The following is a 57671-nucleotide window of genomic DNA, read 5'->3' as shown; positions in this document are numbered from 1 at the left end:
TTCAGCTTAATGCCTTCTTTCACCGGCAAACATCAAAAAAGAGGCTTTTTTTATTTCTTGTTAGCCCTTTTAACACTCTGGTTAGAGATTGATTTTCTTTGCACGGTTAGTATCGGAACTAGTCAATAAAAGTGCAATGTATTCCTGATGGTTCAGGAAAGTTCCATTTCCTGGTATTTACTTCAAACCCGAGCATCGCGTTATAACCACGATATTTTATTATGAATGAAATCAAACCACTAATAAAAACTGACTGCAAGTTCGACCTTTCAGATACTAAGACAACAACCGAAAGATTTCCTGAAGGGGCATTCTGTAGCCAACAAGTGCGTACTGAAAAAGGGGTGCTTAATAAACTGAGCCAACCATCAAATCAAGAGTGCAAATCGCAGATTCCTGCACGGCCTCTTATTACTTATGGCAGTATCAAGAAAGCTGATCAAAAGCTTGTAAATAGTCAGGCAGAAAAGCAAGCCAAAGACGATATCCGGCACTCATATGAATTCAGCGTCAATGGTGACAAGCTTTCCAGTGAATCCGTAAAAATAGGGGAGTATTTTGCATCCGGATGTTCAGGAGCCGTTAGTACCGGGCAGCTCCTGACGCCTGAGAAAATTCTTGATGTCGCTATTAAAAAACGTAGTATTTACATCCCTGCACTGGAAAAAATGGCTGAGAAAGAACTTGGAATTCTAGAAGTATTGAAAAACAAAGAGCATCCCAATATTGTCAAATATTATGGCGCTTTCAAAGAAAAGAATGAACTCAATATGGTCTTTGAACTTGGAAAAGGCACATTAGAATCTTACATTAAGGAATCTCCTGAAAAAATTACACCGGAGTTGATTTTGGATCTTGCATTCCAGTTTTTGGAAGCAGCAGACTTTCTAGTGGCGAACAAAGTTATTTATTATGATTTCAAGCCAGCAAATATTTTGTTTGATGACGATTCTCAAACAGCCAAGCTTATCGATTTTGATAAGTGTGAGTTGGCTGATAGTGCAGAGGATAAAAGACTATATTCCGTGCTTACTTCTATGGGGCTTGAGCTGGCAAAGCTACAGTTGAGAATGGATTATAAGGAGGAAAGCAATGAGTACAAAGAGATAGCATCCAAATTTGATTTTATCTCTATATTCTCCCCCCCTTCGGCTGATGGAATTGGAGAGTTCAATTCAAAAAAGGAACTATGGTCAAAGAATTTACCTTTGCCTGTCAGAGAATTAATATTCAGTTTCCTTGTTGCGGACACTTCTTTCTCTAAAAAATTAATTGAAGGCAGATCAGCCATCAAAGATACTCGGGTTTCTGAGTCGAGTGGCACCTGAGAGTACCCTTGTTCCCGGGGTGCTCATAGTCCTTCTCTCTTACTACCATGAGTATTGGAATATTACCATTAGGTACTATGCGCAATGTTTGGCGCGAAACGAAAATGCCCTGTGATATGCATTAATCGTCAATTTGGCGGAGGGACAGGGATTCGAACCCTGGGAAGGCTATTAACCTTCGCTGGTTTTCAAGACCAGTGCTTTCAACCGCTCAGCCATCCCTCCAAGGATGATTTTTCTGTCACGAAGTATGAAGAAAAGAGTGCTGATATGGCGGAGGGACAGGGATTCGAACCCTGGGAGGGCTATTAACCCTCGCCGGTTTTCAAGACCGGTGCTTTCAACCGCTCAGCCATCCCTCCGCGACGAGGCAAATACTACCTGAAATCAGAATTCTGTCAACGCCTTGATAAACGGTAATCTTTTTCTATGCTCCCAGCTCAGGAAATGTGAAAAATAGTAGATAGCATTCAGATAGGCAAAATGTCAGAAATTGTTAAAACTATAGCCCCAGTAAATTGGTCTGATATAATGACTGGTATTACATCTATATAGAGGAATGACAAAGATGGATCGCAAACCCGTAATGACCGCTGCTTCTACCAGCCTGGGTGCAGGCGTTGAAATCAATAAGGTTCTGCGCAATACCTATATGCTGCTGGGTATGACTCTGTTATTCAGTGCTGTCACTGCCGGCGTTGCCATGGCTCTGCAGATCAGCCAGATGACGGCGCTGGTTCTCTCTCTGGTCGGTTTTGGCCTGCTGTTCGTGGTTAACAAGACCGCTGATTCTGCCAAGGGTATTGTCGCTGTTTTTGCCTTTACCGGTGTGCTGGGTGCCGCCCTGGGGCCAATGCTTAACCATTACCTGGGTATGGCCAATGGTCCATCCCTGATCATGCAGGCCTTGGGTGGAACTGCCGTGGTGTTCTTTGCGCTCTCTGGCTATGTCCTGACCACTCGCAAAGATTTTTCCTTTATGGGTGGTTTCCTGATGGTTGGCCTGATTGTCGCTGTGGTCGCCAGTATTGCCCTGATCTTCTTTAATATCCCTGCTGCCAGCATGGCACTGTCTGCCCTGATTGTGCTGCTGATGTCCGGTTTTATTCTGTTTGACACCAGCCGTATTATCCACGGTGGTGAGACTAACTATATCCGTGCCACTGTTTCCCTTTACCTGGATATTTATAACCTGTTCACTGCGCTGCTCCACCTGCTGGGTGCCAGTAGTGACGACTGATGTGTGATTTTGCTTTTAACGGGCCCCGCCATTTGGTGGGGCTTTTTTTGTTTGGCTTGGCTATTTTTTTCTGTTAACGCAAGGTTATTGTTATGAAGTTTGCACTGGCCGTGTATGGTGCTCCGGCCAACAGTCAGGCACCACAAAGTGCCTTGCACTTTGCCCGGGCTGTGGTGGACCAGGGGCACGAGATTGTCCGGTTGTTTTTTTATCAGGATGGGGTGAACACGGCGACCGCCATTGCCCAGCCACCTCAGGATGAGTCCAACCTCCCTGAAGAGTGGCAGCAGTTTGTCCAGGCGCATAATCTGGATGCTGTGGTTTGTATTGCTGCGGCATTAAGGCGGGGTATTGTGGATCAGGCAGAATCTGACCGTTATGAACTGCCGGGTCATAATCTCCGCAAGGGCTATGAGCTTTCCGGCCTGGGGCAGTTGCTTGATGGCGCACTGATGGCCGATCGCTTGATCACTTTTGGAGCCTGAGATGAGTCATTCTGTGTGTGTTATTTCCAGCCGGGCTCCTTACAGTGGGCAGTCGGCCCGTGAGGCACTTGATACGGCACTGGTATCCGCTTCTTATGATATTGAGACCAGTCTTTTACTGATGGGCGATGGGGTCTATCAGTTATTGAAAGGGCAGGAGGCCGGTGACATTCCCCGTAAGAATCTTGCCGCCATGCTTCAGGTACTGCCGCTATATGGCATAGAGACCATTTATGTGGATCAGCTGTCACTGGAGGAACGGGGTATCCGTTCTGATGTGCTTCAGGAAGGGGTGACAGTGCTTGCCGAGGGTGAGCTGCCTCTGTTTATCCAACAGCATTCCAGGGTGTTTAATTTCTGATGAGTACGCTGCATACCGTTAATAAGCCGGGTCAGGCAATGGCACTCTGTGTTCGTGCTGTTGTCAGCGGCGATTCTGTGTTGTTGATTGAAGACGCTGTTTATGAACTGCTGTCACCGGCAAGCCGGTTGAATGCTCTGCCGGATGGCTGCTCTGTTTATGTGATGGATATTGATGCAAAGGCTCGCGGGGTGGCGGTGTCTGCGCCGTTTGAAGTCATCAACTATGATCGCTTTGTTTCATTATGTGTTGATCATGAGAAAGTGCTGTCATGGTTTTGAATGATATTATCCAATCATATTTTATTATGTTTACTGACTGAGGAAATCCCTTTGAAAGCTCCGGTCGCTCAAAAAATTCCACACTCCATTATTCAGCACAACCAGACCCGTATCGATGAATACCATTGGTTGCGGGATGAGCACTGGCAGAAGATTGTGGCAGGCGATCTGGATTTTAAAAACCCGGAGGTGCTGGCCTATCTTAACGCTGAAAGTGATTATAAAGATACCCAAATGAAAGACAGCAAGGTCGTTCAGGAGCAGCTTTATCAGGAAATTCTGTCCCGGATAAAAGAAGACTATCAGTCCTGGCCCGTTAAAAAGGGCGATTTTCTCTATTATTACCGGGAAGAGAAGGGGAAGAACTATCCTATTCTCTGTCGACGTCATGGCTCGATGGATCTGCCTGAAGTGGTTTATATGGACGTTAACAAAGAGGCGGATGGCAAGGACCTCTACATGTTTGGCCCGTCCATCACCAACCGGGCAAATACCTTTCTTGCTTATGGTTATAATCTGACCGGCTCCATGGAGCGAAGCATTCGGGTTCGGAATCTGGTGACCGGGCAGGACAGTGACTGGACCTTCCATAACAGTACCGGCTCCATACTCTGGATAGATGATGAGCACCTTCTGGTGGTTGAGCGTGATGAGCAGGCACGTGGTAAGCATGTCTATAAAATCAATATCCATCAGGGACCGGAAAAGAAAGCGCTGGTGTTCTCCAAACCTGATGAGTTCGACGGGATGTTTCTTTCGCTGGCGGAAACCACAGATCGTGAATACGTTATGGTGTATCTCAACAGCGGCTCCAGTCAGGTGGTTTATGTTTCTTCCCGCGCCGCGATAGATTTCCGTCTGTTTGCCCATGGCACTGATGATGTGGTGTTTAGCCTCGATCACTATAAAGATGACTTCTATATTCTCACCAATCTTAATGGTGCCAATAACTTCCAGCTGTATAAGACATCGGTAAACCAGTGGGAGCAGGAGCATTGGCATCTGATTCAGGCGGAAAGCAACACGCTCAGCCTCACCGATATTCATTTCTACAATCACTACCTGATTATTGAGCAGAAAAACAACGACAAAGCGCTGGATGAGCTGGTGGTGCAGGATATGGTGTCCGGTAACCGGCAGAGGGTATCCATGCCTGACGAAGCCTATGAACTGGATTTTTCCGGTGACTGGGATCATAACGCCACAACCGTTCGGCTGGATTACTCCTCACCGGTTATGCCCAGTACCGTTCTTGAGCTGGATCTGAAGACGGTTCAAACCACAGCGGTCTATACCCGTGAGACGCCCAACTTTGACCCGGAAAAATATGAGGTCAGGCGGGAGTACGCCATTGCCCGGGACGGTGAGCGTATTCCGGTCACCATTATTCATAACAAAGGTCTGGTAAAGGATGGCTCCCATCGTGCCCTGGTTTACGGTTATGGTTCCTATGGTTATGGCATGACCGCTGGTTTTTCATCAAAGCTCTTCAGCCTGGTGGATCGTGGTTTCGTTTATGCAACGGCTCATATTCGTGGCGGTGATGAAAAGGGCTATCAGTGGTATCTCAATGGCAAAATGCGTCATAAGATGAATACCTTCAATGACTTTATTGATGCCACGGAGTACCTGGTCAAACAGGGTTATACCGATAAAGGGCAGATTGCCATTAATGGTGGCAGTGCCGGTGGGCTGTTAATGGGCGCAGTGACCAACCTTCGTCCGGATCTGTTTGGTTGTGTGGTGGCCGATGTGCCTTTTGTTGATGTTATTAACACCATCAGTGATGCATCCCTGCCATTGACACCACCGGAATGGGAAGAGTGGGGCAACCCGGTCACCAGTGCCGACGACTTTGATTACATTATGCAGTACTCGCCTTATGACAATGTGCAGGCCAGGGATTACCCTCCGATGTTGTTTAACTCCGGGATATCCGATGAGCAGGTTACTTACTGGGAACCGGCCAAAATGGTAGCACGCTTAAGGGCGTTAAAAACCGACGATAACCTGCTGCTACTGAACATGAATATGCACGCAGGCCATGCGGGTGCCAGCAAGCGTTATGAGTGGATTGATGAAGAAGCGTTTAACTATGCCTTTATCCTCAAGTGTTTTGTCTTGAAGTAGCGTTGATCGACAGATTTATTATGTGAAAAATACACCATATGGTCGCTGGCCTTTTGATCATACACTCCCCGCCTTTTCGGGCTGTCTCTTGGTCAGATCTCCACACCCTTTGTCATCCGGTAGGTGTGGAGACGGTCTTGCAGTTTCGCTCAGCCCCCCAGACAACTGACCATCCAAGTTGTAATTCGGGGGGGATATTCATACCCAAACAGGCTTTTAACCCACTACTGAATAAATATTAGATAGAGTATTTCAGGGATGAACTTTTATAAGAAATAATGGTCTTAAGGTAAATTCAATAATTCTGTAATTCAATGTATAGACCTACTATCTTTGCGCAATTAAATGCAGCTTCTGGTCATTTATCCTGTTTTCAGGATACTCCTTTTTCTAAATCCCACGCATCAGGTGTGGCCTTCTCCCGCGACATTATAGACGCTGCTGTTATTCTATGTGCTATGCGTGCTGATGAAACTACTAAAAAGTACCTTCAGCAATCTACGGTGCCTTTTCACAATCCAGTTGATGATACCCGGCTGGGAAAAAGGTCGATAGCAAGCGTTAATAATAAAGAAGATCAATTATTTTACTCACCAGTCAGAACAGAATCGTTAAACAATGATCATGCCCACACATATATTCCTGAAAATCAGCGTTTTCTGATCCAGCCTGCTACAGATACAGGTCAATCAACCCCGCAAATTTCATCCGTTGTCAATAACAACCAGAATGACCCCGATTACGCCGAGCGCAAAAAGGAACACCGAAGGGCACGCCGAAGGGAGCGCTACCAGAATGATCCCGTTTATGCAGAACGCGAGAGGGAGCGCTGGAGGATGCTTCGCAAAGATCCCGTTTACGCCAAGCGCATAAGAGAACGCGCTAGGGAGCGCGAGAGGGAGCGCTATCAGAATGACCCCGATTACGTCGAGCGCAAAAAGGAACGCCAGAGGGCGCTCCGAAGGGAACGCTACCGGAATGATCCCGCTTACGCAGCGCGTGAAAGGGCGCGCATAAGGGGGCTCCAAAGGAAACGCTACCAGAATGACCCCGCTTACGCAGAGCGCAGAAGGGAACTCATAAGGAGGCAGCGAAGGGAGCGCTACCAGAATAATACCGTTTACGCAGAGCGCGAAAGGGACGCCAAAGGAAGTGTCACAAAAACACACAATAAACAAGCCGCGACTTTCAAATCATAGGCCAAAAATATGATGATTAACTCTTTTTCAGGCCTGATTGTTACCGGCTATTGGCAATTTTGTTTGAGACCAGGATGCAGTCATGGCTTATGAGATGACATAAGTCGGACTTCGCGTCAGAATAAATAAATTCAGTAAACAGGAGCCTTCTATGGGTATGGAAATCACAGCAATTGTGTTTGTTGTCCTTATTGCTGTTCTTATATCAACTGGTGTACGAATTGTCCCTCAGGGGTATAACTACACCGTCGAGCGATTTGGCAAATACACCAGTACGTTAACGCCCGGGCTGCATGTGATTGTGCCGGTGATTGATACGGTTGGTAAGAAAATGAACATGATGGAGCAGGTTCTGGACATCCCGCCCCAGGAGGTGATCAGTGCCGATAACGCTCAGGTTACCACGGATGCGGTCTGTTTCTACCTGGTCCAGGATGCGGTCAAAGCCTCTTATGAGGTGAACGATCTTGATCGTGCCATGAAAAACCTGGTAATGACCAATATCCGGGCGGTATTAGGGTCCATGGAACTGGATGAAATGCTGTCCAACCGGGATCGGATTAATGAACGCCTGCTGATAAAAGTGGATGAAGCCACCGATCCCTGGGGCTTGAAGGTGACCCGTATTGAGTTGCGTGATATTGCCCCGCCTGCGGACCTGGTGGAAGCCATGGCCAGGCAGATGAAGGCTGAGCGGGATAAACGTGCCCAGATCCTTGAGGCGGAAGGTGCCCGCGAAGCGGCCATTAAAGTAGCCGAGGGTGAAAAGCAGGCGCAGATCCTCAAGGCGGAAGGTGAGCTTGAAGCCGCCAGGCGGGAAGCGGAAGCCCGGGAACGTCTGGCAGAAGCCGAGGCGGTGGCAACGTCTATGGTGTCCAGGGCGATTGCCGAAGGTGATCATCGGGCAATTAACTATTTTGTTGCCCAGAAATACGTAGAAGCCCTGAAGGATGTTGCGTCTGCAGAGAATAATAAAGTGATCATGATGCCTCTGGAGGCTGGTAGTCTGATTGGCTCAATCGCCGGTATCAAGGAGCTGGTGGGAGAGGCCACTCTTAAAAAGGGAAGTGAGAAGGAGGCCTGATGGATATTGCTATTACCCTGGAACCCTGGCACTGGTTGATTCTGCTCTTTATGCTTCTGGGCGCAGAGGCCCTGGGTGCGGGTGGTTTCCTGCTGGGCAGTGCCGCTGCTGCTGCGGTTGTCGCTTTGTGGCTCTGGCTGGTGCCTGATATGAACTGGCCCATTCAGCTGGTGATGTTTGGTACCGGCAGTTTGTTGCTCTCACTGGCATACTGGAAGCTGTTCCGTAAAGTGAATAACAAGAGTGACAGCCCCGAATTAAATAATCGGGCATCGCAGTTAATAGGCCGGACCATTGTACTTGAGCATGACTTGCCAGCAGGGCAGAGTAAACTTGCCATTGGCGATACACTCTGGAAGGTGGAATCGGACAGATCTGTCGCCAAAGGGAGCAAAGTCTCGGTAACGGGCAATCAGGGGATGATGCTGCTGGTCAGAGAGCTGGTCTGATTATTTGACACTGGAATGTTGGAATAACCGACACTGGCTTTCTTGTTTCAATTCTCTCCGGGACAGGCTTGAGACTCCTTTACAGTTTCTTTATGCTTGTCCCCCTTCAATGGAACAATCGTTTTTTCGGTAATCCAGTTTGATGCCGTGACATCCAGTGTTATTTCTGGATAGTCGAGTTTATTCACCTTGCAGGATGTTCAAATGCAACCCAGTTATACCGCCGAGTCGACGCAACCGAAAGGTCAGATTATTCAGTGGCTATTAGTGGCGCTGATGATCTACCTATTGCTGGTCGCTGTCGGGATGATCGGTTCCGGCTTTAAATGGGCTTCTGGTGGCGCTGAAGGTGCCCGTCAGTTATTTGCTTTTGCCACCAACCCGGTGATGGGCCTGGTGGCAGGTGCACTGGCAACCGCAGTGGTTCAGTCATCCAGTACCGTGACATCGGTGATTGTTGGCCTTGTTGCCGGAGGTCTTCCGGTTGCCACCGCTATTCCGATGATTATGGGTGCCAATATTGGTACCACTGTGACCAATACACTGGTCAGTATGGGCCATATCGGTAAGAAAAAAGAGTTTCGTCGTGCGTTTTCCGCAGCTACCGTTCATGACTTTTTCAATCTGATGGCGGTTATGATTTTTCTCCCGCTGGAGATCATGACGGGGTTCCTGGCCAAGTCGTCTGACTTTCTGGCCGGACTGCTGGTGGGCGGCGACTCTGTCAGTATCAAAGGTTTGAACTTTGTTAAGGTGCTTACAGGGCCTGCTGTAGACCTGTTCAAGGGAGCCTATGGCTCTTTGCCGGACCTGTGGGCCGGTGTCTGCCTGGCGTTGACAGGGCTGGCCTTTATTTTTATCTCCATTATCTATCTTGGCAAACTGCTCAAGCATCTGATGGTGGGTAAAGCCAAGCAGATTCTGCACAAAGCCATTGGGCGGGGGCCTGCTACGGGTATTTTCTCAGGTATGATGATGACCATTGCCGTGCAATCATCCTCGACCTGTACCAGTCTGATCGTACCTCTTGCCGGGAATGGTATTTTCAAGCTCAGGGAGGTGTATCCATTTACCCTGGGAGCCAATATCGGCACTACGATCACGGCCTTGCTGGCGGCAACAGCCGTCCAGGGAGCCATGGGATTCTTTGCCCTGCAGATAGCACTTGTCCACCTGTTGTTTAATGTGTCAGCCGTACTGTTGATTTACATCGTTCCATTCCTTCGCAATATACCTCCAACGGTTGCCCGTCGTTTTGCCCAGGCGGCCAGCCGGAAGAAATGGATGGTGTTGGCCTATGTGGTAGGTGTCTTTTTCATTCTACCTGCTATCCTGATCGCGATCACTGCCTGAGGAGGACATGATGACAACACTCAAGGAATACAAGGCTCACAAGAAGGAGTTGAAGGCTCAAATCAAAGAGGTCAAGGCAACCCTGAAACGCCTTGAACAAGAGCTGGAGGCTGAGCGGCAGGATATGCAGCATGAAGAAGTTGATCATCTTGATGAGTACCTGGACAAGGCAGAGCCACACTTGGTGGATGTTAAAAAGCTGGGTGTTTCGGCCATTGAAGACTTTAAAAAGTCAGTGTCGAATCTGGTGAGTTCGATTACAGGCTCCGGTAAAAAGTAGCGGGGCATGCCAATAGCCGTGAAAATAAAGCCAGTGGTTATTTGCTGGCTTTATTTTTGACCTGATCAATAACACCTGCCAGACCCTGACGTTGACCCAGGGTGATTTCAAACCAGGTATCATTCCCGTAGCGTGGGAATTCGTAGCGCAGATAGTAGCCATCCTGGTATACCGATAGATCAAAGCTTCTGGCCAGAACTCCGGCAACAAGAAGAATAAGGAATATAGCGGAAAGTAATTTGTACATGAGCATGCCCCCAATAAAGTCTCATCCATAAAAACCTCCCAATCAGTCTAGCTGTTTATTGAGCTTTCTGGCAAAGCCTTAGGCCCCGATTAATGAATCGAAAGTAAAACATTGATATGAAGCTTTCTGCGTTACCTGGTAAACCGATTAGACCTTCATCAGCTTGACGACAGAGTGGAATTAAGTGGAATAGTGAGCGATGCAGGGAGTGTTCGCTCCACAAAATATTATTCAATTGACCATTGACGTTTTCAGTTATTCCTTGCTTTTCGGTATGGCTTTGTTGAGGTCTTTTAAGATATCAATTCAGAAAAAGTAAGATTTATGTCGTGTAATAAGGATTAGAAAATAGAGCTTAAAGCTTCGAAATGCATTCTCGCTGTAATAAATAATGTTCATGATTTAACTGAACGACAATTTTAATATATAAGGTGGCTTATTAACATTATAGATGAGTTGTTTATGTCATTCTGGTTCAAAATAAGCCGGAAATCTTCAACGACTCGAATAAACTGGTGGTAGGCACGTGAGATTTCAGTTAGCTGTCTATGGCTTACTATCCAGAATATAGCTAAATCAATGAGGGCTTATGCTGTTATTCGTCCATCTCACGTTATTAAACCATCATCTGAAATTAATGAGGAATGGTAATTATCATGGTTAATAGTCACTTTCCTATCAATACTACACTTTCTCATATGCCGGAACTGCCTTCTTCCAACTCTCAACTCTACACGAAACCACCCATCGCTTTTAACCTGAGCATTAAACACCGCGATATTGACGAGCCTTATCTCGGTAAAATGGACGACGAATTTTGCGATGATCTGAACCATTTGGACGACGAGGAATTTTGCAGTAAATACCTCAACGTCGAGCCCAGCAGGCCTGAAAGTCTTTTTGACCGGGTGATACGGACGATCAAAGAGTACGTTTACCCTTCCCCGCGGGAAAAAAGGGCCTTGTCTGATACCCCGGACAAAGCCCGTCCCTCCGGGGTAGACACTGATCAATTATCATCCGAAGCGCAGATAAAGCCCCTATCTTGCCAGCACGAGGCAGACAACAAAACCATTATGGTGTTAGCTGATTACCACACCAATAAACAGATCCAGTCTATCCATCGAGAAGTTAATTGCATGCGGCATCCCCACACCATTACCAGGACGCATATTGTTAACAATGGCTATGAGCTGCGAAACCCGGATAACTCTGCTCCCTGCGACACCGCTTCAGGCCGCCCGGGTTTTGGTGCCGGGGCAAGGCCCCTGGTGGGAGGCAGTCCCATCGATAACCTGCATTATTACGAATGGCAACTATTGACCGCCAGAATTGCGGGACTGGATGGCTTTGTCGTGGAGTGGGGCTTTCCAGGAGGGCAGACGTCAGCGGACAAGGCAATCGTGAATATGAAAACGGTGCTGGCTGACAAGAATCATGGCAATGAGTTTGCGCTGGTTCCACTCTGGATTCCCCAGTGGACTGTCAAGGCCAGCGTCAATCTCAAACCCGAACAGAAAGAGGCCCAATTCAGAGAAAAACTGGAGGAGATGATCCAGCGCTACTATCAGGATGAACACTGTATTCACCATCGGGGCGACCCGTTGATGTTTATGCTGAACTTCTGGGGCAAGGTCAGATCAGATCTGACCTTGAATAAGAAAGAACTGGAACAGTTTTTCAAGAACAATCCGGAGCTGGCCAAAGTCAGGCTGGTTTATACTATGAGCGGCAAGAGCGCGTGGCAAGCGGCAACTGTAAAACAGGTCGTTAGTAATTATCCCTGGGTGGTACCTAGAAGACAGATGGCAAAAGATAGCAAAAATCCTTTCATTGCCAACAATTTTGTCAGATACGGTACCCATAGAAATATCCGCCATTACGTCAATAATCTGGATGACAGGCATCAAAGGAGCCAGGATCATCTCGGCATCAAGACAATGCCGGTATATCCGGGCGTTGATACCCGGGGAGCGGACTGGAGCGACTGTGACTCCTATTTGCCAGAGACAGAAAATGGTACTAACACCTATGAATTAACCTGGAATCAAGTCCGCAAGAAAAAACCCGACCTGGTCATCGTCGAAACGTTCAATGATTTCTCTGAAGGTACCCATATTGAACCCACGCCGTCTGATCTGGGGCAACGGGTGGTCACCACCGCAAAGCAGATTTGTCTGTTGAAGGGAAAAACCGGTGATCAGTGCAACGCGATTGCCAGGCAGGCACCAAAACTGATCCAGCATGCCGTAAGGTTGTACGATGCACGAATGATGATGGAAAAACTACAGCATGTGCTCAGTGACGATGCCCTGGTCAAAGCAACAAAGCAGCTGGATCGTTGGGCCAACTCCCTATTCAGTAAAAAAGTACAGAAAATAGATCGGCATGAAACCCGGTTTGATCTCGAATTTCAGAAGCTGCCTTTTGATACCCTGGTAACCGTCATGAATCGGGAAAAAAATAACATTCCTGTGCTGAATCGAATGGATGGGCAGTCATCGTTTGTACTGGAGTCGCCGCCGATTAAAAACAGCACGCATACGTTTAGCGAAGCTGACGTGAAGTTGCGTATCAAAACAGAAAATGGCCTGCCGTCCAGAATTGCACTAACAACAAGGGTTTACGATGAAAAAATGAACTGGAAAAATGAATCGATTGCAGAAATATATACCCCCTTTAATCAGCTGGAATCCACCGTTACCATCCCCATGACCCCTCACACTGGCAAGCTTCGCGGTAAACTGACAGAGATGTATGACATAAGCCACCCCACATCCGGGTGCACTGTTGATCTGTTGGAGATAAGAATCAGCACCCACCACCGAAAGACCGACTCGGGTCAGGAGAATTCCTAAGCAGGAAGTAGACAGACCGATGGCTTCCCGCATTTACAATGCATGTCTTAGCAACAGAAATGACAGCATACCCAGGATGACGGTCAGTAATGTGTTCCTGGTCATCAGGGCAAGGAATACTACGATAATGCCGGCAATCAGGTAATGGTTGCCCATGGACAGGCTGAGCTGATCATCACGAATAAAGACAATCGGTGCCGCAATGGCGGTCAGTACGGCGGGTGCGGAAAAACTCAATACCTGCTGAACCGTTTCACTGAGTTTGAGGGGTAACCATGGCTCCATCAGCAGGAAGCGGCTGCCAAAAACCAGGGCCGCGACGATGAACAGAATAACCCAGGTATCCATTAGCTTTCTCCTCTGTCAGTGGCTTTGGCACAGGCAAAACCAGCCACCATGGCCAGGGGGGCTGAGATCAGCAGGCCGACCTGAATCTGCATTACCTCACAAATGGCCGATGTCACCAGCGCAGTGAGCACACAGACCAGTACCGGGGCATTTTTGATACTCGGGATAACAAGGGCGATGAATGTGGCGGCAATGGCGAAATCCAATCCGAGGGCATCAAGATTTTCAAAGCTCGCGCCAGCGATGATGCCGCCAAGGGTGGCAAGATTCCAGCCCAGGTAAAAGCATAGCCCGCCACCCAGTGCGTACCAGCGGTCAAAGCGTTTCAGCTGACCGGGGTTGGCAATGGCGAACAGTTCATCGGTTAACAGGAAACCAAAGGCGAGACGCCATCTGAGAGGCAGCGGGCTGACGTTCTTCCGCATCACCATAGAGTAAAGGAAGTGGCGGGAGGTAATAAGCAGGGCTGAAATCAGAATACTGCCCAAACCCACTCCGGCCTGGATCATACCCATAATGGCCAGCTGAACGGCACCGGCGAAAATAATGCCTGACAGTGCCTGACTCTGAACCGGGTCAAAACCCGACTCAATAGCCAGAGATCCGGTCAGGATACCCCAGGGCAGGACCGCAACAGTCAGCGGAATAATGGCTGCGGCACCCTTGAAAAACGCCCTGACTTTTTCATCGTTGCTCGAGTGGTGAACAATTTCAGCCTGAGACATACAACACACTTCCTTAACAATTCATCCTCTTAACTGAAGATTCTGGAATATTACAATCTTGAACAGTTTAGACATTCGGCAAGAAGAATAGTTTGTGATGGTTGTAAAAAAGTCTATTCAAGGTGTGCAATGCCATGACACGGTAAACACTGTTTTAATTCTTGTGCGCCAGAGCAGGAGCATCGTACAAAAAACATCACCAGACATGCAAGCCACAGGCCACCCGCAGTGAGCGTTGATTCTGGCGTCAGCAGTTGCCACCATCAGGCAGGTAAGCCCTTGAAGAAAGGGAAAATAGTTTTCTGACAATTCAGTGGGGAATGCTCGGTCAGCCTCCCGGGAGGCTGACCGGGAATAGACTCAAACCATCGAAGAGGGAGGAATATTATTGGCCGGGCGGAAGCCATATTGACGCCAGACTTTATCGGGGGCACCGGCAGCGGTCAACAGCTGTTGACATTCAGCACGCCGGGGCTCCAGAAAAGCTCTTAATATGCCAATCCGCATATATTTTTCAGAGCGCATGTGGCGGTTGTTGACACGCTCTTCTTCCAGCGACTCCAACTCTTTTGCCGCCTGCCGGTAATCATGCAGAAAGCGCTGTTCCGGCGAACGCCAGAGGTAGGCTGCTGAGCGCACCAGCCCTTTGGTGACACCATAACCTGCCAACATGACCATGCCCCCGACAGTCCCCAGTAATGCCCCCACCACCGCCGCTGGTGCGCAAATAGAGAGTGACGGTACCAGGGTAACCATGGAGAGACCCCCGGTCAGCGAGGCCATCAGCAAGACGCCGGATGTCAGCCCCACCAGACCACCCAACAGGCCACTGAGCAGCAGTCGCCGGGTGGTTACGCTGTCATTAACTGCCCTGATGACATTAGCACCAATGATTTTTATGGCTGATGCCAGTTTTTTTAATCGGGAGGGCGATTGTTCATTGACAAGATTGTAATCGCTCACCTTAATAGTGCGCTTTTCCAAGGGAACCTGGGCAATGTCGGTAAAATTATCCTGGGGAGTGGTTAAAGGCGGTACCACAACGACGCTGCCTGGCGAGTCAGTTGAAACTTGATCCGGGGGAAGCAAAGGCCCTTGGAAAGGGGGTAATACCTGTTGTGAGTCAAGATGAGGCAACGTCATCAGTCTTTCCCTGTTATGTTTTTATTACATATCAGTCTAGCCATTCAGGGAATACCTGCTGCGGTGGCATTCCATATCAGTTCCCGGTCAAAATGAAGTCCATCAACGGAATAGGACATTTTGACCCGATACTGTTCCCCGGCGACAAAACCTCCAATCGGAAAAACAGCGTGGAGATAACCATCATAGCGATAGTAATTTTCAGAGGCGATTTCCTGCCACGAGCCATCGAGCATCAACTTTTGCAGCTCAAGTTCCCTGTAAAAATAAGAAAGTGGCCGATCAGCAATAAACATAAAACGTCCACGGCCAATATTGCTATTCAGGCCGATAGTTCCCCCTGGTTCAGGATACACCGTAAAATGTGGCTCAACCTGATCATGCCCCTTGAACCTTGCCCAGTAGTAATCCCATAACCTCGCAACACTGATCCCGGTATAATTGATACCGCCAATGCCGTCCCGGTAGTTCTGCCGGAGCCATGGGTATAACCGGCTGTCCATAAGATTGCTGAACGGATTGACCAGCTGCCGCTCCCAAACGGCTGCTGCCACAATATTACCCTGTCCTTCTTCAAGGTGGCTAAGTTGTACTTTCGATTCCAGCAGTGGTTGCAGCGCCTGATAAACCACATCCAGCGGTGATACCGCAGTAGGATGCACATCGTAGGCTCCCTGGTAATCGTACAGGGCGTATTTGTCGACGATGGTATCCTTGGACGTGGCCAGATGATTCCCCCCACGCCCATCCACCTCGTCGGATAAACTCATCAATAAAGTGTCATAAATTTCATCCTCAAAGCCATGGGCCACCATACCCATAAAATGGGAAACCAGTTTTTTACACTCTGCCAGCTGCAGCTTGTCAGGAGGGCAGGTTTTCTGGACCCGGGAGAAATAGGAGCGATGGAATTTCGACCAGTGGCTGATCTCAGCATAAGGATAACCATTCAGGTAACCACCGTCCGGTAGGCCAGAACCAATCACCCACTGCGCCTGGTACTCTTGCAGGATACTCCTCAACTCCGGGTCAGAGACCAACTCAACGGCCTTCTTGCTCATCTGGATATGGACGCTGTGACCGGCACTGAAAGCCTTGATGGCCAGGCAGAGACTGACCAGCAGGACCCATCTGACCCTTGAAAATCTGTTCATGGGAACGCTCCTCAATATCGACTTATTAGTAGTTGGTAATATCGGTCGATGGAGTGCAATGATGATCTCTTCTGGCCCCTGAAGGAACGGCATTCCTGCGTGAGTATTTTTGCTTCAGCATCATAAACAAAATCGGCTTTGATAAATTTCCAACCCGAATTTTCCAGTGCTTTATTTGCTGCTTTTATCTTTTTCAGGCGTTCCTGGGCGAACTGTAAATCCTCGGGAATGCTATAATCATTGGCCTCTTTGTAAGTATCGTCTTCCTGTTGGTCAGACAGGCTGGCTTTATTGATCAGTTCATCAATTTTTGTACTGAGCTCGGCTTCTCTGCTTTTTCAGCCTCCTGTGTTGGTGATCTGACAGCACTTACCGGCAGAGTCTGGCGGTCAGGTCAGTTGTAAACCCGGTGTACCTGAGGTTCCCCATGGAGTTAAACGAAATACGTTCCCGCCTGGCTGATTTGAAAACAGCCCATCTTGCGGATGCTGACCAGCGTCTGAGAGTGATGAACTCGGCAATAAGACCGCTTCAGACGGGGCTTAAGTTGATTGGATCGGCCTATACCGTGAACTGTCATAATGATTTTCTCACGGTGATCAAGTCAATTCAGGAGGCCCGGTCCGGGGATGTTATTGTTATTGAGACTCAGGGCAGTGTATTAGCCGTGGCAGGGGAGCTGTTATCAACGGAAGCGATGCAAAAAGGGGTTGCCGGCTTTGTTATTGACGGGGCCTTTCGTGATACGGCATCGGTAAGAGCAATGAATTTTCCGGTTTATGCACACTCTTTTACCCCAATGTCGGGCACGTCAAAACGGATATTTCATACCCGGGAGGTTGTTGAGTGTGGCGGCGTAGAGGTTCGTCCGGGTGAGATTATCTTCGGTGATGATGATGGGGTACTGGTTTTATCTTTGGAAGAAGCAGCACATTTGATTCCTGTCGCTGAAGAGATTAAGGCCAGAGATGAACGGGTGCTTGCCAGGCTTCAGGAGGGGGGTTCACTGTATGACCTGATCAATTTCGATGAACACTGGCAAAAAATAGAGGCCGGCGAAAAAAGCGAACTGACATTTACGGTTGACCAGGGGTGAAGTGCAGCCTGGCCATAGCCCGCTTCAAGGCGGAATGTTGCCTGAGCGGCTTGCTGCTGGTTAACACTGCAGCTCTGAATCCAATGTAATGGATGAGTTGCTGTTTAATCGGGAAAATGCCTTCCTTAAACCTGTATTTTACTCCAGCGCCGTGAGCGCCAGACGACCAGGAAGCTGACCGAGGTAATCATTCTCTGCAGTATGGGTACTGACCAGACTGCGGTAAGGCCAAACCCCAGGACAGGGCCTATAAGCCAGCACAGCGGTAACAGAATCAACCACTGTGCAACAAATCGGATATAGAGCACCGTTCGGTTGGCACCTGCTCCCAGTAAAGCCTGAACAAAGACCAGGGAGGGCGCATCCAGAACAATGCCTATGCCGGTTAACTGCATCGGGATTGAGCCCATTGCCAGTAGTGAAGGGTCATGGAGAAAGAGCGACAGCACAGCCTCCGGGGTAAAAATCAACGGCAGGCTCAGTACCAGTAACACGGCGCTGGCTGTATACATGACTTCCTGCCCCCAGCGCCAGGCAACCTCTGGTTCCCGGGCTCCAAGACTCTGGCTGACCAGGGTATTGGCCGCCATGCCCAGACCCAGACCCGGCAGTATCAGCATCAAAGAGGTATTCATCAACACATGGGCGATGGCCATTTCACGGATACCTAATTGGGCAACAATGGCAAACAGCATCATCATGCCAAGGGCAAACAGGGTCTGTTGCAGGGAGTCAGGAATCGCCAGAAGAACCAGGCGCTTTAAGGCCGGCCAATTTCTCCAGTGCGTCAGGAATCCGAATTTTCTGGCTCGCTTATTCAGCATCCAGAAATTAAGCAAGGCTCCCAGGTACATGGACAGCAAGGTTCCCAGGGCCGCTCCCTGCACGCCCAGGGCCGGCAGGCCAAGTTTTCCGTAGATCAGGATAAAGCTGAAGATCACATTGCAAATATGGGTGCAGACCAGCAGTTTCAGAAAACCGTTTGGCTCACCAATGCCGTTCCAGAAACCTCGAAATGAGAGGTTCATGGCCGCTGCGGTAAGGGCCATGACCCGAATCTGAAAATAGTCCGTTGCTTCCCCTTTAAAGGTGGGGGAGCTTTGATCAAATAACGCCAGCAACCAGGGGGAAGTGATGACCAGAATAATACTGACTGGCATGGCAAAGCAGAATGCGATCATCAGTCCATGATTGGTTGGCATGGCACATTCATCAAGGCGTCCTGCACCAACACGGCGGGCAACCTGAGCCTGGACAGCCGCTGAAAGGCCGGTCAGCAACGATAGCGCTACAAAATTCGCATAGCTGCCAGCACCCACAGCGGCAAGGGCACCCTCTCCCAGGGGACCCACCAGTGCGGCATCAACAAGGTTGATCATGCTCTGGGAAAGCATGGCCAGCATGATGGGTACGCCTAACTGAAAAATGGTGGCAAGCCTTTGCTTCATTAAGCTAAATATCTCCAGAATTTATGAACTATCGGGCAAAAAAAAGTCCAATAAAAAACCGTACAGAAACCTGAAATTATTATGAACATAACATCATCAAAACCGCTATGTGTACAGGATTTACAAGAAGCCATTGCCGATGTTGCCAATAAACCATTGGTCACCAGTCATTTTGAACGCAAAAACACGGTATCCTTGTTCAGATCTATACAAGACAGAACGATCACTGGCATTAGAATATCAGGTTCTGTGTCCGATAATCTGCAGTTTTTATCAACACTTGAAAACCGACAACTATTAACCACAGCTGAGGTCATGGCATTGTCACGGGCTGTTGTCAATGGAGAGTGCATTATTAGCCCGGAACAGTGCAAATTTCCCCTGAGTATTAACCTGTTAAGATGGCTCAGTGGGTTCCTGCGGATTATGGAGCGATCGCCGTTAGTGAAAATGGCCGTTGAGAAAATTATCATTGATGCTCCGGTTCATTCAGCCGTTGATTTTTTAATGTCTCAAAGGCCGGACGAAAATAAGGAGAAAGTGGAAAATTTCCTCAAAAAAAATGTTATGAATAGTATGCTGGAGTTACACAGCCAAATGAAGTCGGTGAAGGACCAATGTGATAAATATATCTCTGAAAATCAAAGCTCAATGACTGATGAAGCAAAGAAGCTCTATCTCTATGGGCTATTGTTACCCTTTCGGGATGATCGGGAAGAAGATACTCAAAGTTCTTTATTTGCACGGAATGTGTTTTTCCAACGTAGTTTTTCGTTCCATGATGAACATATGATTAACGTTATTAATCAACTTGATGAGGATATCCAATACTCAACATGTATGCATGAACGAATTGATCGACTGGGTATCAACAAAGTTTTAATACTGAAAAAAGAATTCTGTGAATTGGTAAGATCGGTCGCATTCCAGCGCTTGCCTGATGAGAATATCCCCTGTCTGGATGATATGGAATTAAACAAACTATTTGACACAAGAGCACTGCTGGATACAAGTTATGCAGAGTTTAGAAAATTCCAGACTGTTGTAAGTATACGTAGTAATAAAAGGCCGATTGTTCCAATGGCCCTGGCAGAAAAGGATTTACAACATTTGTACATTAACTACATGGGCATTCATCTTGAATTAGATTTAGGCGATAAAAGGCGGGCTAATCTGGTGGATTTTATTGGCGTCAATAGTAAATGTTATTCAGCGTTGGGTTCCCGGTTCAATAGTATTAATAAGTATATAGGGGATGTTTACAATAACAGACATGCTGGGCTTTGCTATGTAGCATTTCAAGACTGGTTCAGGGGGCATACAACCACAAATTTAGAAGCTCTGAGTTGCTTTCATCAATTGTGGCGTGATGATTATTCAAAAATGGATGATATAAAATGGTTTATATCAATAATCGCCCGGGCTGGATTGAAACCGGGTAATTGTGTCTGGTTCTCTGATAACCCGTCGTTGATCTGCCCTGAGTGTCTTTTTTCAGAAAATCTCAAAAAAGTCGAAAAGTCCGGGCTGAGTGACATGCCAGAAACAATCAGGCAATTCGCATTAGAGCTGTTACATCTGTTACAACATCACAGGGAACGTGATTGTCATTTGGCCCAGAGTATAGATCCTCAACGTTTGTGGAATGAAAAGTATGAGGGCAAACTGCCCTCCGGTTACCAGGCCTATTCTCGGTCAGCCTCCCAGGAGGCTGACCGAGAATAGCGCCCGTAGCGAGGATTGCGAGAAATTGAGGATAAAAATTTCTGATTCTGAGGAGAATAGCGGGGCTATTTGACGAAGAAGCAGGAATTTTTAGACCAATTTATCGCAACCGCAGTAGGGCAGTCTATTCTCGGTCAGCCTCCTAGATTGGGGCGAAGCCAGCGTTCCGCTTCTGCTAAAGACCAGCCTTTACGCTCAGCGTATACTTCCAACTGGTCTTTATCGATTTTACCCAGGCCGAAATATTTCGCTTCAGGATGGGAGAAATACCAGCCACTGACACTGGCCGCAGGCATCATGGCAAAGTGTTCAGTGAGTGACACGCCGGCATTTTCTTCACCGTTCAGCAGAGCGAATAATGCCGTTTTCTCCGTATGGTCCGGGCAGGCCGGGTAGCCGGGTGCTGGACGAATACCGGCGTATTTCTCCCTGATCAGCTCTTCATTACTGAGCTGTTCATTGGACGCATAACCCCAGTACTCCTTGCGTACTTTTTCATGCATACATTCAGCAAAGGCTTCCGCAAAACGGTCGGCCAGTGCTTTCACCATAATGCTGTTGTAGTCATCACCGGCTTGTTCATATTGCCTGGCCAGTTGGTCTGCACCGATACCTGCGGTCACCACAAAACCGCCCACATAGTCTGACAGACCGGACGATTCCGGGGCCACAAAGTCAGACAGGCTGTAATTGGGCTTATCCTCCGGTTTTGGTGCCTGCTGGCGGAGGTGGTGCAGGGTTGTTTTGATGTCGCTTCTTTTTTCATCCTGATAGATGGCCAGGTCATCGTGATTGACCTGGTTGGCGGGCCAGAAACCAATGGCTGCCCGGGCACGGATCAACTTTTCGTTGACCAGTTTATCCAGCATCTGCCGTGCATCATGATACAGGCTGGTGGCTGCCTCGCCGACCACTTCATCTTTCAGAATGGCGGGAAACTTACCGGCCAGATCCCAGGTCATAAAGAACGGAGTCCAGTCGATGTAATTGACCAATTCCTCCAGCGGGAAGTCATCGAACACTTTAACGCCGGTAAATGTCGGAACCGGTGGCTGGTATCGGGACCAGTCCGGTCTGAAGGCGTTATCCAGGGCTTCCTGATACGTGAGGAGTGCCCGTTTGCTGCCCCGTTTCCCGTGACGAATCCGGATTTTTTCATACTCGGAGCGGGTCTCTGCCACCAGGGCGGGCTTTAATGAATCACTCATCAGCCGGGTTGAAATCCCCACACTGCGGGAGGCATCGGTGACATAGATGGCCAGATCATCCTGGAACTGCGGCTCAATTTTTACCGCCGTATGGGCCCGTGATGTGGTCGCTCCACCAATCATCAGTGGGCGTTTAATACCCTGACGTTGCATTTCACTGGCCACATAAACCATTTCATCCAGTGATGGGGTGATCAGACCGCTAAGCCCGATAATATCAATGTCTTCTTCCACTGCGGTTTTCAGAATGGTTTCGCAGGGAACCATCACCCCAAGGTCAATAACCTCAAAGTTGTTACAGGCCAGAACGACACCGACAATGTTTTTACCAATGTCGTGTACATCACCTTTTACCGTTGCCAGCAAAATCTTGCCATTGGATCGCGCGCTCTCGCCTTTCTCTTCCTCGATAAAAGGGACAAGGTGAGCAACCGCCTGTTTCATCACCCGGGCACTCTTCACCACCTGGGGCAGAAACATTTTACCCGCACCAAACAGGTCACCCACCACGTTCATGCCATCCATCAGTGGGCCCTCAATCACCTCAATAGGGCGGCTGGCGGCCAGTCTTGCCGCTTCAGTATCGTCAACAATCCAGGTGGTAATGCCTTTGACCAGCGCATGTTCCAGCCGTTTGTTAACAGGCCATTCCCGCCAGGCCAGATCTTCCTCTTTTTTGCCGGAAGAACCACCTTCCCGGTATTGGTCTGCAATGGCCAGCAGTGCTTCAGTCCCATTCGCGGAGCGGTTGAGGATGACGTCTTCAACCTTGTCTTTCAGCTCCGGGGGAATTTCTTCATAGATCTCCAGCTGTCCGGCATTAACAATGCCCATGGTCAATCCGGCCTTGATGGCGTGGTAGAGAAAGACCCCATGAATGGCTTCCCGAACCGGGTTGTTCCCCCGGAAAGAGAAAGAGACATTACTGACCCCACCGGAACTCATGGCGTGGGGCAGATTCTCGCGAATGTATTGAACCGCATTGATGAAATCCACCGCATAGTTATTGTGCTCATCAATACCGGTGGCCACGGCAAAAATATTGGGGTCAAAAATAATGTCCTGGGGCGGGAAGCCGACGTCATTGACCAGAATGTCGTACGAACGCTGACATATTTCTATTTTTCTGGCTTCGGTATCCGCCTGACCCTGCTCATCAAAGGCCATAACCACAACGGCGGCCCCATAATTGCGGCAAAGACGGGCCTGACGGCGGAAGATATCTTCACCTTCCTTCAGGCTGATGGAATTGACAATGCCCTTGCCCTGAATGCATTGCAGCCCGGCTTCGATGACCTCCCACTTGGAGGAGTCCACCATGATCGGGACTCGGGAAATATCCGGTTCAGAGGCCACCAGATTCAGGAATGTAGTCATGGCACGTTTGGCATCCAGCATCCCTTCATCCATGTTGATGTCGATAATCTGGGCACCGTTTTCCACCTGGTCACGGGCAACATCCAGGGCCGTATCGTAATCTTCTTCGATGATTAAACGTTTGAAGCGGGCGGAACCGGTGACGTTACAGCGCTCACCGACATTGACGAACAATGAGTCCCGATCAATGGTAAATGGCTCCAGACCACTTAAACGACAGGCCACCGGAATGGCTGGCATGGCTCGCCGGGGAATATCTGCAACCTTGTCGGCAATGGCTTTAATGTGTGCCGGTGTGGTACCACAGCAGCCACCAATAATATTGACCAGACCGGAGCGGGCAAACCCGGCAACAATCTCTGCCATCTCATCGGGACTCTGGTCATATTCGCCAAACGCGTTGGGCAGACCGGCATTGGGATGAGCACTGGTCCAGGTGCCTGAGCAGTTGGACAGTTCTTCAAGATACGGGCGTAACTCACTGGCACCCAGGGCACAATTCAGACCAACGGACAGTGGCCGGGCATGTTCGACCGAATTCCAGAAGGCTTCTGTCGTTTGACCCGACAGGGTGCGACCGGAAGCATCGGTGATGGTGCCGGAAATCATGATCGGCAAGGCAAAGCCCAGCTGGTCGAACAGGTCTCGCACCGCATAGATGGCCGCTTTGGCGTTCAAGGTGTCAAAAATGGTCTCTATCAGCAGGATATCAGCGCCGCCTTCAATCAATGCTTTGGCGGCCTGCTGATAGGCGTTCACCAGTTCGTTGAAACTGGTATTTCTGTAGCCGGGATTGTTGACATCGGGTGAGATGGAAGCGGTTCTGTTGGTTGGGCCAAGAACACCTGCCACAAAACGGGGTTTATCCGGGTTGGCCCGGGTGAATTCATCGGCCACTTCCCGGGCAAGTCGGGCTGCCTGGTGATTAATTTCCGGTACCAGATTTTCCATCTGGTAATCTGCCATGGCGATGGTGGTGGCATTAAAGGTGTTGGTTTCCAGAATATCGGCACCGGCTTCAAGATACTCACGGTGGATCTGTTGAATAATGTCCGGACGGGTCAATACCAGAAGATCATTGTTGCCTTTCACATCGCAGGCATGGCTGGCAAAGCGTTCGCCACGGTAGTCCGCTTCTTCCAGCTTATAGTCCTGAATCATGGTGCCCATGGCACCATCAAGGATCAGAATGCGTTTTTCCAGCAGTTGTGTCAGGTCAGAGAGGGCTTTTTTTTGGTGTGGTGTAGCTTGCAGCATGGATAGCAGACCAGTGTTATTTTTTCTAGCGGGCATAGTACCAGAACTTGGCTCCCGGATGCCTCTGGTTTCTGTTGGGTCAGGAAGAAGTGTAAGTGCATGGGTTCTGTAAATAAACGATCCATGGTACCAACATAGTGAAACCTTCTTCCATCTAGGGTATCCAATTGTTTTGAAAAAAATAGATAAGCAGGAGATAAATGATGGAACCAATGAGTAGCAGCCACACCCAGATAAGGCTTAACACCGGGGATGGGAAGATGTGTTCTGATACACAACCGTTGATGGTTACACCAACAAGTGATCAAGCGCTGACTGATGCAGCCTCGATCAGAGATGGTCATGGGAAGAGCTTTGTTAACAGGGAGGTTCGTGTAATTGAAGTGTCCGAACACTCTCATGGAGTCAGTACACGTGCTCTATTGAAATCAAACCAGAATGAAACGGCTCAGGCAGCACTATGTGAAGGTGCATCAAAGGAAATTAAACCGCAGAGTGCCGAACAAGTTGAAAAAAAAACAGTTCTGGACCCGGAGATGTTGACCCGGAAGCTTGACGAAATAGAAACACAGATCATTGAACTCACCGGTGTTTATGGTGAGATACCGCAAAAGGAATTGATGAGATTTAAGTTAGCCGCACTGTATATCCAGGAGAATATCCTCACAAGAATGTTGTACGGCATGGCAAGTCAGGAGGAAGCATTCAGCAAGTTTCAATCGCTTGGAGACTTATTACCACAATCATCAAATGGTGCTGCTCTCATGAGGGTGCTGGATTTATGGTGGCTTCCCGGTAACGAGAAATACTTTCCTGATAAAACCATTGTTTCTTTAAAGAGACTTGATTCTGTTAGTGAGTATTTGGAGACAGCTCTCGGGGATTTGAATACAGCTCTCAGGGATTTGAATACAGCTGTCGAGTCTTTTGACAAAGGCCGGTTGCTTTTGACAGACAAGTTGAAAAAAAAGCTGATCCCATCAGAAGGAAGCAGTGATAGCAGCACTGCAAGTTCTCTTACCTCAGAATTTTTCAGTGAAACAGAGTTTAAAGAGGTCTTGGGCAGACTTCTTAAAAAAGGGAACAATGAATGTTTTACGGCCAGCCAGAATAGATCTCAAGTGCATGGTTCTGCTTTAAGTGATGTAGAGGATAATCCCTGCCGGGATGAATCGGAAGCCGTAAAAAGCAATAGTGTTAGGGAGTTATTAGAACAGTCATCCGAAGCTATGAAGTCTGACTTCAGTTTGACAAAACTTGATAAATTAGTGGTTATTTTTCACCATCTTTACCAAATACATAACAATGAAATGCATATTGAATCAGTTAATCTTACCAATATTGATGTTCTTTATAATTATTTTAACGAGCTTTTATTGGAAACAGAGTTATCCGTTTATGAGAAAGAGATTGCCTGTTTTGCTTTTCTACAATCATTAGGACATTTTTACAACAAGATAGCTATGGAGTGCAAAGTCAGTTGCTGTACTGGAAAAAGTAATCATGTAAAATCAGCTCATTTTAATAAGGCAATAACTTACAATACCAAGCTTCATAAAATGGCAATGGTCAGTATTAAAGGGGATATCTGTCAGGGTGCTGACTTTTGGGTTTTAAGCCTGCTCGCTTCAGGATTTTTGATGAATTATCGCTGGACATCCAGGGACAGGGCTCAATTAACCTCTCTAAGTCTGGCGGTGGAGAGAAGCCCTAAACAAGAATCGGAGATTGCACTGGCAAAATATACCTGTTTTTCTATCGCAGAACTCCTGGAGGATGTTGGAGCTTACAGAAGTGTTGCTGATAATTCTGAAAAATACAATACCTTTGCGCTATTAACCATGCTTTGGAATGATCTTGGGTTTTCCCGTTGGCCATACTCAACCACCTTGAATCCGGAAAAAGCGCTTGAATATCTGGAATTCATTCGATATGAAATAACCAATAATAATAATCAAAGCGCCGAAATGCTGAAGCAATCCATGGATATTGCCTATGAATTTAATAAATTGATGCAGGGATCGACGCCGATTTCACAACTGTATTCTGAAAGAATCGCCCTGTATTACTTTATGCTGAATGATCCCAAAAAGGCATTGGAACTTCTTAAGTTTACCAAGCGTAAAAGTAAATCGCTTTATTTCGGGCTCTGCATGGCATCAAAGCGTGAATACCGGTTTGCCATTCAGTTTATTGAAAAGGAAAAGATTAAAGATGCTTGTATTAAAGCACTGTTAGGTATTCTATGCGAAAGACTTGCCAGTTCTCAGGAAGAATCATCTGAACAATATAATGAATTGCTCACAAAAGCAGAACTTAATTATCGGGCCGTGATTGGCTCACGGCCTGAAATGAATAAATATTTAGCCATGTTGATTGAAAAACGAGGGTATCTATCAGACTCGCTAAAACACTGGAAAGCTTACCGCTGTTTTTTACATGACCAGGAAGATAAAAGTAATATAAGGTCGGTAAGGTTTAAAATTCCCATGGAGATTAAACTGGTTGGTGAAAAAATTCTGGAATTGGAGAACCTGATAGGGGAAATTAAATCTGAAAAAAAGGCAGAGTCACTATTGGGTGATGATAAATCTTATAGCGAAGAAACTGTGAAAAAGAAGCCTGGACGTCAACCTGCCAGGAAAAGAAAAGGCAAGAAAAAAAGTCGACCTGCTGCTGATAGGAAACCGGCTTGTCAGGAACAAAAGCCACCAGACTTCCACAGCGAAAAGCGTATTTCTATTCAAGTGCCGAATCTCGAGTCTGAGCCAGATCTTAACAGTGGATCAGAGTTTGAGGGACAAACCGATCCTCAACACCATTATCAACAGGGCCTGAACGAAAACCAATGGCAGCTCGTCACTGGTAAGTCTGACCCGTTTCGGCTTGTTGTGATTCAGGGCGTTAAAATTCCTGTTGGCTTTTCAATAAAAGAAGTCGAGCGTCACTGGGGAAATACCCGCCATATGAGAAATAATTTAACCAATCGGTTACTCTTCCTTGACATTGGCCGGGGAGATTATGATGGGGTTTTGGGACTCATTGATCAATATGTGGGCAAAACTGAAAATCCGGTAGCACAATTACACTTCATACAAAATAGAGAGTGGCTGTTGAGATGTAAGAGTTTTGATAACCGTGCACTTTATGTCCATTGTCGTCGTTCTGGCCAAACGATTCAGGCATTAAAGGCAGAGTTACGATTATCTATTTTGCAATGTGTGCAAAAACAGGTGGAGTCTGTTTTTCAGCATGCGTTTCAGCGCTTGCCTTCACCTCTGTGGTTCAGTAATCCCGAGTTGTTGAAAAAGGACATTAAATACCTGATAGATCACGTTCATCCTGAATTTTGTGTACAGGTTGGCGCTCAATTTTCAACAGCGGCCCATGTAATGAAAGATATTCATTGGGAGTTTACCTGCCAGAGGGTAACCGACCAGACATGTCGCTCACTGTATGGCCACTCCCCCGGGGACTATTCCAATTTGGCTGAAAAGTTCTATAAATTTCGTGATTTTATTGATCCACAACATCTTTCGGACATTATTTAGAGGGCCTTCCTGAGAATGCCTCCCAGGTATCTATTGATCAATATAAATAAACAGGCGACAGATTATGAACCCAATAAGTAGCAGCCACACCCCGGTAAGGCACAGCTTTGAGGGCGGGGAGGTGTGTTCTGACACACAACCGTTGAAAGTTACACCAACAGTATTGGCCGGTGAAAACGTTTTCACGGGAGCGGGCACGTTCAGAGATGGTCAAGGGAAAAGCATTGTTAACAGGGAAGTTCGTGTCATTGCAGCACCCGAACAGTCTCATGGCGTCATTACCCATGATCAAGCCAGCCAATGTAATGTGGCGCAAGAATCGCTGTGTGACGGTGCACAACAGGATGTGCAACCGGAGCGCACAAAGGAGGCTGAACTTCTGGCAGCTCCGGATCCGGAGATATTAGCCCGGCAGCTTGACGAAGTAAAACAACAGATTATTGATCTCACCAGGGTTCATGGTGAGATACCCCATCAGGAATTGATCAGGTTTAAGTTGGCGGCTCTGTATATTCAGGAGAATTTCCTCATAAGAATGTTGTACGGCATGCCAAGTGAGCAGGAAGCATTCAGTATGCTTTATTCTCTCGGAGACTTAATACCACCATCAAATGGCAATGCTCTCATCAAGGTGTTGAATTTATGGTGGCTTCCCGATAACGACAAATACTTTCCTGAAATTGAATCCTTAACGAAATTTTATTCCGTTTGTGAGCAAATGAAGGCAGTTGATAAGGAGTTGGAACAAACTGTTGAGTCTATTGATAAAAACAAGAATTTTCTGAAAGCTTTTGAGAAGTTGAAAAAAGCAGTTGTCTCATCAGATGGAAACAATGATAGCAGTAATTCAGGTTCTTTATTTTCAGAGTTACTCGCTAAAGAGTCAGAATGCAAAGAAGCCCTGGTTAGAATAAGATCTATCCTTGAAAAAGTTCACCATGAAACTGCTATTGCTGGCCATAATCGGTTCCAAATGCACAGCCCTGCTTCAGGTGATGCAGAGGCATGTCGATGCCGGGATGAACCGGGAGCCGTAAAAAGTAACAGTGCCAGGGAACAGCAGGAGGGACAATTGGCTGAAGTTGCAAGATCTCCCTTTAGTTTGACCAAGCTTGATAAAATAGTGATTATTTTTCACCATCTTTATCAGGAATATTGTGATGATCATTATGTTGAAGTAGTTAATGCTGGCAATGTTGACTTTCTTGATAATTACTTTAACGCACTTTTATTAGAAACAGAGTTGGCCGTTCATGAGAAAGAGATTGCCTATTTTGCTTTTCTGCAGGCATTGGGGCATTTTTACAACAAGATAACTATGGAATACTCAATGTCATCCCATGGCTACTCTTCCGGAAAAAATGCCGCTGTAAAGTTAGCCCTCCCGGGACAGGTAAAAACATATAACCGTATTCTTCATAAAATGACGATTACCAGCGTTGAAAGAGGCATCTGTCGTGTTGCTGACTATTGGGTTTTAAACTTTCTCGCTGCAGGATTCCTGGTAAATTATCGCTGGAAAACGACTGACAGGGTCCAATTATCCGCATTAAGCTCAGCATTGGAGAGATGCCCTAAACAGGAATCAGAGATTGCACTTGCAAAATGCACATGCTTTGCAATCGCAGAAGTCCTGGAGGATGTTGAAGTGTTTAGAAGTGTTGCTGAAAACTCTGCAAAATACAATACTCTGGCACTGTTAACCATGCTCTGGAATGATCTTGGGTTTTCCCGTTGGCCTTACTCTACCACTTTGAATCCGGAAAAGGCACTTGAATACCTGGAATTCATTCAAGTTGAAATAAATGACCATAAAAATCAATCTGCTGAAATAGTCAAAAGAGCTATGGATTATGCTTATGAATTAATTCTATTGATGCGTGGATCGACACGAAGTGCACGACTGCGTTCTGAAAGAGTCGCCCTGTACTACTATATGCAGGGTAATCCTTCCAAGGCATCAGCACTTCTTGAATTTGCCAGGCATAAAAGTAAAACACTTTATTTCGGACTTTGCATGGCCTCAAAGGGTAAGTATCAATTAGCTATTCAGTTTATTGAAAAGGGCAACGTTAAAGATGTTTGTGTAAAAGCATTGTTAGGTATTCTTTACGAAAAACTTGCCAGCTCTCATGGTGAGTTAAGTGATCAATTCTCAGGCCTGCTGAATAAAGCAGAACTTAACTATCGGGCGGTGATTGGCTCACGGCCTGAAATGAATAAATATCTTGCCATGTTGCTTGAAAAACGAGGATACCTGTCAGGCGCACTGAAACAATGGAAAGTCTACCAAGGTTTTTTACATGACCAGGCAGATAAAAGCAATGTAAGGTCGGTCAGGTTTAAAATCCCCATGGAGATTAAACTGGTTGGTGAAAAAATTCTGCAATTGGAGAACCTGTTAGAGGAAATCCAATCTGAAAAAAATGCCCATTCATTATTGGGAGATAATAGATTTCACCGTAAACAGGCTGAGGGAAAGGCACCAGAAGGTGGACCTGCCAGGAAAAGCAAAGCCAGGAAAAAGAGCCCGCCTGCTGTCGTCAGAAGACAAGCTTGCCAGGAAAATTGCCAGGAGAAAAAATTACCCGACGTCCAGACCGAAAAGCTCTTTGCTATTCAAATGCCCGATCTTGAGCCAGAGCGAACCCTTAACAGTGAACCAGAGCTTGAGGAACAAACCGATCATCAACAGCAACCGGGCCCGGACGATAACCAATGGCAACTTGTTACTGGCAAGCCTGAACCGGTTCGCCTTACTGTGCATCAGGGCGTTAAAATTCCTTTTGGCTTGTCAATAAAAGAAGTTGAGCGTCACTGGATGTATACCCGTGCTTTCAGAAATGATTTAACCAATCGGTTGCTCCTCCTTGACATAGGCCGGGAAAATTATAATGGGATTTTGGCAATCATTGATCAATATGTGGGTAAGATTGAAAATCCGGTAGCACAGTTACACTTTATCCAAAATAAACAGTGGCTGTTGAGATGCAAAAGCTTTGATAACCGGGCGCTGTACGCCCAATGTCGCTGTTCCGGACAATCGATCCAGGCAGTAAAAGCAGAGTTACGGTTATCTATTTTGCAATGTGTGCAGGAACAGGTGGAATCTGTTTTTCAGCAAGCCTTTCAGTGCTTGCCTTCATCGCTTTGGTTCAGTCACCCCGAGTTGTTGAAAAAGGACATTAACTGTCTGATAGGTCACGTTCATCCTGAATTTTGTGTGCAGTTTGGAGCTCAATTCTCAACAGCGGCCCATGTCATGAAAGATATTTTTTGGGAGTTCACCTGTCAGAGGGGAAAAGGCCAGACGTGTCGCTCACTGTATGGCCACTCCCTTGAAGACTATTCCGATTGGGCAGATAAGTTCTATGACTTTCGTAATTTTATCGATCCACAGCATGTCTCGGATGTTATTTAATGGATACCTGCTCAATGGCAACGCCGTTTTCCCGACAGAACTGTGATAGTTCTTCCTGGGGATTGCGGTCGTACTGGATGTCATAAACAATGCGCCGGATACCGGCCGCTAACAGATTTTTGGTGCATTGATCACAGGGGCTGTGGGTCACATAAGCGGTAGCTCCCTCAATGGGAGTACCCAGCCGTGCTGCCCAGATAACCGCATTGAGTTCAGCATGAATTTCATGCCTGAGCGACCAGGGATGGTGTTCTTCGTAGTCAGCCTCATTACAGTTGATATAGCCTGAAGGCGTGCCATTAACCCCTGTGGAAAGCACCCGCCCATCCTTGACCAGCAGACAGCCTACCTGAAGGCGCACACACTTTGATAATTTGGCCAGGGAGTGGGCCATCTCCATATAAACGGTATCGCTCATAGATAACAGGTACCTGAAACAGTCTGAGAAAACGGGTATGGTCATTCATACCCGTTGCGATAGTAGCAGATTCAGGCAGTCTGTGGAGTGGCTTCTGATACAACGCTGGTTTTCATCAGACAGAAACCGGAGATGGCAACTGCGATTAAGGTGATCGCTGACAGCGACAGGGTACCCGCTTCAGGCAGAAAGCCAATCAGCGCACTGATCAGTGTTGCCAGCAGCATTTCAATAAAGAAAATCAGGCCCGCAGCGGTACCCATATTCTCTTTCATATGTTCAGTGGCCCTGGCCTGACAAAGCGGCATAAACAGACCAAGACCCAGTTCATAAATAGCGATACCCGCAACATAGCCGGTGATGGATTGACCATCCGTCAGCAGACCGCTCACCAGGGAAACCATGGCACCAATCATCAGCAGGCTACCGGCGACCAGGGTGCTCTGGCTTCGGCTCATGTTGGCGGTCAGTTTAGGGCCCATGGATGCACTGAGCAGGTAGCTGGCAATAGCCACAGCAAACAGGTAGCCATAGGTTGCCGGAGAAATGCCTAACTGACCAATAACCACAAAGGAGCCTCCGGCAACAAACACAAAGGCTCCGGCAAATGCCGCACCGGCAGCGATGGTAAAGCGCAGATAGCGGGCATCCGTCAGCACCGCTTTATAGCCTGCCAGCACAGAATTTTTCGATGTGATTTCCGTGGTTGTTTCCTGCCTGTGTTCTGGCAAGAGCGCCAGTGCCAGTATCGCAATCACCGCCATGGCTGCCATCACGTAAAAGCTGTACTGCCAGTCGGCATACTCCTGCAGATAACCACCGGCAATCGGTGCTGCCATGGGGGCAATGGTCAGGCAGCCGCCAATATAGGCCAGCATTTTTACTTCCATCTGGTCACGGTAATAGTCCCGTGCCATCATTCTGGCAACGGCAGTGCCGAAGCAGCCAAAAACGGCCTGGGCAAAACGGGAAGCAATGAACAGATAGATGCTGTCCGTCAGCAAAGTGATTGCTGTTGCCGCAAGGTAAAGGGAATAGCCCATCAGCAGGGTTTTCTTACGGCCCAAACGATCAGCCAACGGGCCAACAATCAGCATCGATAGGGAAAAGCCCAGCATGAATAAACCAACACTCCATTGAGCGATAGCGGAGGTGGTGCCAAAAAACGCGGTGATTGCTGGCAGTGATGGGGTGAAAATATCAATGGACACAGGTCCTACCACCGCAAACAGCGTCAGGAGAATCAGAACAAAAGCGGGGTGTTTTTCGGGAGTCAGGTGTCGCATGGTGGTCCGCTGATAAGTTGAAAAATAGGGAGATAATGCGACAGGTACTATTTATCAACAATCCGTGTTTATGCCAATTATCAGGATGTTGATCGCTATTTATAGAGCAGACATTAATTTAATTATGATGTCTGCGCTGGTTTGCCGGTGGAACTCAAGATTGATATAAGCGCAAAGGGTTGTTAAACCGATTGATTGAAGCCTTGACCAACTACTCAGCGGGGCTGAACTATTTCCTGATCATAAGGTCTGAAATTGGTGACTGATTATCAGTCGATTTTTACGAGCTAAATTATCAGGTGTTCAAAAAATGATTACAGCTAATCCGCACGCAAATTCAGAGCAAGCAATCAGGCCTTCTGAGCTTGAGGGTGGTTCAGCTTCAGCTGCATCGGTTGATGTTAAATTCGGTGATATATTCCGGACTATACAACCGGTTGTTGAGCCGGGAATTCTGCAACGGGCCAACGATGCAATCAATATAGATAGCTATGATTTTGTTAAGGATAAATATCAATCAATACTGAAATCCAGACTTTGTTCACAAGTGTGGCGAGGAGTTGATGACAGTCAATGTATTTTTTCTTTAATCCCTCAAGGCTATCCAGAAACCAAAGTACGCGTACAATTTGCTCCTGATGCTCGGATTGTTAATCAGGAAAGCTTTGTGCGCCAATTAATGACCAGTGATAAGGCATTGATTGAGCTGGCAATAAAAGGTGTAGAGGTGTTGGCTGGGCAATTCTCATTGCAGGGGCAGACTGTGGAATTTGTTGCGTTGGGGATCATTCGAAATTACATTCGCAGTGACGGTTTAGCCGGATCTTTCTGGTTTCGTGATAGGGGGGATTATAGCCTCGTGATGTTAATGAATGATAATTCTGTTAAAGAGGGTGGTCCTTATTACACGGGAGGAGGGCTGGAAACAGCGGAATTAGAGAGTAGAGATTGTTTTAGAATAAATTATGCTACTGAGGGATCTGTTGAAGACCACCCTTTCGTACAAAACCTTGGACATGTTTACTCAAACACAGGCAATCTTATTCATCGATTCGCTAAAGCCAAATATGTCCCGGACGAAACTGAAAAGCAGCCGACTAAACCTCGGGAAAGCTATGTTGTAATGCTACCCTGGGGAAAGCCTGTTGAACAAAGGTTATTGCATATTATTATGACCCCTTCTTATGATACCCACCAGCCAGCTGATACCCACCAGCCAACTGATACCCGCCAGCCAGCTGATACCCACCAGCCAGCTGATACCCGCCAGCCAGCGTCGCGGTTTATGTCCGTCGTGTCTGACTTTTCCAGGCGAGTGAAATCCTGGGTTAATGGTTAGTTGGTGATTTTTCATCCAGGAATTGGCCCGAAATAATTCCGACATTTCTGAGCCTCGAAACTCCGTTCGTCCTGAGCGGAGTCGAAGGGCGCTCAGGATGAACGGAGACCGAGTTTAAAATGTCGGAATTGTTTAAGGACAATTCCCCAGAGTCTCTGGTTATACATCAGGTGTCAGATAATAGGCTGTCCTGTGCAGCACACCATCATCTGCGTTGCTCCGGTACGCTGTATGGGACTATTGCCCATAGCGAGGATTGCGAGAAATTGAGGTTAAAAATTCGGTGTTGTCTGGCAAACAGGCCTGGAGCCTGAAAAGGCCTGAATCACAGATCTTATAAGTTAACGTCATGAATATATGTGTTATTATCACGCACTGGTGATATATCAGACTTCTGGACCATGCATGGTAGGGTTAACTTGAGTTTTCTGAAATCAACTTTGCGGTTCTTTCACCACCAGTTTCTGAAACTGAGCTGGCTGGTTTTGCTGATGGTTTTGCTGGGCCACTTTATTTTATCCTGGGCGCTGATGTGGCTGGCGGGTGAATCGGCACTGCTGCCTGCTGATCAGTGGTTTTATTTTTATGTCACAACATCGACCACCGTCGGCTATGGTGATCTGAGTCCGGGCACTGCCTCAGGGCGGGTTCTGGCCGCGTTGTTTATTCTCCCCGGTGGCGTTGTGCTTCTTGCAGGAGGACTGGGGAAGCTTTCATCATTTTTTCTCAGGTTATGGAGTAGAAGAATGCAGGGCAAAGGGGATTACTCAGATTTGGACAATCATATTGTCATATTTGGCTGGAAGCGGAATCACACCCCGAAAATGTTGCAGCTGATTTTTGGCGACAAACGTCGTGAGAATCGTAAGATACTGCTCTGTACCAGCCAGGAAATGGAGAATCCTTTTCCTGAACAGATTTTGTTTGCCCAGGGGGAAAGCCTGACGGAGCCGTCGTTTATTCAGCGAACCGGCATTGGCAATGCGGCCAGAGTGATCGTATTCCGTGACTCCGATGATCAGACCCTGGCCACCTGCCTGAGTATTGCCGCGACAAAAACCAAAGCCCATATTGTTGCCTGGTTTGAAAGCCTGCAGATGGTACATCTGCTTCAGTCCCACTGCCCGCAAATAGAGTGTCACAGTAATCTGTCCATGGAACTGCTGGTTCGCTCAGCCCAGGATCCGGGGTCTTCCCGTGTGCAACAGCAACTGTTATCAACGTTGACCGGGCCAACACAGTACAGTGTTCGCGTGCCTGAAGATTTTGGGGGGACGACGTTTGGTCGACTGCTGGAGTTTTTTAAAATTCATCACGAAGCCATAGCCCTTGGAGTGGCCGGGTCTGCCACCGGAGATAATCTGAGATTAAATCCGCCCGGCAATGACCGGGTGGCAGCCGGACAGGTTGTTTATTACCTGTCCGCCCAGCGGATTCACGGAAATGAAATTCAGTGGGAGCAGCTATAGTTCCGGCGCTGCGGTAATCAACCCTATTTCTACCATTGAACTTGAGACCCATGCGGTGTTAAACATTAATACCGCAATTTGGCCTTTTTCGTTGATTCTCTTTCTTTGCCAACCTTTTGAACCAGTAAAAACCAAATCTCTCCTTATAATGCCGCAGTTTTTTCGTGGTTTTAAATTGGTACTTTAGTTTTAATTTGTGAAATATCTATTCCCGGGTTTATCTTTTCAAATCAAGAGTATTACTCGATGAATAATCATGCTTTTAAGTTATTGGTTTATTTTGAATAGAAGTAATACTGAACTTTTCATCTTTTATTAGGTCTTAATAAATAATTAATCAATATGTGATTACGCCTCAATTGGGCTTAATCACTTATTTTTCTGTTTTAAACAGTAATGTTTCCACTAATAACAAAAAGGAGCTCTGTCATGATGCCAGTTAATGGATACCCTGAATCGGCCAGCGAAATCCCGGATCAGCCCAGTTCTCATCCAACAGTTGGTCATGTTGACCCATTATCCCAAGGTGTCCATTCTGCGACCTCTACCCCGCTACAATCACCTTATGGACCCATGACTGCCGGTCATACTGTTACGGCTGTCCCACCTGTGTCGAACCTGGGCGAACAGCAATTTGACCCTGAGAACCCTTCCAAAGTGCCTGATGATCAGGTCATCGTTGGACGCCAGCCTCGTACTCTATCTTCCCTTGAATGGCTGGGTGAAAAGATCAAAAACGGGTTTGCCAGTTTGGTCAGAACGTTCAGGATGATGGGGATTCTCTTCAGTATCTATCGGCATGGTGGGAGTGTAGAGAGCCTCCAAAACGCTGCCGCTAAAGCCCGGGGGGGAATTCTGGTAAAGGCCATTCAGTTTGCATGCAGTTCTCCCTCAATTGCCAAAGATCTGTTTGGTGATAACCATGAGGATTTTACCAGGACTTTATCCTACGTTACCACCAGCAATACGCCAATGACCAAGGCTGAGCTGATTCATTGCCTTGATGAAGCGGGTATTGATTACGACCCGGAGCGATTGGATGAAAGGGTTAATCTCGGTACCGGTTCAATTGGTGAGGTCAATGATATCATCTTGAACAGCGGCGAGCATCTGATTGTCAAGACCGTTTCCCCGTCCAGTGAAATCAGGGTGTATTCTGATTTACGGGTTCTCAGGTTCGTGTTGGGGCTGGTTACCTTCTTTGCACCAAGTTCAATTGAGAAAGGAACCAAGCATGCTATTTTCTCATTCTTTGACAGTGTCAAGGAAGAATTGAATCTGATCACTGAAGCCAACAGAACCCGGCAACAGGAATTTGCTAACAAGGCCGTTGCAGAGCAGCATATATTTGATATTCGACAAGACGAATTACCGGAGTATGCATACGCGCTGCCTTCCAGGCCAGATGGTTGGACTATCCAGCATCCTCGCACCGACGATGTTTTGCTACGGCTTCCGGTTAATTTTAAAGTTCCGGCCGTTTATGGTAATACTGCCTCTCCCCATGCCCTGGGCATGGAAAAAATTGATGGGGTTACGCTAAGTGAAAATGACCAGCCAAAACTTCGGAAGCTTGCGGCAAAGTTATTTAATCTCGATGAGGCGAAAATTACAGACAATCATTTACTCGCCTTCAGGTTCAGTCTGAAAAAACTGGCATTTTCACACTGGTTCTACTGTTATGCCCAGACGGGATTTTTTAATGCAGATATGCATGATGGTAATGTCATGGTCGCCGTTGAGAATGGCAGACTGAGCATTTACTTTATTGATCTGGGTAATGCACAAAGAGTCTCGAGGAATGCGGTGAAAGCCACCTATACCATTCTTGGCGCGATGGAGAAACTCCAGGAAGAGTCCGGTGTAGCCAGGAGAAGCCACTACGCAGATGAGGTCATTCAATGTCTGCAAAGATTGGGTGAATATGAACCTGGTAAAGCAAATTGGGTTAAGCTGAAGCAGGAGGTTCTGAATCTGTTGCCCTATCGTGGGGATATGGACAAGATTGATAAAAAAGTCATTGACCTGTTTAACAGAGCCTATAAGTGTAATGTGAAGATGCCAAAAGAAACTGTAGCGTTGTTCAGGGCCAAGGTATTAATTAACTCCCAGGCTACCATGACCGATGAAGCAAGAAGGTCGTTGGACAGCATCGTGCCTTCAGTGATCCAACTGCTGGGCAGTGATGGCAGTTCAAGTTTGCCTCACGGAAACATCGCTGATCAAAATGCCCTGCTGATTCTGCTCCAGCAGCTTCCAGAATTACGTGACAGGTTAATTGAAGTAATGAGAACCACTCCAGTATCTGATGACCAATTGCGTTATGCAGCTTCTCAATTACTCTCAAAAATAGGCTTACCCCCTGATGAATTCATACGTGAGGTTAATCAATTAATTCAGCAATGGCAGATGATGCCTGCTGGTGATCCCGGGCATACGCACAGTCATACCTGGGCCGGCAGTCCTTTTCCTCCACCGGTGCCAGCTTAGAGTTAATTGGTAATAAGTTATCAGGCCTAACCGGTAACCGATAATACGGCAACCGGTATTGGCCTGAGTAACTTCCGGTCTTGGGAGGCTGTCCGGGAATAGGTTGCCCTACTGCGGTGGCAGCAAATTGGCCAGAAAATCCGCTTTTGTTCGGCAAATAGCACCACTATTCACTATTGAGTCAGCAGCTTCTCCAGTTGTCTTGTCACATGGTCCGGAGAGGTGGTTCTTCTGGCCATCAATGAATACATGGCTGGCACCACAAACAGGGTTAACAGGCTGGAGACGGTAACACCGGCAAAAACCACGACCCCGATAGAGAACCGGAACTCTGAACCGGCACCTGAGGCCAGCAGCAGAGGAATGGCACCAACCACCGTGGTAAGAGCGGTCATCAGAATAGGGCGCAGCCGCAAAGCTGATGCTTCAAGTACTGCCTCGTTAAAGTTCCACCCCTGATCCCGAAGCTGGTTGATAAACTCCACAATCAGAATGCCATTCTTGGCCGATAACCCGATCAGCATGATCATCGCCAGCTGGCTGAAAATATTCAGGGTTTCACCACTGAGATAAAGACCGAACAGGGCTCCACAAATGCCCAGGGGAACGGTGAACATAACGATCAGCGGGTGAACAAAGCTTTCAAACTGGGCAGCCAGCACCAGGAACACCACCAGCATAGCCATCCCAAAGACAAAGAAAATGGCACTTTGGTTTGATCGATAGTCCAGGGATTCCCCTTTGTAGTTGACAATGGCCTCAGGAGGCAGGTGCTCGACCACTTGCTGATCGAGAAACGCCAGGGCTTCCCCAATGGAGTAGTTGCCTTCAAGGCTTGCGGAGATGGTAATGGCACGGTTCCGGTTGTAGTGCGTCAGCATGGCAGCTTTACCCACTTCCTTATCGGTTACCAGATTGTCAAGACGGATTAATTCACCGCTGGTATGGGAGCGGACGTAAAGTGAAGCCAGATCGACAGCGCTGGTAAAGTCATCTTCCCTGGCACGCAGGAAAACATCATATTCCTCACCACGCTCCATAAAGGTCGTGTCTGTTACACCGCCCAGCATGGTTTCCAGGGTTGCCCCGATTTCTTCTGCCGAAACACCCAGCTCCTGGGCCCGCTCCCGGTCAATGGTGATCTCCAGCTGTGGCTGATTCTGGTTGAAGTCAATATCCACATCCCGCAATCCGGGATTGTCACGGGCCTTTTCGGCAATGACATCGGCCCATGCCACCAGTTGATCAAAGGAACCCCCACCCAGTACAAATTGCACCGGGGCTTCGGAACGGCCACCGATGGTGGAACGCATCACAGGAATGGCCCGGACATTGGGAATACCAGCCATCAGCTGACGTATCTGACCCATGACTTCGGCGGCGCTGACCTCCCGGTCATCCCAGTCTTCCAGTGTGCCGATCAGAATACCGGAGTTACTGCCACCGCTGCTGCCCCAGCCCGGGGAGCGAACGAACAAATATTTCAGCACTCCCTGGCCCAGATGCGGCAGCAGTTTCGCTTCCAGCTGTAACATGCTCTGTTCCATGCTGTCATAGTTAGCGCCTTCAGGACCTTTGACGATCACAATAAACTCACCCCGGTCTTCAGCCGGTGTGAAGGTCTGGGGAATCATCGGGTAGAGCAGAACCGTCAACCCCAGGGAAGCCAGCAGTAACAACAGACCCAGCCATGGGTGTTTGAGCATGTTCGCCAGAGTCTGACGATAAACGTCAGTGAGCCATTGATGTGCTTTTTCGATCAGCTGGCTTGCCTTTGAAGGTTTGATATTCAGCTTCAGCAACCGGGAACTCATCATAGGCGACAGGGTCAGGGCGATCAGGCTTGAGAAAACCACTGCACCAATAAGGGTCATGGCGTATTCCGAGAACAGTTGGCCAACAGAGCCTTCCATAAACAGGATGGGCACGAAGGTCATCACCAGAACCACCGTGGTTGCCACCACGGCAAAGCTCACTTCCCGGGCACCTTTCCATGCGGCGAGCAGCGGTGGTTCGCCACGCTCCAGGTGCTGATGGATATTTTCCAGCACCACAATCGCATCATCCACCACCAGACCAATGGCCAGAACCAGCGCCAGCAGCGTCAGCAGGTTGATGGAGTAGCCCAGCAGGTGGATAACGATAAACGCACTGATCAGCGAGACCGGTACCGTAACGGCCGGGATCAGGGTGGCCCGCACATTGCCAAGAAAGATATAAAGCACCAGCACCACCAGGGCAATCGTCATGGCCAGGGTGGCATACACCTCATCAATGGCGGACTGGATATAAATGGAAGAGTCCCGCGTGGTGGTCATATAGGTACCTTCCGGCAGGAAAGGGGTGAACGCGTCGATCTCATCTTTCACGTTCTGAATCACTTCCAGCGGATTGGCCTGTGAAAGTGGCACAATGCCAAGGCTTAATACATTCCGGCCATTGGCTTTTGCCAGTGTCTCGATCTCTTTGGCCTCGGTACGGATGGAGGCAATATCCGCCAGATAGACTCTGCGGCTGCCATCCTGACGGATCAGCAGGCGGCGGAAATCGTCTATGGTGTTGTAGTCACGGTTTATCCGGACGGGCAGGGTTCTCAAACTGTCGGTTAATTCTCCGGCAGGCAGTTCGACATTGTCACGACGCAGGGCGCTGCGGACGTCGCTGGTGGTGATTTGCCGGGCCGCCATGGCCCGGGCATCCAGCTCAATACGCATGACGTATTCCCGGGCCCCCATAAGTTCAACGGAGCTGACGCCATCGACCAGGGAAAGCCGGTCCTGCAAGGTGCGTTGCGCATAGTCAGTGAGTTCAATCAGAGACATGGTGTCACTTTGCAGGCTGACATTGAGAATGGTTTCGCCACTGCCATCGTTTTTCCAGACAATGGGTGACTCGGCTTCATCCGGCAGTCGCCAGATAACCCGTGACATGGCTTCCCGGACATCATTGGCTGCCGTTTCCATATCCCGGTCGGGAGAGAACTCGATATTAATCCGGGACGTACCATTACGGCTGGTGCTTTCAATAAAACGTACCCCTTCAATACCACCGAGCTGGTCCTCAATGACATTGGTGATCTTGCTTTCAATAACCTCGGCAGAAGCCCCGGCATAGCCGGTATACACCATCACCGTCGGTGGGGTTATATCCGGCAGCTCCCGAACCGGTAACATCCGGAAGCAGATAACCCCGAAGGTAATCAGCAGCAGACTGACGACAGTGGCAAATACCGGTCGTTTGATGGATAAATCAGACAGTATCATGGTTACAGCAATCCATTGGCAGCGGCAGGTGTGACCGGGTTGGCAGAGAGAACAGACGGTTCTTTGTCAAGTACGGTTACCCGGCGGCCATCGGTGACTTTTACCGCACCTTCGTTCACTACCCGCTCGCCTTCCACCAGTCCGGATAATACAACGATGTACTGGTCAATGGTTTGCCCGGTGGTAATGGTTCTGCGTTCCACCCGGTTTTGCTCATCAATCACAAACACATAACGGCGGTTACCGTCAAACAGGATGCTGCGGGAAGGCACAACTAATCGTTGTTGCTGGTTCTGGCGCTCAATAGAGATACGCATCAGCATGCCCGGGAGAAGCTGTGACTCAGGGTTATCCAGCAGGGCCCTGACCTGAAGGGTGAGATTGACCGGATCAATCCGGGGGTTAATGCTGTCGATGGTACCGGTAAAGGTTTTTCCGGGCCAGGCATCGGTGGTTGCTGAAACACGGGCCCCTTTGCTGATCTGGCCAAGGGTGTTTTCCGGCAGGTCAAAGGTCAATTTCATGGTGCTGAGATCATCCAGCGTGGTCAGCACGGTACCTGCATTGACAAGGGCTCCAGCGCTCTGTTCATGGAAGCTCAACATGCCGGCGAAAGGGGCTTCCAGCGAATAGTGATCCAGTATGGCCAATTCTGCCTGAAGCGCGGCTGCAAGACGGTCAACCGTGGCACGCTGAGCCTTGAGTTGCTCAACGGAAATGGCTTTGCTGTTGATCAAAGCTTCCATATAGTCCAGTTGCCGCTGGGCATCCTCAAAGGCAATTCGCGCCTGGGCGGTGATTGCCTCCTGCTCACGGTCATCCAGTTCAACCAGCAGCTGTCCTGATTTGACACTCACACCATCGCGCAGATGCAGGGCAACAATACGGCCATTGATCTGCGGGGCAATGTCAACGGACTGGTTGGCTTTCAGGTTTCCCAGAGCCATCAGACTCGGTTGCAATGTGGTGGCCGTCACGGGAAAGGCCGTTACCGCAGGAGCCTGGCTTTTTGCCGCTGTAGCGGAAGCTACCTGGGAAAAAGCTGCCAGGCAGGTCAGGGCAACCAGCAGGATTGCCCGGGATTTGGTCGTAAGTGCCCGAGCCAATACCAACCCCGGTTGTGTGAAGAGAGAGCTTGCTGTCATGACCCGGAGGTCTCCTCCTTGTGGGAATAAGGGACATCAGAATTTGGCGGAAGTCTGACTGAATTCATTAATGGGGGGATTATATCGTTAAAAGGTTCGATGGTACCCTGACGATTACGATAACTTTTCGTAATTTTGAGTCCATTCAAAAGAAAGACCAAAGTCAGTTTCGGCTTCCCTGGATTTTGCGTCAGGAAGACTGCCCCCAGCTCTTTCAGATTCCGTATTACAAGTCAATTTCCTGTGAATTCAGGGATTTCAGGAATACTAATTTATCTCTGTTAAACCATGCTGTTGATTCACAACTCCATCCGGGAAGATCAAAGCCTTGTGCACAATGTACAGCATCAAAATCAATGACCACACGTTCCCAATCTATAAAATCATCATTTTCTGAACGAGGGTATTCTTTTAATAAGTGTTCATACTTTTCATATGAGTCAATATGAAATATATTTGCTGTTTCTGAAACCTGAAATTGAGCCGCAGTTTTGCCTAAGAAAACGTGCATACCGTTATTTCTACACCACTCTATCCAGGCAGTTGTGTTTTTTTCGGTTTTGGTTTCTTCGGTTGCAGTTTCTTCTTCTTCGGTTGCAGTTTCTTTTTTTAGAGTACTTGTCCAAAAAGTATTTTCAGGTTTATCTGACGGCACTCTTAGCCATATTGGAAAATTCTTACTCAGACGTTCGGAGATATAATGAATAGTGGGGTCATTTTTTATTACCTTCCTGCTAGAAAGCAATCGTTGTATATCAAACTGCTGATCACCTCTTGGTATGAATACTTGTGATGAATGATAATTATCATATATTGAGGATTGCTCTGAAAGGAAAGCAGCACTATGTGAACTGGTTAGCTCACCAGACTTGACAGGAGATAAATTCATAGTAAGTTCCTTGTGTTTACGTTTATGAGTGTTTATTCACAAGAAAGTTCACAAAGTCATGGATAAAATTCAAATCATGAAAAGCAGGGGTCAGAAAAACAGAAAAACAGAAAAACAGAAAAGAAAGCAGGGGGCAGGATTGTGTAAATATCTTTTCTTATCAGTGTAAACTACAGCTGTCATTCACAATTAAAGGCCTGACCCTGATGTTTTACTCCCTTTTGATCATTTTCTGAGCTGCTGCTATTTTTTCTTCTGTCCAGCGACCCACCTGTGTTGTCAGGCTACGCTCTTCGTCGGCAAGCTCAAGGAGTTCTCCATAGTCTTCCCAAGTATCTTCATTAACAGCATCAAGCTCATCGTAGGTTTTCCTGACGGTTTGCAGCCGTTCAAGGGCCTCGCTTTTCCTGGTCACGAAATCCTCCAGTAACTGTCGTTTCTCGCTTTTATCCGGGTCTGGACGCTTGCCACTGTCACCTGTTTTTGAGTGTTGTAATAAGAGCTGAAAGGCTAGAAGATCCCCCTTACCCATGTCGAGCCTGACTTTCTGGTCTTGCCAGGGCTCCTCAACGGCAAAATGGCGGACGATTCTGGTATATAAACTACCAAACAGTTCCAGCTTCTTAGTGTTGTCCAACGCGTTATTGTTCAATAGCAGCTTTTCACAACTATCCAGCCGTACCAGTGCATCGTTCAGCTTCTTCTTTCTCGTTTTCTTCTTATAGCCGGGCAGCTGTTGTTGTTCAGAGAGAGCAACGGTTGCTATCACACTTTCATGCCTGTATTTCTCTTCATCGTTCAGCGGTGACGCCTGAATGACGGTTTGTAGTTTATAAAAGGCGTCTATGCTCAAGTCAGCAGCGCTGTCCCGCCACTCTTTGCTGCTGCACTGTGTCAGAAATACATTGAGCTCGGTACGGAACTCCTGGCCTGCAGCTGCTTCGGCCCTGGAAAGCGCTGTGAATTTCCTCTGGTCGACAGGGGACAGTTCACCCATATCCCCTTTTTTCTGCCGCCATTCTGTTATTGCCGTTTTTGCCTTTTGCCATTGCGTCCTGAGATCTTCCAACTCATCAAGCGCTTCTCTGGTCGGATTTAGTTCGATATTTTTCAGCCCGATCTTTCCGGAGTTATATTTGTCTTTTCGCAATGATTTAAGTTCTGTTGTGCCCAGCGATTCCTCTGCTGCTATTACCGATTCAATGGTCTGTGTCTGGTACCCGGAATCATTGGTACCCTCGAGGTCTGCCAGCTGGTCAGCGTACTGCTCCCTGATATCCTGATACAGGGTGTCATCAACGGTTGACTCAGCGGCTTGCCATGTCTCCGTGGTCGCTGTGGGCAGGGTATTGCCAGATCTGGTAGTTACCATGGTCAGGCTTTCATCTGGCATCTGATCGCTATTGTCAACCGGCAGCTCCGGTAATGGTCTTTTGTATTGCTTAAGAGGAGGCAGTAGCAGACGATTGCTGTTCATTGGCGTCTGCTTATCATGATGGACAAGTGGTGGCAGCGGCCTTCTGTGTGAGGATGACTTGTTATGTTTACCTGGCGGTGGTGGTAGCGGCCTGCTATTTTTCGACACGGGATGAGAGGTGGGGTTGTCACTATTGCCACCCGGCGGTGGTGGTAACGGCCTGCTTTTTTTCGAAACGGGATGAGAGGTGGAGTCGTCACTATTGTCGCCCGGCGGCTTTGACCGAGGCCGTTCAGGGCGTATCTGGTGCCCAGATCCCTGTTGTTTATCAACATTAACAGGTTGCTGTACTTTCAGACTGCTTACGGGTGTGGTGATTTCGACTTTTCTCTGCCGGAGGAGAAAATCCGGCACCTTTGAGATCACAAAAGTTATTGCGGTCCTGGCGATTTTTTTAACCTTTACCGATACAGATTCAGTCGGTTCATGGACCGATATCTGACGATTGATGAAGCTTGCTCTGGTGGCGTTTTTGCGCTGATTGTTATTGTCCTGATGGGTGCCGGGCTGGACAATGTGTTGATTGGTAGAATTGTTGATTTTTGGCATAAAGATCCAGTCCCCTTGTGCCTGATCTGCAACCTGTAAACTGTTTGCCATATCCGTTAAGGCAGTTGGCATGGTTATCGACGATTGTCAGAGATAATCCATGTGGAAGTAGTTATGATTACACTGTTGAGATACGTTGAAAATATCCTGTTGGGCGCAACAAAGAAACTGTCCCCGGACGACAAAAATCTGCTCAAGGCAGCCGAGGATGGTGACCTGGCATCGGTGAAGACATTGTTGGAACAGGGGGCTGATATTGAGTCCAGGGACCGGGATGGCAAAACCCCACTGTTTCTGGCGGTAACTTCGGAAAACCCGGAAGTTCTCAACTTTCTACTGGCTGCGGGTGCCAGCGTGAATGTCCACAATCATTCAGGTCAAACTCCGTTGCATAGAGCCCGTAGCGGGGAGACTGTGCACCAGCTTCTGGCTTGGGGAGCTGATATTGAGGCCAGGGATAATTGTGGAAACACGCCACTGTTCCCGGCTTGTTCTAAAGCCGATCTGGAGATGTTAAAGGTATTTCTCGACGCAGGTGCCTGCGTTAATGCCCGCTGTGATTCAGGCCAGACTCCGCTGCATATGGCCGGTAGCGGGGAGGTTGCGAAAGAGCTTCTGGCCCGGGGAGCCGATATTGAAGCCAGGAGTGTTGATAAAGTAACGCCACTAATTTGTTCGATTCACTTAAACGATACACTTGAGGTATTCAAGGTGCTTCTGGCTGCCGGTGCCAATATTGATGCAGCTGATGCATATAAACTGACATCATTGCACTATGCGGCTAGCAAAAACTGCTTCGACTTGAATTATCTGAAGCTGCTTTTGTCCGAGGGGGCTAACCTTGAAGTCAGGCAAGACAACTGTACACAATGGACCCCGTTACATTTGGCAGCACAAAGTGGTTCGGGCAAGAAAGTACAACTATTGGTGGCTGAGGGTGCCAACTGTAAGGCGCAAGACTGGAATAGGTGTACACCGCTGAATTTTGCCAAGGGCAGAATTCGCAACTTGAAAGTCCTGTTGGCCGAGACTGGCAGGTTTGACAACATCAATCGGAATAATGAGCCGGATAATTTTCAACCCCAATCACTTCAGGTTTGCGCCCGGGCTTCTATCCGCTCGCGCCTGGTTGCACACAGTAAAGAAACACGACAACCGTTGTCGAAATCGGTGCCGATGCTGCCGCTGAAGCCGCTGCTGCCGGTGGATAAGCCACAGCTCAAAGACTATGTGTATGAGCCTTTGATGGGAAAACTTATTTTTGATTAGCAATATGGTAGATCTGACACCATCACTGCTTTTCCAGATGCCATATTACAAGTCAATTTCTTGTGAATTCAGGGATTTCAGGAATACTAATCTGTCTTTATTAAACCATGCTGTTGATTCACAATCCCATGTGGGAAGAAAAAAATCTTGTGTACAATGTACAGCATCAAAATTAATGGCCACACGCTCCCAGTCTACATAATTGTGGTTTGCTCGATGAGGATATTCTTTTAATAAGCATTTATATTTTTCATTTGAGTCAATATGAAATATATTTGCTGTTTCTAAAACCTGAAATTGAGCAGCAGTTTTTCCTAACCAGGAATTCTCAGAATTTTCTCTACACCACTCTATCCAGGCAGTTGTATTTTTTTTGGTTGTGGTTTCTTTTTTTAGAGTACATGTCCAAAAAGCATTGATAGGTTTATCTGAATACACTCCCATCCCTGATGAAAAATTCTTACCAAAAAATTGAATGTTTAACAGAGCTGTGGGATCATTTTTTATTACCTTCCTGCTAGCAAGCAATCTTTGCATATCAAATTGCTGCCCCCCCCTTGGTATGAATATTTGTGATGAATGATAATTGTTGCTTATTGAGGATTGCTCTGAACTGGAAGCAGCAGTATATGATCTGGTTAACTGACTGAACTTAATAGACGGCAAATTCATAGTAAGCTCCTCGTGTTTATTTTTACGAGTGCTTTTTCACAATGAAAGTTCACAAAGTCATGGATAATATTCAAATCCTTATTGCTCATTCCATAAGCCTGACTACACTTTGTTGAGCATTTTTGCTCCGAGGCTTTTTGCTTTTTGTCTTGTCAAGTCTCTTTTTATCTGTTGGACAGAACCTAAACCACAAGATAATAACTGTCATTATTATGAGGTAGTCGTTTTGATAGAGCCATCGGCCGTGTCCAGGGTAGGCACCGCGGGTGATCGGCAACCTGTAACAACAATGTCTTTAGAACCACAGGGGCGTTGGGGCAGTCTGGTTGTATTCAGGGAGTCAGGGGTAAAACCGCGTTTGCCGGACAATGCTCCGGATAGAACCCTGATAAACGACAACGATGAAGACAACAACCCATCGTTGCACCGTCGTCAAACGGCCAGCCTGGCCCGCACTGGTCAGCGGCCGAATGCCGCAGTGGTGTCGGGAGTGCTGTCTGGTCTTGCCACTGCTGGCATGGCAGCAAGAGTCAACCGTAACAAAGACCCGTGGATTGCGGTGGCTGATGCCGAAACCCTGGGCAAGATTGGCAATGATCCGGACTACCCGCTCAACGGCAATTACCAGCAAACTGTTGCGTATATTGACGGTGGCCAGTTGCGCCAGTCCATTGGTAATGACACTCATCCATTCACCGGCATCCTCCGTGGCAAAAAAGCAAAAGGGACCATTGGCAACCTCAGAAATTGCCTGGTGAAAACGCTGGCCGGTGAGGGCCGTGTGGATAGCCTGCGCTTTACCGGTGCCAATATAACGTCCACAGGCTCCACCGGGGTGGTGGCCTGTAAAATTTCAGACCAGGCCACAGTCAGCAATATTTGTGTTGATAATGCCCGGGTAGTGGCCTTGGGTAAAAAAGCCATTGGGGGGATTATGGGCGGGGATGTCAGTGGCTCGGTTGTCAACACGTTGGCAATGAACAGCAATGTAAAAGCACACAACTCCAGATACAGCGGCAAGGCAGGCATTGGCGCAGGCTGGCTTACAGGAGGCAAGGTTGTCAACACCTCAGCGGTGAACTGCACTGTGGCAGCCTCGTTAGGAGGAGCCGCAGGCATTGGCGCTGGACAACTTAATGGTCATGGCATAATTGCCAACACCGCAGCAGTGAACTGTAAAGTAGTTACACCTGATTATGGCAAGGCTGGCATTGGTGTGGGATACCTCCGGGTTGGTACGCTTGCCAACACCACAGCAGTGAACTGCAAAGTGGCGACTCGCAGTGGCGGGTCAGGCATTGGCGCAGGGTGGCTTGATCATCATATCAGCAGGGTCACCAACACCACGGCGGTGAATTGTCGGGTGGAAAACGCGGGTGCAGATATGTCCGGATATTCTGGCATTGGCTCGGCTGGCATTGGCGCGGGTAGGGCTCATGTCTTCGATACGGTGGCTGACACCACAGCGGTGAACTGCCAGGTGGTAACCTCCGGCGAGAATGGTGACTCAGGTATCGGCGTGGGCAGAGCTTCTGTTGGTGGTGCGGTTGTCAACACCACAGCGGTGAACTCTACCGTAGTAGCCTCCGGTCAAGGTGGCAGGGCAGGCATCGGCGCAGGGCGGGTCCTCCTTAATCTGGCCACTGTTGCCAACACCACAGCCGTCAACTGTCATGTGAAATCCACAGGTCCTGGTGGAGGCGCAGGCATCGGGGCGGGCCTGGTCAGACGTAACACTGTATCTGAAACGATTGCCAACACCACCGCGCTGAATTGTACAGTGTTAGCCTCTGGCAAGGAGGCAACGGCGGGTATCGGGGTGGGGGATATTGATTCCGGTGGTACTATTGTCAGCACCATGGCGATTAACTGCCAGGTCGATAGCCTGGGTGAGGATTCAACAGCCGCCGTCAGGGGTGGGCCTGACCCCGATATCTGTAATGTCCATGTTAATGGTCGCGAGCAGAACAATACAGGCAACAGTTGTCGTTCCGAGCAGGATAAGTTATGTGCAGGCTTTAACCATCGACTGCTGACAACGGATTGCCAGTTTAATGATGATTTTGTGGGATTGATCAGAAGTAATACCCGCCGGTTATGCCCTGTTACCCCATCAATAATCCCGTCTGCCTCCAGCAATAGAAGCCCGTCGACGTCGGGCCTGAGTAACGTCGCTATAGCCGGTATCGCCTTCGGCGGAGTGCTCTTTGTACTGGTCGGCATTGTGTGTCTCTACCGCTATTATTGCCACAGAGCATCGTCCAGGGCTGCGGGCAACCATTATGAGCCTCTGGTGGCCAGAGGCAGGAGAGACGTCAGCCATACCATGGATGGACCCGATAATTCCCAGCGAAGCCGCAGGGTACCGGGTAATATTCCTGCACACACTGATAATGAACGGATGCCGTTAATTCCGCGGACATAGACTCAAACTGTCATTGATGCTTCCGGTAACGTCACCACGGTTTCTGTCACTGGTGCTGTGGTTGTCATTGCAGCCATAGCCAATGGTGCTGTGGTAGTGATCGTGGGATTGATGGTCGGTAACGACGTTGTGATGGTGTGTCCTGTAATGGTTGTATTGGACATTACCATTTCGCTGGGCGGGGCCGGGGTTGTCAGAGTTGGGCTGGACTGCGGGCTGGTTGTGTTGGCCATTGCCGGTTGTTGTGGGGTTGTATCAGCCATCACGGTGGTTTTATTGACGGGGGCCCCTATTGGCTGAGAAACCGAACCCGGAGGAGCGGGGGAGCTTGAACAGTTCCAGTGATCTTCGGTGAATGAATCAGGGTTCAGCTGGCAATCACTGGTCACAAAACGTGCATCAGCCGTACGACACAACCCGGGTAAAGTAACATTGCCGATGTTTTTCAGTTCACCGTTAACCCGACTGTTCAGGGATGCGGTACCCTTCACTTTGCCTGAACCCCCAGCCTGACTAATATTTGCAAAATGGCCGGTGACTGAGCTGTTCACTGCGGTGGTATCAGTAACTTGCTTCCCCAAGTTCAGACCTGCACCAATAGCACCCCCGGAAAGATTGTGACTTGCTGAAACAGAACAATCGATAGCCGTTATGCCGTTGGTCTCACTTTGCCTATCAGGGAGAAACCCACCGCCAATAGCAGCAAAGCTGATAGCATTCTCTGTGTTGACCTGGCTATTCAGGGCAACAAGCTCGCTCACCTTGCCAGCAACAGGCGGAGCAAACCTGCCAACATGCCCACCACCAATCGCAGCATCCCCGCCTTTTCCCTTCGTTGTGACAGTACAGTTGACTACGGTGAGTTGTTTTATCTGGCCAGTGACCAGCCCACCACCTATGGCCGCTGGAGAAGAGAGCCCTTCGCTGGAAACCTGACTGTTCTTAGGGGGCTGGGTGACAGTAATGTCACCCGGCTACCCGACTCATCTACTCGGAAATGTTAATGGGTCATCTCAAACCGGTGAAAACAGGTGATTTCAAATCGGTGCTAACAGAATGATGTAATCCTCCGGCGGGTTGGTGATCTCGGGGCCTGTGGGATGATCCGAATCGATAAAGTCCCTCGGGGAAAATTTGCTTTCAGCATAAATAACTAACCATTCGGTTAGTTATTTATGCGAAAGCAAATGGTTAACTACTTAAATATTTTAATTTAGGGAAGTAATAATCATGGACATCCATCTGCAGTACCCGCCGGGGCTCAATAGTTTACAGTCTCCTGATAAACCCTCAGTGGGTCATGCCGCCAGCGTTGAATCAACCTATCAGGGAAAGCAAGTCACTGAATATCAAGGGGAATCACCCAGCCTTAAAGAAGAGAAGCCAGGCCTGGGCACCAGGGCATGGTCTTCAATTAAAAGCATACCTCGTGAAATCTCAATATTCTGCCGGGCAGTGGGAAAAGTATCATTGGTTGCTTATTATCTGGTTAAACACACACTGTTTGGGCGTGAGTTGACTAGCGAGCATTTGCAGAATTATTTAACAAGACTTGGTCCGGCGTATTCAAAATTACTCCAGATGTTGGTTGGGTATCCTGATTTATTAGAGCAACTGTGCAATGCATTGAACTCGACGGAGTCCGAAAGAGAAAAATTTGATGGTGTGATTCGGAATGTTTTGGATAACAACCCTGAAATTCCCATGTCTGTTCCGAGATCAATCCTGGATAAAGCCGGGAGTAAAGATCTTTCAGTGGAACGTCATATTGCAACAGGAACGATAGGTTCCTGCTTTGAAGTAAAAAAAGATGAAGATTCACTGGTAGCCAAAGTGGTTCCTCACTGGAAAGCCAATGACCTGGCAGCAGGATTAAAATCCATAAGAATAATGCTGATGTTCTTGCCAAAAGACATCAGAATGACCATCCGGGAAATGACCGATCCTTATATCCAGGAGTGCAACCTTAAGCAAGAAAAAAAGAACCAGACTGTATTCAAAGAAACGCTGGAAAAAACGACACAAACAGAAATAATTGAAAATCGCTTGATGGACAAGCCAGTGACATTAACCTTCAAGGTGGCAAAGATCAGCGAAGCTGTTAACACTGAAAACCTGCTGATCATGGAGCATATTAACGGTGGGCACACGTTGAATGAATTGATGAACCCGGCAAACGAGCAACTGCGGGCAGAACTCTACCAAACATGTTTTGGCCAACCTCCGCTTCTTGATTGTTTTAGCAAGTTTACTCTAGCGGTAGTTCATTCTCAGATCAAGGCAAAGTGGCGTGAGCTTGCCCTGAAGCATGGCATTGTTCATGGCGACTGTCACACTGGAAATATCATGCTCAGTTGCAAATCCGATCACCAAATAGATGTCTGGTTTATCGACTTCGGCAATTGCGTCACGCTCACACCAGCGCAACGGACTCAGTTTCCGGACATTGTTGGTCTGCTGAGTCACCTGGCCAACCCATTTGGGCCTGAAGCCTTAGATCAAACCGGGATTGATCGACTGGTAGACATATTATGGGATGAAGTTGCTATTAGTCACAGGGCTAATACACCCGAAAACAAGGAGAAATTTAAAAACAGGTTAATTGAGGATTTGAATGAATTCAGGGATCTGGACTTACTGATAGGTCGAATTCGAGCTTTACGGTCCATGTCACCTGAACAGGAGTTGGAATTCAGAGAAGACCTGCGGGACCCCGATTTTCAGGAAGATTTAAAAATTCAGGTACTTTCTTTGGTTTCGGCTCGCTTGAATTCTAGCTGTGTACAACTGGGTATCCAACTACCTTCATCTTTCACCCGCTATATTAGCGCTCATCTCAGGGCCGGCGTAATCCTGGAGAAACAGGATTGTTGAGTATCAGAAGGAGGCTGTTATTTACCGTCTCCTCAGCCATTGCATTGGGTTATCTGCCGAGTAAAGACATTGAAATGCTTGCTCAATTTGCCGCAAAAAAAAAGCAGCTAACGCAGATGCAGATAACAATGAGCAAAATGGACTCCTGAGAATATTCTCAGGCTTAAAGCTCACCATTAACGGGGCAATGAAAGCACTTTAGAAACCAGAAGCTGGGGTTTTTCTTTTTGAACACATTCAAGAATCCGAGTAGATGAGGACGATTTATGCCAGATTTTCTGTACTTTATCATGCACTGCCTTCAGGGCTTTTATGTTTCCAGTAATGTCGAAGTACGCAAAGTGTCCCCGTAATTTCCGGTTCAGCATGGCGTACTGTTCACTCAATGGCTTATGCCTATCTTTACGACAAAAGTCGTTGAATGATTTCAGCGTTTTGGCTAATCGCCCCTTGACGGTTTTCCGGAATATTGCAAAACCACCTTTCCGGGTTATACCCCAGAAGTGTGTGAACCCAAGGAAATCAAAATTGATCGGAAGTCCACGACGCTTGCTTTCCTTTCGATATTGAACCCGAAAGTCAATTCTCTGCGTCTTTTCCGGATGCAACGTTAAGCCATAGCCACCAAGGCGTTTAGGCAGTACACGCTCTACTCGACAACAGTCATCAAAGTTTTGAAATACCATGACAAAGTCATCAGCAAAACCCGCTTCCGGCTGATGGTTAATCTTTACCGGGTGGGAGTCGAACCCACTGGATTTCAACGAATGATTTCAGTTCATAAAACCTCCCACATTTTCAGGCTTAGCCTGTCGCCATCAAGACCTGACACCGTTTTTTTAACCATCGACTGCTGACAACGGATTGCCAGTTTAATGATGATATTGTGGGATTGATCAGAAGTAATACCCGCCGGTTATGCCCTGTTACCCCAACAATAATTCCGTCTGCCTCCAGCAACAGAAGCCCGTCGACGTCGGGCCTGAGTAACGTCGCTATAGCCGGTATCGCCTTCGGCGGAGTGCTCTTTGTACTGGTCGGCATTGTGTGTCTCTACCGCTATTATTGCCACAGAGCATCGTCCAGGGCTGCGGGCAACCATTATGAGCCTCTGGTGGCCAGAGGCAGGAGAGACGTCAGCCTTACCATGGATAGACCCAATAATTCCCAGCGAAGCCGCATACCGGGTAATATTCCTGCACACACTGATAATGAACGGATGCCGTTAATTCCGCGGACATAGGCTCAAACTGTCATTGTCTGTGCAGTAAGGAACTGTCCTGAAATAACTGGTTAACACAGCCCAGGCAATGCGAGCATTCTTATTGGCAACTGCCACCGCTGATATATCTTGCTCCTGCCACCGGCTGAGACCGGGCATCTCGTAGCGAGGACAGCAGAAAATTGAGGATAAAAATCCGGTTTTGTGAGGTTAAAGAGGAGCTATTTCAGACCAATTATAAATGGGTACAATCAGTTTGGTTTATTAAGGGTTCCAAAGGTGTTTCGGGTATTTGTGCCTGGTTCCGACGATGGTATTGGTACAAAGCGCATAGACCAATGCCTGCAAGGATCGTCATAGCTATACCCAGGCTGACACCCAGAGCCACCCCCGTGCTCAGGGTTCCAACCAATGGTGCGGGCGTTGTGGGTAGTGTCAGTGTTGAGGGCATGCCAGCAGATGTCATTGATGCTTCCGGTAACGTCACCACGGTTTCTGTCACTGGTGCTGTGGTTGTCATTGCAGCCATTGCCAATGGTGCTGTGGTAGTGATCGTGGGATTGATGGACGTTAACGGCGTTGTGATGGTGTGGCCTGTAATGGTTGTATCGGACATTACCAGCTCGCTGAGCGGGGCCGGGGTTGTCAGAGTTGGGCTGGACTTCGGGCTGGTTGTGTTGGCCATTGCCGGTTGTTGTGAGGTTGTATCAGCCATCACGGTGGTTTCATTGACGGGTGCCCCTATTGGCTGAGAAACCGAGCCCGGAGGAGCGGGGGAGCTTGAACAGTTCCAGTGATCTTCGGTGAATGAATCAGGGTTCAGCTGGCAATCACTGGTCACAAAACGTGGATCAGCCGTACGACACAACCCGGGTAAAGTAACATTGCCGAAGTTTTTCGGTTTACCGTTAACCCAACTGTTCAGGTATGCGGTACGCACCTCTTTGCCTGAACCCCCAGCCTGACCAATATCTGCATGATGGCCGGTGACTGAGCTGTTCACTGCGGTGGTATCATTAACTTGCCCCTCGTTCTCACCTGCACCAATAGCAACCCAGGAACGATTGTGACTTGCTGAAACAGAACAATCGATAGCCGTTATGCCGTTGGTTTTACTTTGCTTATGAGGGAGAGACCCAGCGCCAATAGCAGCAAAGCTGGGTTCATTCTCTGTCTCTGTGTTGACATGGCTATTCAGGGCAACAAGCTCGCTGACCTTGCCAGCAGCAGACGGACACCACCTGCCAACCCGCCCACCACCAATCGCAGCACCCGTGCCTTTTCCCTTCGTTGTGACAGTACAGTTGACTACGGTGAGTTGTTTTATCTGGCCAGTGACCAACCCACCACCTATAGCGGCGTGAGAAGAGAGCCCTTTGCTGGAAACCTGACTGTCTCTAACGATCATGCGCTCGATGACACCTTCAACCCATCCTCCCCCGGCTCCGGTAAAGGTGTTCTGCCCTGAAGAAGTGACTGAACAGTCAACAATCTCAATGTCTCTCAGAACGCTCCCTTTTTCCTGTTTCCCAGTGATCACCCCGATGCTGGCTGGCTTCCGTAGTTTTGCTCCCTGGTGGCTGGTTGAAACATTGGCATGCTCAACCCGGACATCAGTGATATTAGAATTATTGGACATTTTACAGGCCAATACAGCAGAGTGCTGCTTTTTGGGTAGATCATTAATGGTGGTATTGGCAATACGCAGATTCGTAACGTTGCCACCGGACCCGAGTTCACCAAACAAGCAGTCCTTCAGATCGCTTATGGTATGGCACCCACCGTCGAAATGGCCCTTAAATGGCTTGGTTTCACTGCCAACCGGAACGCCGGTGTTATGGCTGAAGCTTTTTCTCTGTTGATAGTGGGCGTCCATGGGATAGTTGTCGTTACTTCCGATTTTGCCCAGTGCTTTACTATCATCCACGGGTATTGGGTTGTTCCGGGACCCTGGTTTTCCTTCTGCGGGCTGGGCCGAAGCACCCGCCAGCCGATCCATCGCCATCAGGGCGACTGTTGCTATGGCCGGACCGGACACACAGCTGGACACACTTGCTGTTGTGCCGGAAGCGGTTACTGGCTTACCCGGCTTTTCAGCTTCCCGGTTTTTATTGGTGATATTTTGTGAATGGTTTTCTGACTCATTTTCCGAACCGTTGGTTGACTCTTTACCCGGCTCTTTACCCGATTCTTTACCCGACTTGCCCATATTGTCCAGGCTATGAGCCAGGGAAAAGGAAGAGCAGAGTGTTCCTACCGCATCACTCACTGCACTGGCATGTGGTACCCAGCAGGAAATTGCCTTGCTGGCCAGCCCAACCCCTTGTAAGACATTCGACACTAAATTTGTTTTGTCGTTTTTATTTTCAGCAGACATCGTATTAGCAGCCAGGGTAGTTGGCTGAATGGTTTGTCGTTGATGTTCAGGAACATAATTGGGAGAAAGAGAGCTTATTAAAGCGGTAACACCTGACTGGACAGCAACTGCAAACGTTCCTAATGTGCCGGTGGGGTTGTTTTTTGCCGGTTCGTCAAGGCCGGGATTGGCGGTTACATCTGACAGGGCTGCATGAGTTGAAGAAAGTGGCTGCATAATTCATTCCATAGATATTGTCCCGGTTAAACATTCAAAATTCCATTGTCGTATGGGTGCAAAACAAAACTTATGGTAGAGTAGTCTGTAGCCTAGAAGGCTTTTTTGTCGTTATTTCAGTTTTGGTAAGATTGCTTTGGACTACATAAAGCCCACATCAATTCCTTTCCTGATTATCACTAACCTTACGTCATGAATCAGCTGCTAAAGCAACACTGGCGCTGGTGCGCCTCAAAGCGCAATGTTACCTGAATGAGCTGCCGTTGAATAGCGAGACGATCTCACCAGATTCGGTGGGCAGGGATAACGAACGTGGTGGTTGGTTGCTCGAAAGAGCGTGTTTTTATAAAGGGCAAGAGTGCCAGCAATTCCCGATGAATCACTAAGCCCTACAGCCGCAACAGTCTCAGAGGTGTAATAAAAACAGAGCCCGCGCAATTTATCGACTAAAATAATCTCTTATAAAACCAGTGTCGTTGGGTGGATTATGTGTACAGCCATTCAGAAACAAGTCAGGCAACTTAGTGCCACGTACTTGATAAA

At 48.1% G+C, this 57671-nt stretch carries 42 protein-coding genes and 2 tRNA genes; 25 read left to right on the top strand and 19 right to left on the bottom strand.

Going from position 1 to position 57671, the window contains the following annotated elements; translation table 11 throughout:
- Nucleotides 1–221: 221 nt before the first annotated feature.
- A complete protein-coding gene (locus J7438_RS00220) occupies nt 222–1328 on the top strand; it encodes a protein kinase family protein (protein WP_209274971.1) in 1107 nt (368 codons plus the stop codon).
- A 134-nt stretch (nt 1329–1462) separates the two neighbouring features.
- On the opposite strand, the gene J7438_RS00215 is transcribed toward J7438_RS00220, so the two are convergent.
- Together J7438_RS00215 and J7438_RS00210 are read right to left on the bottom strand one after the other, a co-directional pair.
- Nucleotides 1463–1553 (bottom strand) — tRNA-Ser (locus J7438_RS00215).
- Nucleotides 1554–1599: 46 nt separating this feature from the next.
- A tRNA-Ser gene (locus tag J7438_RS00210) sits at nt 1600–1690 on the bottom strand.
- Nucleotides 1691–1896: 206 nt separating this feature from the next.
- On the opposite strand from J7438_RS00210, the gene J7438_RS00205 reads away from it, so the two are divergent.
- The 10 genes from J7438_RS00205 to J7438_RS00160 all read left to right on the top strand — a co-directional run bounded on the left by J7438_RS00205 (nt 1897) and on the right by J7438_RS00160 (nt 10190).
- On the top strand, nt 1897–2568 hold the full coding sequence (locus J7438_RS00205; RefSeq protein WP_209201278.1) for a Bax inhibitor-1/YccA family protein: 672 nt from the start codon (nt 1897–1899) through the stop codon (nt 2566–2568).
- 92 nt (nt 2569–2660) lie between these two features.
- A complete protein-coding gene (tusD, locus tag J7438_RS00200) occupies nt 2661–3053 on the top strand; it encodes a sulfurtransferase complex subunit TusD (RefSeq protein WP_209274970.1) in 393 nt (130 codons plus the stop codon).
- 1 nt (nt 3054) lies between these two features.
- A complete protein-coding gene (tusC, locus tag J7438_RS00195; protein WP_209274969.1) occupies nt 3055–3414 on the top strand; it encodes a sulfurtransferase complex subunit TusC in 360 nt (119 codons plus the stop codon).
- Complete coding sequence (gene tusB, locus J7438_RS00190; protein ID WP_209274968.1) at nt 3414–3695, top strand: sulfurtransferase complex subunit TusB; 282 nt, start codon at nt 3414–3416, stop codon at nt 3693–3695. Before tusC ends, tusB begins: the two co-directional genes overlap by 1 nt.
- A gap of 51 nt (nt 3696–3746) precedes the next feature.
- On the top strand, nt 3747–5825 hold the full coding sequence (locus J7438_RS00185; RefSeq protein WP_209274967.1) for a S9 family peptidase: 2079 nt from the start codon (nt 3747–3749) through the stop codon (nt 5823–5825).
- A gap of 314 nt (nt 5826–6139) precedes the next feature.
- Nucleotides 6140–7024 carry a hypothetical protein gene (locus J7438_RS00180; protein WP_209274966.1) on the top strand — a complete coding sequence of 295 codons (885 nt, stop codon included), beginning with the start codon at nt 6140–6142 and terminating at the stop codon, nt 7022–7024.
- A 157-nt stretch (nt 7025–7181) separates the two neighbouring features.
- Nucleotides 7182–8108, top strand: a complete 927-nt coding sequence (locus J7438_RS00175) for an SPFH domain-containing protein (RefSeq protein ID WP_209201272.1) — start codon at nt 7182–7184, stop codon at nt 8106–8108.
- The gene (locus J7438_RS00170; protein WP_209274964.1) at nt 8108–8557 is read left to right on the top strand and encodes an NfeD family protein; all 450 of its coding nucleotides are present in this window, start codon (nt 8108–8110) and stop codon (nt 8555–8557) included. The genes J7438_RS00175 and J7438_RS00170 overlap by 1 nt, the downstream gene beginning before the upstream one ends.
- 204 nt (nt 8558–8761) lie before the next feature.
- A complete protein-coding gene (locus tag J7438_RS00165; protein ID WP_209201270.1) occupies nt 8762–9910 on the top strand; it encodes a Na/Pi symporter in 1149 nt (382 codons plus the stop codon).
- Nucleotides 9911–9917: 7 nt separating this feature from the next.
- On the top strand, nt 9918–10190 hold the full coding sequence (locus J7438_RS00160; RefSeq protein ID WP_209201269.1) for a hypothetical protein: 273 nt from the start codon (nt 9918–9920) through the stop codon (nt 10188–10190).
- Between the two features lie 37 nt (nt 10191–10227).
- On the opposite strand, the gene J7438_RS00155 is transcribed toward J7438_RS00160, so the two are convergent.
- Nucleotides 10228–10437: a hypothetical protein gene (locus tag J7438_RS00155; protein ID WP_209274963.1), complete on the bottom strand. Its 210-nt coding sequence runs from the start codon at nt 10435–10437 to the stop codon at nt 10228–10230.
- A 644-nt stretch (nt 10438–11081) separates the two neighbouring features.
- On the opposite strand from J7438_RS00155, the gene J7438_RS00150 reads away from it, so the two are divergent.
- Nucleotides 11082–13295: a glycoside hydrolase family 71/99 protein gene (locus J7438_RS00150; protein ID WP_209274962.1), complete on the top strand. Its 2214-nt coding sequence runs from the start codon at nt 11082–11084 to the stop codon at nt 13293–13295.
- 33 nt (nt 13296–13328) lie between these two features.
- Here the strand turns inward: J7438_RS00150 and J7438_RS00145 are convergent, their stop codons facing one another.
- The 4 genes from J7438_RS00145 to J7438_RS00130 all read right to left on the bottom strand — a co-directional run bounded on the left by J7438_RS00145 (nt 13329) and on the right by J7438_RS00130 (nt 16665).
- The gene (locus J7438_RS00145) at nt 13329–13643 is read right to left on the bottom strand and encodes an AzlD domain-containing protein (protein WP_209274961.1); all 315 of its coding nucleotides are present in this window, start codon (nt 13641–13643) and stop codon (nt 13329–13331) included.
- Nucleotides 13643–14368: an AzlC family ABC transporter permease gene (locus tag J7438_RS00140; protein ID WP_209274960.1), complete on the bottom strand. Its 726-nt coding sequence runs from the start codon at nt 14366–14368 to the stop codon at nt 13643–13645. The genes J7438_RS00145 and J7438_RS00140 overlap by 1 nt, the downstream gene beginning before the upstream one ends.
- A gap of 360 nt (nt 14369–14728) precedes the next feature.
- Nucleotides 14729–15409 (bottom strand): hypothetical protein, encoded by a 681-nt coding sequence (locus tag J7438_RS00135; protein WP_209201264.1) that lies wholly within the window; start codon nt 15407–15409, stop codon nt 14729–14731.
- A 146-nt stretch (nt 15410–15555) separates the two neighbouring features.
- Entirely contained in the window at nt 15556–16665 is a 1110-nt protein-coding gene (locus tag J7438_RS00130; RefSeq protein WP_209274959.1) for a hypothetical protein, read from the bottom strand.
- A 427-nt stretch (nt 16666–17092) separates the two neighbouring features.
- On the opposite strand from J7438_RS00130, the gene J7438_RS00125 reads away from it, so the two are divergent.
- On the top strand, nt 17093–17761 hold the full coding sequence (locus tag J7438_RS00125; RefSeq protein WP_209274958.1) for an RraA family protein: 669 nt from the start codon (nt 17093–17095) through the stop codon (nt 17759–17761).
- Nucleotides 17762–17886: 125 nt separating this feature from the next.
- Here J7438_RS00125 and J7438_RS00120 read toward each other — a convergent pair whose 3' ends face one another.
- A complete protein-coding gene (locus J7438_RS00120) occupies nt 17887–19209 on the bottom strand; it encodes an MATE family efflux transporter (protein ID WP_209274957.1) in 1323 nt (440 codons plus the stop codon).
- 81 nt (nt 19210–19290) lie between these two features.
- On the opposite strand from J7438_RS00120, the gene J7438_RS00115 reads away from it, so the two are divergent.
- Nucleotides 19291–20934, top strand: a complete 1644-nt coding sequence (locus tag J7438_RS00115; protein ID WP_209274956.1) for a hypothetical protein — start codon at nt 19291–19293, stop codon at nt 20932–20934.
- A gap of 134 nt (nt 20935–21068) precedes the next feature.
- Here the strand turns inward: J7438_RS00115 and metH are convergent, their stop codons facing one another.
- Nucleotides 21069–24776 carry a methionine synthase gene (gene metH / locus J7438_RS00110; RefSeq protein WP_209274955.1) on the bottom strand — a complete coding sequence of 1236 codons (3708 nt, stop codon included), beginning with the start codon at nt 24774–24776 and terminating at the stop codon, nt 21069–21071.
- Nucleotides 24777–24976: 200 nt separating this feature from the next.
- On the opposite strand from metH, the gene J7438_RS00105 reads away from it, so the two are divergent.
- Nucleotides 24977–28327: a hypothetical protein gene (locus J7438_RS00105; protein WP_209274954.1), complete on the top strand. Its 3351-nt coding sequence runs from the start codon at nt 24977–24979 to the stop codon at nt 28325–28327.
- Between the two features lie 64 nt (nt 28328–28391).
- A complete protein-coding gene (locus tag J7438_RS00100) occupies nt 28392–31748 on the top strand; it encodes a hypothetical protein (protein WP_209274953.1) in 3357 nt (1118 codons plus the stop codon).
- Here the strand turns inward: J7438_RS00100 and J7438_RS00095 are convergent.
- Both J7438_RS00095 and J7438_RS00090 read right to left on the bottom strand, forming a co-directional pair.
- Nucleotides 31741–32166 carry a deoxycytidylate deaminase gene (locus J7438_RS00095; protein ID WP_209201256.1) on the bottom strand — a complete coding sequence of 142 codons (426 nt, stop codon included), beginning with the start codon at nt 32164–32166 and terminating at the stop codon, nt 31741–31743. The genes J7438_RS00100 and J7438_RS00095 overlap by 8 nt on opposite strands.
- A 71-nt stretch (nt 32167–32237) precedes the next feature.
- Entirely contained in the window at nt 32238–33452 is a 1215-nt protein-coding gene (locus J7438_RS00090) for a multidrug effflux MFS transporter (RefSeq protein ID WP_209274952.1), read from the bottom strand.
- Between the two features lie 310 nt (nt 33453–33762).
- Between J7438_RS00090 and J7438_RS00085 the strand changes: the two genes are divergently transcribed.
- From J7438_RS00085 to J7438_RS00075, 3 genes are all read left to right on the top strand, one after another.
- Complete coding sequence (locus tag J7438_RS00085) at nt 33763–34791, top strand: hypothetical protein (RefSeq protein ID WP_209274951.1); 1029 nt, start codon at nt 33763–33765, stop codon at nt 34789–34791.
- Between the two features lie 440 nt (nt 34792–35231).
- The gene (locus J7438_RS00080) at nt 35232–36260 is read left to right on the top strand and encodes a potassium channel family protein (protein WP_209274950.1); all 1029 of its coding nucleotides are present in this window, start codon (nt 35232–35234) and stop codon (nt 36258–36260) included.
- Between the two features lie 429 nt (nt 36261–36689).
- Entirely contained in the window at nt 36690–38750 is a 2061-nt protein-coding gene (locus tag J7438_RS00075) for an AarF/UbiB family protein (RefSeq protein WP_209274949.1), read from the top strand.
- Nucleotides 38751–38923: 173 nt separating this feature from the next.
- Here J7438_RS00075 and J7438_RS00070 read toward each other — a convergent pair whose 3' ends face one another.
- From J7438_RS00070 to J7438_RS00055, 4 genes are all read right to left on the bottom strand, one after another.
- Entirely contained in the window at nt 38924–42013 is a 3090-nt protein-coding gene (locus tag J7438_RS00070; RefSeq protein WP_209274948.1) for an efflux RND transporter permease subunit, read from the bottom strand.
- 2 nt (nt 42014–42015) lie between these two features.
- Complete coding sequence (locus J7438_RS00065) at nt 42016–43158, bottom strand: efflux RND transporter periplasmic adaptor subunit (protein WP_209274947.1); 1143 nt, start codon at nt 43156–43158, stop codon at nt 42016–42018.
- A 226-nt stretch (nt 43159–43384) separates the two neighbouring features.
- The gene (locus J7438_RS00060) at nt 43385–44047 is read right to left on the bottom strand and encodes a hypothetical protein (protein ID WP_209274946.1); all 663 of its coding nucleotides are present in this window, start codon (nt 44045–44047) and stop codon (nt 43385–43387) included.
- Nucleotides 44048–44258: 211 nt separating this feature from the next.
- Entirely contained in the window at nt 44259–45524 is a 1266-nt protein-coding gene (locus J7438_RS00055; protein WP_209274945.1) for a hypothetical protein, read from the bottom strand.
- Between the two features lie 426 nt (nt 45525–45950).
- Here J7438_RS00055 and J7438_RS00050 point away from each other — a divergent pair, with 426 nt between their 5' ends.
- Nucleotides 45951–46112: a hypothetical protein gene (locus J7438_RS00050; RefSeq protein ID WP_209274944.1), complete on the top strand. Its 162-nt coding sequence runs from the start codon at nt 45951–45953 to the stop codon at nt 46110–46112.
- 75 nt (nt 46113–46187) lie between these two features.
- Nucleotides 46188–47342, top strand: coding sequence for an ankyrin repeat domain-containing protein (locus tag J7438_RS00045; protein WP_209274943.1), 1155 nt, complete (start codon nt 46188–46190; stop codon nt 47340–47342).
- A 45-nt stretch (nt 47343–47387) separates the two neighbouring features.
- On the opposite strand, the gene J7438_RS00040 is transcribed toward J7438_RS00045, so the two are convergent.
- A complete protein-coding gene (locus tag J7438_RS00040; RefSeq protein ID WP_209274942.1) occupies nt 47388–48014 on the bottom strand; it encodes a hypothetical protein in 627 nt (208 codons plus the stop codon).
- Nucleotides 48015–48240: 226 nt separating this feature from the next.
- On the opposite strand from J7438_RS00040, the gene J7438_RS00035 reads away from it, so the two are divergent.
- The gene (locus tag J7438_RS00035; RefSeq protein WP_209274941.1) at nt 48241–50439 is read left to right on the top strand and encodes a hypothetical protein; all 2199 of its coding nucleotides are present in this window, start codon (nt 48241–48243) and stop codon (nt 50437–50439) included.
- A gap of 2 nt (nt 50440–50441) precedes the next feature.
- Here the strand turns inward: J7438_RS00035 and J7438_RS00030 are convergent, their stop codons facing one another.
- A complete protein-coding gene (locus J7438_RS00030) occupies nt 50442–51200 on the bottom strand; it encodes a hypothetical protein (RefSeq protein ID WP_209274940.1) in 759 nt (252 codons plus the stop codon).
- Between the two features lie 33 nt (nt 51201–51233).
- Between J7438_RS00030 and J7438_RS00025 the strand changes: the two genes are divergently transcribed.
- Both J7438_RS00025 and J7438_RS28140 read left to right on the top strand, forming a co-directional pair.
- Nucleotides 51234–51443, top strand: a complete 210-nt coding sequence (locus J7438_RS00025) for a hypothetical protein (protein WP_209274939.1) — start codon at nt 51234–51236, stop codon at nt 51441–51443.
- A 289-nt stretch (nt 51444–51732) separates the two neighbouring features.
- Nucleotides 51733–53313, top strand: a complete 1581-nt coding sequence (locus tag J7438_RS28140) for an AarF/UbiB family protein (protein ID WP_209274938.1) — start codon at nt 51733–51735, stop codon at nt 53311–53313.
- Between the two features lie 176 nt (nt 53314–53489).
- On the opposite strand, the gene J7438_RS00015 is transcribed toward J7438_RS28140, so the two are convergent.
- On the bottom strand, nt 53490–54077 hold the full coding sequence (locus J7438_RS00015) for an RNA-dependent RNA polymerase family protein (RefSeq protein WP_209274937.1): 588 nt from the start codon (nt 54075–54077) through the stop codon (nt 53490–53492).
- Between the two features lie 128 nt (nt 54078–54205).
- On the opposite strand from J7438_RS00015, the gene J7438_RS00010 reads away from it, so the two are divergent.
- A complete protein-coding gene (locus tag J7438_RS00010; RefSeq protein WP_209274936.1) occupies nt 54206–54556 on the top strand; it encodes a hypothetical protein in 351 nt (116 codons plus the stop codon).
- A gap of 214 nt (nt 54557–54770) precedes the next feature.
- Here the strand turns inward: J7438_RS00010 and J7438_RS00005 are convergent, their stop codons facing one another.
- Nucleotides 54771–57128, bottom strand: a complete 2358-nt coding sequence (locus J7438_RS00005; RefSeq protein ID WP_209274935.1) for a M26 family metallopeptidase — start codon at nt 57126–57128, stop codon at nt 54771–54773.
- Nucleotides 57129–57671 lie beyond the last annotated feature (543 nt).

Source organism: Thalassotalea sp. G20_0 (assembly GCF_017744175.1).
GTDB lineage: Bacteria > Pseudomonadota > Gammaproteobacteria > Pseudomonadales > Endozoicomonadaceae > Endozoicomonas.
The sequence above is the reverse complement of the archived record's forward strand: the minus strand, read 5'-3'. Positions and strand labels throughout refer to the sequence as shown.

Bases quoted from the DNA above. Each gene is read 5' to 3' on its own strand.
- J7438_RS00220 (WP_209274971.1), top strand. From the start codon at position 222: ATGAATGAAATCAAACCACTAATAAAAACTGACTGCAAGTTCGACCTT.
- J7438_RS00205 (WP_209201278.1), top strand. From the start codon at position 1,897: ATGGATCGCAAACCCGTAATGACCGCTGCTTCTACCAGCCTGGGTGCA.
- tusD (WP_209274970.1), top strand. From the start codon at position 2,661: ATGAAGTTTGCACTGGCCGTGTATGGTGCTCCGGCCAACAGTCAGGCA.
- tusC (WP_209274969.1), top strand. From the start codon at position 3,055: ATGAGTCATTCTGTGTGTGTTATTTCCAGCCGGGCTCCTTACAGTGGG.
- tusB (WP_209274968.1), top strand. From the start codon at position 3,414: ATGAGTACGCTGCATACCGTTAATAAGCCGGGTCAGGCAATGGCACTC.
- J7438_RS00180 (WP_209274966.1), top strand. From the start codon at position 6,140: ATGTATAGACCTACTATCTTTGCGCAATTAAATGCAGCTTCTGGTCAT.
- J7438_RS00175 (WP_209201272.1), top strand. From the start codon at position 7,182: ATGGAAATCACAGCAATTGTGTTTGTTGTCCTTATTGCTGTTCTTATA.
- J7438_RS00170 (WP_209274964.1), top strand. From the start codon at position 8,108: ATGGATATTGCTATTACCCTGGAACCCTGGCACTGGTTGATTCTGCTC.
- J7438_RS00165 (WP_209201270.1), top strand. From the start codon at position 8,762: ATGCAACCCAGTTATACCGCCGAGTCGACGCAACCGAAAGGTCAGATT.
- J7438_RS00160 (WP_209201269.1), top strand. From the start codon at position 9,918: ATGATGACAACACTCAAGGAATACAAGGCTCACAAGAAGGAGTTGAAG.
- J7438_RS00155 (WP_209274963.1), bottom strand. From the start codon at position 10,437: ATGTACAAATTACTTTCCGCTATATTCCTTATTCTTCTTGTTGCCGGA.
- J7438_RS00150 (WP_209274962.1), top strand. From the start codon at position 11,082: ATGGTAATTATCATGGTTAATAGTCACTTTCCTATCAATACTACACTT.
- J7438_RS00145 (WP_209274961.1), bottom strand. From the start codon at position 13,643: ATGGATACCTGGGTTATTCTGTTCATCGTCGCGGCCCTGGTTTTTGGC.
- J7438_RS00140 (WP_209274960.1), bottom strand. From the start codon at position 14,368: ATGTCTCAGGCTGAAATTGTTCACCACTCGAGCAACGATGAAAAAGTC.
- J7438_RS00130 (WP_209274959.1), bottom strand. From the start codon at position 16,665: ATGAACAGATTTTCAAGGGTCAGATGGGTCCTGCTGGTCAGTCTCTGC.
- J7438_RS00125 (WP_209274958.1), top strand. From the start codon at position 17,093: ATGGAGTTAAACGAAATACGTTCCCGCCTGGCTGATTTGAAAACAGCC.
- J7438_RS00120 (WP_209274957.1), bottom strand. From the start codon at position 19,209: ATGAAGCAAAGGCTTGCCACCATTTTTCAGTTAGGCGTACCCATCATG.
- J7438_RS00115 (WP_209274956.1), top strand. From the start codon at position 19,291: ATGAACATAACATCATCAAAACCGCTATGTGTACAGGATTTACAAGAA.
- metH (WP_209274955.1), bottom strand. From the start codon at position 24,776: ATGCTGCAAGCTACACCACACCAAAAAAAAGCCCTCTCTGACCTGACA.
- J7438_RS00105 (WP_209274954.1), top strand. From the start codon at position 24,977: ATGATGGAACCAATGAGTAGCAGCCACACCCAGATAAGGCTTAACACC.
- J7438_RS00100 (WP_209274953.1), top strand. From the start codon at position 28,392: ATGAACCCAATAAGTAGCAGCCACACCCCGGTAAGGCACAGCTTTGAG.
- J7438_RS00095 (WP_209201256.1), bottom strand. From the start codon at position 32,166: ATGAGCGATACCGTTTATATGGAGATGGCCCACTCCCTGGCCAAATTA.
- J7438_RS00090 (WP_209274952.1), bottom strand. From the start codon at position 33,452: ATGCGACACCTGACTCCCGAAAAACACCCCGCTTTTGTTCTGATTCTC.
- J7438_RS00085 (WP_209274951.1), top strand. From the start codon at position 33,763: ATGATTACAGCTAATCCGCACGCAAATTCAGAGCAAGCAATCAGGCCT.
- J7438_RS00075 (WP_209274949.1), top strand. From the start codon at position 36,690: ATGATGCCAGTTAATGGATACCCTGAATCGGCCAGCGAAATCCCGGAT.
- J7438_RS00070 (WP_209274948.1), bottom strand. From the start codon at position 42,013: ATGATACTGTCTGATTTATCCATCAAACGACCGGTATTTGCCACTGTC.
- J7438_RS00065 (WP_209274947.1), bottom strand. From the start codon at position 43,158: ATGACAGCAAGCTCTCTCTTCACACAACCGGGGTTGGTATTGGCTCGG.
- J7438_RS00060 (WP_209274946.1), bottom strand. From the start codon at position 44,047: ATGAATTTATCTCCTGTCAAGTCTGGTGAGCTAACCAGTTCACATAGT.
- J7438_RS00055 (WP_209274945.1), bottom strand. From the start codon at position 45,524: ATGAACAGCAATCGTCTGCTACTGCCTCCTCTTAAGCAATACAAAAGA.
- J7438_RS00050 (WP_209274944.1), top strand. From the start codon at position 45,951: ATGGACCGATATCTGACGATTGATGAAGCTTGCTCTGGTGGCGTTTTT.
- J7438_RS00045 (WP_209274943.1), top strand. From the start codon at position 46,188: ATGATTACACTGTTGAGATACGTTGAAAATATCCTGTTGGGCGCAACA.
- J7438_RS00040 (WP_209274942.1), bottom strand. From the start codon at position 48,014: ATGAATTTGCCGTCTATTAAGTTCAGTCAGTTAACCAGATCATATACT.
- J7438_RS00025 (WP_209274939.1), top strand. From the start codon at position 51,234: ATGCCCACCACCAATCGCAGCATCCCCGCCTTTTCCCTTCGTTGTGAC.
- J7438_RS00005 (WP_209274935.1), bottom strand. From the start codon at position 57,128: ATGCAGCCACTTTCTTCAACTCATGCAGCCCTGTCAGATGTAACCGCC.